This is a genomic window from Lentzea flava (genome assembly GCF_014648475.1).
GTDB classification, from domain to species: Bacteria; Actinomycetota; Actinomycetes; order Mycobacteriales; family Pseudonocardiaceae; genus Lentzea; species Lentzea flava.
In genome coordinates this window covers 1-57,671 of the sequence record NZ_BMRE01000012.1, presented here as the reverse complement: position 1 = coordinate 57,671, position 57,671 = coordinate 1, and the positions used below count along the sequence as shown (strand labels likewise).

The window sequence follows — 57,671 nt, the reverse complement described above, 5'->3', positions numbered from 1 at the left end:
GGCACCGCCCGCGGATACGGGCTGCCGGCGAGCGTGAGACTGCGGAGCGGGGACGGCGGCCCCTGCCGTTCCTTCGTGCGCAACCACTGCCAGGCGTGCCACAGCAACGGCGCGTAGACCGCGATGAACACCGTGTCGACGAGGAAATCAGCCCGCATCTCGCCTCCCCAAATGTATGGGACAACCGTGCTGTCGCAGGTCAGAGGCTCGGGGTTACGTGCCGTAACTCATCCGGGTGAAATCAGGGTTCGTCCCCGATGCAACAGATGGACTATCGCGCGCATTGTGGGTATATGACCACGACAGTTGCTTTGAGCAGGCCCAGGACCAACCGGATGATCGCGGGTGTGTGCGCGGGGCTCGCCCAGCGCTGGGGCATGAAGGCGGGCACCGTGCGCCTTCTGTTCTTGTTGTCCTGCCTTCTGCCGGGACCGCAGTTCGTCGTCTACCTCGTCCTTTGGGTGATCATGCCCGACCGCGGTTACTGACAGACCGCCGAGAACGCGCCGCTCACGCTCCCTCAGGGGTGGGCGGCGCGTTCAGCACATCCCAGGCCGCCCCAAGGGTGTCTTCACCGCCTTGGCCACGTTTCCTCAGCCGCTTTGGCCTGCCGGGATGCCCGCGAGCTCCTCCGTGACGGACGTGAACGCCTCGGGCTGCACCCGCAACACCCCGCTGAACGGATGCGTCATCCCCAAACACAACACGCAAACGAACGCGAGCACGGCGGCAGTAACCCCCATCTGCACGACATGCCGCACCCGAGCGGTGAACCCGATCAGCAACGGAAACACGATCATCCCGACGGCACCGAGCAGCGTGCCGATCAGCATGAGCCTCCCGGTGTGGTCGAGCCCACCGGCCTGATCCAGCCGCTCCCGCCGCAGGTCCGTGATCTCCCGCAGCCGTTCCAGCGCCCGCTCCCGCGCCGACTTCACCTCCTCCGGTGTGGACGGCAGGCTCAGGATCTCGGTGTGCAGCGAGTTCAGCACATCGGTGGTCCCCGAGTCGGACTCGCCGGAAGCCAGCCGCGGCCATTCCTTGTCCGCCACCAGCTTCGGGTACGACACCAGCAGCGTCCGGATGTGATCACGTTGCGGCTGCGGCATCGCGGCGGTCTGCCAGTACGTGTCCGCCACGGCGGCGGCCTCGCGGGCCGCGTTGTCCTCGGCGGTGCCGTTCTCCTCCCACACGATCACCATGTAGAACGCCAGCGCCACGATGAACAGGCCGCTGATCACCGCGCCGAGGAAGCCGCGGGAGTCCGCGTCGCGATCGTCCGCCTGCGTGTGCGCGTGCGAGCGGCCGAACAGCAGGCAGGCGGCGACGGTGACGGCCACCGACGCCACGACGATCACAACAGCGGTCCACATGGTTTCCATCTCCCCACAGCGGGGACCGTTTGACCACGAACTCCACGCTTCTCGGCGGTCTGAGCCGCCCATCAAGAGCAACGCGGGTTGATCATGCCCACGGCCGGTCCACTTGAGAACGTTCACAGCAAACCGTTGGACACGAACAGGAGAACCGAGCCCCGACTGTCCTCGACGGAGAGTGAGGGCACCGCGGACAGCGCTCGGTGACAAGCCACGGGAAGCGTGTCAACCTGTGCCGACCCCGACCGGGAAGGCGTGGCATGCGCGTACCGATCCTCATCGCTGCCGTCCTGCTGGTTCCGCTGCTCACCCCCGGCCCACCGGTCGCCGCGGCCGAGGTGTGGCGCAGCCAGTTCAACGAGGCGGTGCGCGGAGACGTCGCGATCATCGGCAACAGCGTTCTCACCTGCCCGACACCCGAACAGGCCGGGCCCAGCCCGAAGTACCCGCCACAGTCCTGTGTGGACGCACAGAACCGCAAGGGGCACGGTCCCGCGGCGCAGAACAACGGCCACCGCATGTCGTGGACCGACGTCGACGACGACCCGAGGACGTTCAACTCCTCGACAGCGACACTCGCCGTCCCGCCCGCAGCCACGATCGCCTACGCCAAGCTGGGCTGGGCCGGCAGCGCGACCTGCCACGACGCGCGGCAACCACCCGGCAGGCCGGAAGATCCGGTCATGCTCAACGGCACGAGCGTCAGCCCCGACCGGTTCGCCACGGACGAGCCGAACACCCTCTCCCCCACCGACAACACCTTCTACAGCGCCGAAGCCGACGTGACCCGCCGGCTCACCGGCCGCGATATCACCGTCGGCAACATCTGGGCGCCTCAGGGCTTCGACTGCTTCGGCGGCTGGTCGCTGACCGTCGTGTGGAAGGTCCCGGACGCCCCGATGCGGCACGTGTCGGTGCACGGCGGCCACGTCCGGCTGCCCACGAAGCTGCCCACGGTGCGCACCCCGATCGCCCCGACGCACGCGGCGGGCGGGATCACGAAGGTCAGCGTCACCGCCTACGAGGGCGACTGGGCGAGCGACGGCGACCAGATGCTCGTCAACGACACGTCGATCGCCGGGCGCAACGCGTTCACCTCGTCGGCCCAGGGCGCGACGCACCCCAACAACATGAGCGTCGACGCCCGCACGGTGACCGTCCCCGAGGACGTGCTCCGGCCGGGGGCCAGGAGCGCCGAGCTGACGTTCCGCCGGGACGACGACGCCTATCTCGTCCAGAACGTCGCGTGGTCGTTCCCGCTGCCCGAACTGTCCCTGTCCGTCGCCCCGGAACATCCCGCCGCCCACCCGAAGGACAACGTCGCCCAAACCGCGACCGTCACCAACATCGGGGACGCACCCGCAGCGGATGTCTCGGTGTGCGGTCAGAAAATCGGCACAATCGCCCCGCACGCGAAAGCCGCGCGCACGTGCACGTCCCAAGCCGCGGACGACGACTACCAGACCACGGTCACCGCAAACGGCATCAGCCGAGCCGGTGATCCGTTGACGGCGCAGAAGACCGCAAAGGTCGACGTCCTGCATCCGGCATTGCGCGCAACGACGACAACAGAGCCGTTGACGGCGCTGCCCGGACAAGAAGTTAAATTCTCAACAACTGTCACGAACATCGGCGACACCGCGTTGTTCGACCTCAACGCGCGTACGTCCACCAACGGCTGCGATCCCGTGCAACGGCAGCTCGACCCCGGCGCCACCGCCACCGTGGTCTGCGCGGCACCGGCAGGCGACGAGTCCGGCACGCTGACCGCAGCCGTCACCGCGATCGACAAGATCGGCAAGAAGGTCGAGGCGAGCGCGTCCGTGCAGGTCAGGGTGATCCACCCGCGGCTCACGATCACCGCGCTCTGGTCGAAGGACAGGGCGGCGGACGGCGAGCCGGTCACGGTGACGGTCACGATCGGGAACCCGTCCGACCTGCCGATCAACGACGTCGAGGTGGCCGGAGAGCCCGCCGCCTGCCGCCGGACCTTTCCCGTCCTTCGGCCAGGAGAGCGCGTGACGTACACGTGTCAGGCGATCGCACCGGTGAATTCTCGGTTGACGGTGTCGGGCGCGGGAGCAAGTCATGTCATCAGTGAAAGCGCCGTTGTTCGAATCGAATCGATCACCACGCCGCTGCCGCCGGAGCCGTCCACAACGCGACCGCTTCGTGACGAACCGGCGTCTCCGCGCCCGGTCGCGCACGTTCAGCAGGTGTCGAAACCGGCGGTAGGAGGCATCGCGGCGGTAATTGGCGTCATCGGCATGGTGATCGTCGCGAGCGCGTTTTCCGGGTTGGGCAAACGGTAAACTTTGAAAACGTTTGCAAATCCGGTAACGAGACAGGCGTGTTCCTCTAGGCCGGAATGCGGTAGAAGGACGTCATGGAGATCACCGCCTTCCTGGACCGCAAGCTCGCTCGCCGGTTCCGGACGTACGACGCCGACGGGGACGGGTACATCGGGCGCGAGGACTTCACACAGGCCGGCGAGCGCACCGTCAAGACGTTCGGGCTGGCCGACACCGATCCGAAGGCCGTCCGGTTCCACGCGGCGCTGCTCGGGCTGTGGGAGCAGCTCTCGTCCGTCATCGGTCAGGACCACGACGGGCGCATCAGCCTCGACGAGTACAAGAAGGCGTTCGCGGACGGGCTGCTCGAGACGCCGGAGTCGTTCGACGAGGGGTACGTCCCGTTCCTGGACGCGCTGATGGCGATCGTGGACGAGGACGGCGACGGCAAGCTCACCGTCGAGGAGCACGTCATGTGGACGGGCGCGCTGATGAACCTGTCGGAGGCGGACGCGCGGATGATCCACGACATGCTGTCCGACGACGACGAGCTCATGTCCGTTCAGGCACTGTTAGAGGCGATACGGGAGTTCTACTTCTCCGAGGATCCCGCGGCGGCCGGCAACTGGCTGCTGGGGTCATTGGACTGACGTGCTGCTGAAGACGCTGCAGGAGTACGCGGCACGGGCCCAGCCCGCCGCCCACGTCGAGGAGGCCGGCGGCTGGTGGCTGCGGCACTCCCCCGGCGACGCCTGGTGGGTGAGCGCCGTCCTGCCGCACGACCGGGAGGACCGGGTCGCGCGCGCCGAGGAGTTCTGCGCCGAACGCGGGTCCGGGGTGCGGTTCCAGATCACGCCGGGCGTGTGCGCGGACGATCTCGACGCGCGGCTGGACGGCCGGGGGTACACCCGCGGGCACGCGATGTCCCTGCAGATCGCCTCGACCGCCGAGGTGCTGCGCCAGGTCCACGCCGACGCGGGCGAGGTGAGCACGCGGCCCACCGACGAGTGGCTGGCGGCGTGGCAGGCGGTGACCACGCGGGACGTGAGCGCCGAACGCGACCTGCTCAGCCGGGTCGAGCACCCCAGCGCGTACGCGTGCGCCGAGATCGACGGGCAGGTGGTGGCCGTCGGGCGGGCCGTGGCCGAGCAGGGCTGGGCCGGGGTGTTCGGAATGGCGACATTGGCGCACGCACGAGGGCAGGGCGCCGCACGGTCCGTGCTCGCGGCGTTGGCCTCATGGGCGGCCGCACGCGAAGCGAACCACATGTACCTGCAGATGGAGAAGGCGAACAGCTCGGCGTTCCGGCTGTACGAGCGGACGGGGTTCCGCGAGGTGTGCACCTACCACTACCGGATCCGTCCACAACCAATCAGGAATCAAGAAGGCGGGAGCGGGGGCGCGGAGTTAGGTTTTGCGCCATGACCAGGACAGCAGCCGCGGCGCACGAGGCCGACACCCACGATCTGATCCGCGTGCAGGGCGCGCGGGTGAACAACCTTCGCGACGTCGACGTGGAGATCCCCAAGCGACGGCTGACGGTCTTCACCGGTGTCTCCGGTTCCGGCAAGAGCTCGCTGGTGTTCGGCACGATCGCCGCCGAGTCGCAGCGGCTGATCAACGAGACCTACAGCGCGTTCATCCAGGGCTTCATGCCGACGCTGCCGCGCCCCGAGGTGTACCTGCTGGAGGGCATCACCACGGCGATCCTCGTCGACCAGCAGCGGATGGGCGCCGACCCGCGCTCGACCGTCGGCACCGCGACCGACGTGAACGCGATGCTGCGGATCCTGTTCAGCAGACTCGGCACGCCGCACATCGGCGGCCCGCAGGCGTTCTCGTTCAACGTCGCCTCGATCTCCGGCGCGGGTGCCGTGACGATCGAGAAGGGCGGGCAGAAGGTCAAGGAGCGCAGGGAGTTCTCCATCACCGGCGGCATGTGCCCTCGCTGCGAGGGCCGCGGCCAGGTCTCCGACATCGACCTCACCGAGGTCTACGACGAGTCGAAGTCGATCCTCGAGGGCGCGATCAAGGTGCCCGGCTACAACGTCGACAACCAGTGGACCGTGCAGACGTTCGCGCAGTCCGGTTTCCTCGACCCGGCCAAGCCGATCCGCAAGTACACGAAGAAGGAACTGCACGACTTCCTGTACAAGGACCCGGTCAAGATCAAGGTCAACGGCATCAACCTGACCTACGAGGGCCTGATCCCGAAGCTGCAGAAGTCCATGCTGTCGAAGGACCGCGAGGCGCTGCAGCCGCACATCCGGGCGTTCGTGGACCGCGCGGCGACGTTCGGCACGTGTCCCGAGTGCGACGGAACCAGACTCACCGAGGCCGCCAGGTCGTCGAAGATCAAGGGTCTCTCGATCGCGGACCTGTGCGACATGCAGATCACCGATCTCGCCGACTGGGTCCGCGGCCTGAAGGAGAAGTCCGTCGCGCCGTTGCTGGAGAAGCTCGCGCACACGCTGGACTCGTTCGTGGAGATCGGTCTCGGCTACCTGTCGCTGAACCGTCCCGCCGGGACGCTGTCCGGTGGTGAGGCGCAGCGCGTGAAGATGATCCGGCACCTCGGGTCGGCGCTGACCGACGTGACGTACGTGTTCGACGAGCCCACGATCGGGCTGCACCCGCACGACATCGAGCGGATGAACAACCTGCTGCTCCGCTTGCGGGACAAGGGGAACACGGTTCTCGTCGTCGAGCACAAGCCGGAGACGATCGCGATCGCGGACCACATCGTCGACCTCGGTCCCGGTGCCGGTCGCAACGGCGGCACGATCTGCTTCGAGGGCACGCTCGAAGGGTTGCGCAAGAGCGGCACGGTGACCGGGCGGCACCTGGACGACCGGGCGGCGCTGAAGTCCTCCGTGCGCAAGGCTTCCGGCGTGCTGGAGGTCCGCGGCGCTTGCGCGAACAACCTGCGCGACGTGGACGTCGACATCCCGCTCGGCGTGCTGACCGTGGTCACCGGTGTGGCGGGTTCCGGCAAGTCGTCGCTGATCCACCAGTCGATGCCGAAGGACGCCGGTGCGATCGTGGTCGACCAGACCCCGATCAAGGGCTCGCGCCGGTCCAACCCCGCGACCTACACCGGGTTGCTGGAGCCGATCCGCAAGGCGTTCGCCAAGGCCAACGGCGTGAAGCCGGCGTTGTTCAGCGCGAACTCCGAGGGCGCCTGCCCCAACTGCAACGGCGCGGGTGTGGTGTTCACCGACCTCGGGATCATGGCGACGATCGAGTCGCCGTGCGACGTGTGCGAGGGCAAGCGGTTCGACCAGGCCGTGCTGGAGTTCAAGTTCGGTGGCAAGGACATCGCCGAGGTGCTCGCGATGCCGGTCTCGGAGGCCGTCGAGTTCTTCGGCGCCGGCGAGGCCCGCACGCCCGCCGCACACGCGATCCTGGCGCGGCTCGCCGACGTCGGCCTGGGCTACCTGTCGCTGGGGCAGCCTCTGACCACTTTGTCCGGTGGTGAGCGCCAGCGGCTGAAGCTGGCCACGCACATGGCGGACAAGGGCGGCATCTACGTCCTCGACGAGCCCACCACGGGCCTGCACCTGGCCGACGTCGAGCAGCTCCTCGGCCTGCTGGACCGGCTCGTCGACTCGGGCAAGTCGGTCATCGTGATCGAGCACCACCAGGCCGTGATGGCGCACGCCGACTGGATCATCGACCTCGGCCCCGGCGCGGGTCACGACGGCGGCAAGATCGTGTTCGAGGGCACGCCCGCCGACCTGGTGGCCGGCCGGTCGACGCTGACCGGCGAGCACCTGGCCGACTACGTGGGCGCGCCCTCGAAGCGCAGGAAGCGCTAACCCCCGATCACGAAGGCGAAGTCGGCGCGAACCCTCGCGTCGACCGCCATCGGGAGCCGGATCCGGCCTGAGTCGACGAGCCGTTTCACCGCCGGCCGGCTCAGGCCGAGTCCGCTGGTGAGCAGCTTTTCGACCCGGACCGGTGCCGGCAGCTCGAACCTGACGAAGACCTCCAGCGGCTCGCCGGCGCTGCCGATGCTGCCGATCTCGTAGAACGGCAGGTCGGTCTCCAGCACCCACGTGCCGGTCCAGTCGAGCCGGCGCTGCGCGTGGACCAGCTCGCGCACGATCGCCGGGTCGTTGTGCTCGAACCGCACCAGCCGCCGGTGGTCCAGCGCCTGGACGTGAACCCGTTCGTGGACGGGGATCTTCGACGTGCGGTCGCATCGCTCGCAGCCGATCAGCAGCCAGACGTCCAGATGCTTGCCGTTGGCGTTGACGCGGATCTTGCCGGTTGCGAGGTGCCGCGTGTGCCCGCAGTCGACGCAGGGCTTGACGACGGCGGGCAGTGCGAGCTCTCGGACGACCCAGAGCGACTTGTTTTCGGCATGACGAACAGAACTCATGTGATTCGGTGCTTCCCCAGGAGTCAGTGGGCGTACGGAAAAACCCGCACCGTCCACATGGGGTGCGGGTCAGCTGCTCACCGGGTCAGGACCACATGGCCGTGACAATGGCCAACCGAGGGGTCGGCGCGCAACGCATTTTCCGCGTCAGAACCTCTGCTCGATCTCCTCGACGGCGTCGGCCGCGATCTGCGCGGCGGTGGCACGCGGGTGGTCGGTGGCGACGATCTTCGCGACGAGCCGGCGCATGTTCGTGCCGATCTTCGCGAACGCCGACTCCGCGGTGGGCTCGATGTCGCCGAACAACGTCCACCACCACCAGGAGTTCGTGGCGGAGTTCGCCACGACGTCCGGGATGACCAGCGCGTCGATCAGCTCCTCCGCCTCCGCGGTCACCGGCATGTTGGCGGCTTCGACGATCAGCTTGGCGCGCACGGACTTCGCGTTGCCGGCGTTGATCGCATAGCTCGTGGCGGCGGGGACGAGCACGTCCGCCTCGACGTCGAGCCACTTGTCCCCGTCGAGCTGGACGTCCGTCTCGCGCAGTTTCGCCCTGTCGATACCGCCGTGCGGATCCCGGGACAGCAGAAGGGTTTCCACGTCGAGCCCGTCGGGGTTGGCGACGACGCCGTGCACGTCCGCGAGGCCGACGACGCGCACGCCCGCCCTGGCGAGGTAACGTGCCGTCGCGCCGCCCATGGAACCGAAGCCCTGGACGAAGGCGGTGGGGTTGTGCAGGTCGAGATGCTCGATGCCGACGAGCGCCGCCTCCGCGACGCCGTAGCCGCCGACCAGTTCGTCGAGGCTCACGCCGTCGACGGTGACCGCGAAGGCGTCGGCGAGCCGGCGGCGGGCCTTCTGCTCGTCGTCCAGCAGCGGGTACACGGCCTGGATCGACGACTGCAGGCCGATCTTCTCGATGGCCTCGTCGATCGTCGACTGCCGCAGCCCGAGGTCCTCCCCCATCGTCCAGAACCGCTCGATGTACGGGGACATGGCGAACAGGTAGGCCGTGAGGACGTCCTTGGCGCGCGGGTCGTACGGGTCGAAGTCGATGCCGCCCTTGGCACCGCCGAGCGGCACGTACCGCGCCCCCGGGTCGTAGTTGAGGGCTTCCTTGGCCGTCATCCCCTCGGCCAGCCCGCGCACCTCGTCGAGCGTGCAGCCGGCCCGCATCCGCAGGCCACCGCTGCTCACGCCGCGCACCAGGCGGTCGATGACGAGGTAGCCGCGCGCCCGCGTCGCCGGGTCGGTCCAGGTGACCTGGAGGTAACTCATCGAACACACCCCTTGACTTCAGCGTATGACCGCGGTCACATGGTCCGTCCAAATAACTGACTGACGACTCAGTTAACCATCTGGAGGACCCGTGAGCGAGGTACAGCCTCTCAGCGGCAACTGGCTGGGCGAACGCAAACACCTGCGCAAGTCACTCCGCCGGGTGGACGTGACGTTCTACCTGCTGTGCACCCTCGTCGGCCTGGACACGATCGGCAGCGTCGCCGCCAACGGGCCCCAGGGCCTCGTGTGGATGGTGATCCTGGCGGTGGTGTTCTTCCTGCCGTACGGGTTCCTGACCACCGAGCTGGGCACGGCGTTCCCGGTCGAGGGCGGGCCCTACGTGTGGACCAAGCTCGCGTTCGGGCGCCTCGCCGCCGGAGTCAACCAGGTGCTGTACTGGCTTTCCAACCCGCTGTGGATGGGCGGCACGCTCGCGATCATCGCGGTGACGACGTTCGAGACGTTCTTCCTGCCGCTGGGCATGGCGGGCAAGCACATCGCGGGCCTGGCGTTCATCTGGATCGGCGTTCTCGCCGTCGCCGCGTCGTTGCGCATCGGCAAGTGGGTGCCCATCGCGGGCGCGTTCGCCCGAGTCGTGCTGCTCGGCTTCTTCACCGTGTCCGTGGTCGTCTACGCGGTGAAGAACGGCGTGCAACCGTTGTCCGGCGGGGACTTCGTGCCGACGTGGGCCGGATTCGTCGCGCTGGTGCCCGTGCTGATCTTCAACTACGTCGGGTTCGAACTGCCGTCGACCGCGACCGAAGAGATGACCGATCCGCAGAAAACCGTGCCGTTCGCCATCCTGCGGGCGGGCATCGCGTCGTTCCTGCTGTACGGCGGGCCGATTCTCGGGATTCTGCTGGTGATTCCGGCCTCCCGGATCCAGGGGCTGGGCGGGTTCATCGACGCCGCCAAGCAGGTGCTGACCGTGTACGGCGGATCCGTTGCGCCCGATGGCACCGTGACCTTGACGGGCGCGGGCGCCGTTCTCGGCACCGTCTGCGCCGCCGGGCTGATCATCGGCGTGCTGACCTCCGGTGTCTCCTGGGCGATCGGCGCACACCGGGCACAGGCGGTCGCGTGTGCCGATGGAGCCGGGCCCGCGTATCTGGGGCGCTTGTCCTCCCGTTACGGCACACCGCTGCGCGTGAACGTCCTTTCCGGACTGTTGGCGTCCGTCGTTCTGGTGACGGCGTTGAACCTGACGGGCGGCAACTCCGAGAAGTACTTCACCGCCGGACTCGCCCTGGTGATCTCGACGACGTTCATCAGCTACCTGCTGACGTTCCCGTCAATGCTGGTGCTGCGCCGCCGGCTGCCCGACGCCCCGCGCCCGTTCCGAGCGCCTTTCGCTTTGCTGACAACGGTTCTGACGACCGGCCTGGTCGCGTTCACCGTGGTCGTGCTGATCTGGCCGCTGTCGCTGCCTTCCGCGTTCGAGGGCGAGCGGACGGCCTACACGCTGTCGCAGGTGGTGCCGCTGCTGATCGTGGCCGGCATCGGTTCCCTGTTCTACGCGCTGGGCGCGCCCACCCGTGCGCTGGACCGGGAACTGCGGCGGGACTTCATTTCGACATCTGGATGAGGAACTCGGCGTTGCTCCGAGTCTTGCGCAGTCCTTCGAGAAGCACGTCGACCTCGCGGTCCGCCACGGCCCGGCGCACCGCGTCCGTGATGGCGAGTTCCTGCGGGCTCACCAGCAGTTCCGCCTTGCGCGTGCTGGACTGGTGGAGGTCGACCGCGGGGTAGATCCTGCGCTGCGCGGCCTTGCGGTCGAGCTTCAGCTCGGCGTTGCCGGTGCTCTTGAGCTCCTCGAAGATCACCGTGTCGGCCGTGGAGCCGGTCTCGACGAGCGCCGTGGCGAAGATCGTGAGCGAGCCGCCTTCCTCGATGTTCCTGGCGGCACCGAGAAACTTCTTGGGCGGCGTGAGCGCCGTGGCGTCAACGCCACCGCTCAGGATGCGCCCGCCGTTGGGCGCGGCGAGGTTGTAGGCCCGCCCGAGCCGCGTGAGCGAGTCGAGCAGGATCACCACGTCCTGCCCGTCCTCGACGAGCCGCTTGGCCCGCTCCACCGCGAGCTCCGCCACGGCGATGTGCTCCCTGGGGTGCTCGTCGAAGGTCGAGGTGAACATCTCACCGGGGATCGTGGTCCGCATGTCCGTGACCTCTTCCGGCCGTTCGCCGACGAGCGTGACGATCAGGTGGACCTCCGGGTTGTTCTTGGCGATCGCCTGCGCGATGTGCTGAAGCACGATCGTCTTACCCGCCTTGGGCGGCGCCACGACGAGCGCCCGCTGCCCCTTGCCGACGGGCATGACCAGGTCGATCGTCCTGGACGTCAGCTCGCCGGGGTCGTGTTCGAGCCGCAGCCGCTCGTTGGGGTAGAGCGGCGTCAGTTCCTCGAACCGCGGCCTCTTGTGCGGCGCCCGCCCGTTGACGGTGTCGACGCTGATCAGCTTGCCGTCCTCGGCCTGTCCGCTGATCTGGTCACCCCGCCTCAGGTCGTACTTCCTGACGAGCTGCTGCGACACCAGCGGCCCGTCAACGAGAAATGCCTTGTTGTTGCGTATGTCGAGTACACCGATGTGCATCGGGACTGTCCTTTCAGGAGGGTAGGTTGAGATGCGCCTCATCGACTCCGCACACAGGCCGTGCCCGTGTTGGAGGAGAGCGCCGCAGATGCTCCGTGCATCTGATGTAGGGGCCGCCAGCGTGAGAAGCTGGGGGTCGTCGCCGCGGACTCGAGAACGTCCAGCGGCTGGTCGGAACTTACGTGCGCCTCGCGCGCACCGCCGGTGACAAACGGACTGTAGCAGACAACGCCAGACGCGCGCTTGTTATTCCGCGCACTTCTTCCAGGAGAGCTTGAACGTCGTGCTCACGCTCGAGTCCGTCGAGTCCATGGTCATGAAGCTGGTGTTCCCCTTGCCGGTGACCTTGAGCTCGGCCTCGATCGTCAACGGCTTGCGATCCTTGCACGGCCCGTGCGCAACGCTGTCCGGCCTGTCGGTGACCTGCCAGTTGTCACTCATCGGACTCTGATACGTGTGCATGCGATTCCGCGTGGGAAACCCCGGGAAGTGGTAACTGCTGCGCACGACACCACGCGCCCCGTCCGTCAGATGGGCGAACCCGCGGTGATCCGTGGCCGCGATGCCGTACGCGTACCCCGCCGCGTGGTTGAGCTTGACGGCGATCGTGCAACTCTTCTTGGCCTCGTTGCCGTTGCCCTGCACGAGGAAGTCGCTGTACGTGACCGTGAACGCCTCGTTGTCCTGCGACATGGCCACGGTCGTCGTGCCCTTCGGACAACCCGAGCCGCCGACGCTCACCACCTCGACGGTGACGGGGCCGGGAGGCGGGACGAGCGAAGCAGCCAGCAGAGCCACCACGGCGAGCATCGAGGCCTCCTCACATCGCTGCAGGAGAACCTATCTCGTCGCACAATCCCGCAAACGGCTCAGCAGGGCTCGCGCGTCCTCCCTCATCAGTTCGCTCCAACGGGCGAGGTCGCCCGCCGCCCGGCGCCTGATGTGGTTCGGCACGGTCTCGTCCCACGCCACCGCCCGTGCGATCGCTGCCGCCTTCTCCTGCTGGTCCCGCCGCAGCTCGACCATCGCTCTCGCGCACCACATCCGCACCACGGGGCTGGGTTCGTTCGCACCCATCTCCTGCAGCTCGGTCACCGGCCGCGCGAAATCCACCTTCGCCAAGACCTTCAGCACTTCCATCCGCTGCAGAGGACTCTCGGGACCTAGTCCATTCAGGACGGCCAGAACCTCGCGCTTCGCGGTGGGTTTCAGCTCGTACCACGTGCCCGCCGCCAGCGCCCTCATCGCGGCGGGGAGTTCCTCGTCGCAGGCGAAATTCCGGAGCACCACGAGCGCTCTCTCACGACCCAGGACACCGAGTTCACCCAGGTCTGCGGCCGCACGCCACCGCATCCGCGGATGGATCCGATCGTCAGCCGCGATCTCTTCCAGAACGCGTGCCGCGGCAGCCCTGTCCTCGGCGCGACGGTCGATGAGCGCGAGAGAAGCTTTGCGGCGTGCGGCAGGCAGTGCGTCCGGGTCGTCGCGGACCGCCCGCAACGCCGCCAGATCCTTGGCGACAGCCCAGGCCTTCACCCGCTCTCGCCAGGATCGCGCGAGCAGCAACACCTCCAGCACCTGCGGCCCTGGTGAATCGGAGATCTCGTCAATCAGGAGCGCTGCGGCGAACCGGCGCCGGAAGGGCGCATTCTCGTCCGTCGTCACCCGCATCGCCTCGTCGTACACCTGCTGACGCCTGCCGAGACCGGCGAGGTTCACGCGCGCCTCGGTGGTGTCGAACCGCTCCAGCGCGGCGATCGCTTCCGGCACCAACGACCAGTTCAGCCGGGCAAGGGCTGTCGCCGCACGCACACGTTCACAGGTTCGGCTCTCCGGTGCCGTGATCACCTCGCGCATCGCCGCGACTGCCTCTGAGCAGAGCGGAAGATCGTCCCACATGTCTGCCTTCGGCACCCTCAGATTGATCTCCGCAGTGCGGTCGCGGAGCAGCACCTCCTCGATCTCGGTCATCAACGTCCTCGGCAGACCGGAGACGAGCTTGCGGCAAGCGTCATGCCCGAGCGCGGGATGACGGGCGATCGCGGTCACGGCCGAGAAGAACCAGGCGGGCTGACTGATCATGGGCCTGAGCCAACTTGCTGCGAACGCACGATCGTCGGGGTGCAGATGTGAGTTCTCGACCACGCGCCGCAGCTCTGCGACCACCGCAGCGGCCGAGCGGCGATCCAGCACCATCAGTTCCCGAGCCGCACGGGTGCGAACAGCGATCGGCAGATCGTGATCATCGAGAACCTTGACGTAGGTGTCCTTCGCCCTCGGAACCTCGGCCGGATCGACACCGGCCAGGGACTGCAGGACGACCAAGCTCCCATCCGCATGCAAGTGTCCGTCGACCGAGTGCCGACGCAGTTCCGCAGCGTTGTGCAACGCTATCGCCGCACCCGTTCGTCTGACCCATTCCACATCGGCATCGCTCAGAAGCAGCTGGAACTGTCGCGCGAGGTCGGCTCCGAGGTCGCGTAGCGCGGTGTGCAACTCCTCCCGGTACATGACTCCACAGGCTCTGATCACGAGAGAGACCGCCATGGAGCACATCGACGGGTCATGTCGCATTGCCAGCACTGCCGCGGCTGCGCGCTTTTCGTCGTCGAAGCACTCGTCGCCGACGATCGAGCGCAGCGCGGCGATGACCTCAGGGGTCTTGCCGAGGCCGAGAATCTCCATCCCCTGTACCAGGTTCCACGCTCGCTCTGTCGTCGTGCGTGCATCACGAAGAACGTCGAACAAGGCGTGTGCGCACAGGTCTGCAGAACGTGATCCCTGTGACGCCACGAGCCCAGCCAGATAACTGAAGTCCCAGATCGTGACCTCTGCCGACCGGATGATGGCGGCCAGCCATCTGGCCGCGGTGAGGTCCCAGGCCCTGCCGACGTAGATGAGACCGAGAGCGGACGTCATGCGTTCGCTCATCGGTCGTTCCGGGTCGTCCATGATCGCCGAAAGTGCCTCGCCGGCCGTGCGGATGCACTCCACGTCCCTCGACGAGGCCACCGTGCCGAGTCGGAACATCGATCCCGGGTGTTGCCCTTTCCCGCACATGGCGAGCATTTCAGCAAAAACTCGCTCCTGCAGCCACGTCCCGTTCAGCTCGGCCCAGGCCGTCCACACGGCCTCCAGGTCGAGGTTCCTGGCGGCGATCGAGAGCAGGCAGGAGATCGCGTGCTCGTGCAGTTCCGGCGCGGACTGGATCAAATGACGGGCCAGCCTCCCGCGTACTTCGAACCACACGCTTTCGTCCGCAACCACCGACCGCATCTCTTCGAGCGCTGGCGAACGGTACGGCTCGCCGAGCTTCTCCAAGCACTCCAGCACGGTTGCTCGACTGTGCGACTTCCGCAGCCCTCGGTCAACGAACTGCGCCGCCGCTTCGACACGCAACTCGGATCCCAGATTGGCCATGGCGCCCACCACGAGCCCCAGATCGTGCTCACGGAGTCCGCAATCGTTCAACAACGCCCTGAGATGCGTCACCGCCGTGTCGCGAAAGGCGGGGCCGAGATAGGACAGCTGCGTCGCCAGCACAATGCGGACCTGCGTCAACGACACCGAGGCTGCCAGTTCCGCGGCGATCAGCTCACCCGCCTTCTGACGATGCACCGGTCCGAGATCACCGAGCGCGGCGGCGGCGTCTGCGCGAAAGCGCTCGGGCCAAGCGCGATCCGTGATCATCTCGGTCAGCGCGGCGACCGCGGCAGACAGGCTTTCAGAGCCCAGGGAGGCCAGTCCGAGCGCGGCGTCCCGCCGTCCCTCCGTCGTGTGCACCGGGCTGCGCAGGACCTTCAGAAACGCCTCGGCACACACCTCGTGGAAGTCGATGCTGATTTCCAGCAGACCGGTCGCCACCTCGACCAGGTCCTGCGGCCGTATATCCACATCGGACAGACGTTGCATCAGTGCGTCGACAGCGTGCACGCGTGCGTCTCCGTCGAGGGTGGACAGCACCACGGCGGCCGCACGGCAAGTCGCACCAGTGGCATTCGCGTCCGCGAGCACCGCGCGGAGAACCCGCGCGGCGATTTCTCGTTGGGCCGCACCGCATTGAGCCAAGCCCTCTGCGGCGATCAGGCGGTCCTGCACCGCGGCACCAGGCTCGTCCACCACCACGTGCAGGAATTCGAGGGCCTCACAGGTGGCGGGTCCCCGCACCCGCACCGCCAGCGCGGTGGCTGCTTCGGCCCGGGATCGCCAGGGCGCGTTCGCGTTGCGCATCAGACGGAGCAACCAGGACACGAGGCCGGGGTGGTGGGTGGCGCGGGTGGCCTTGGCCAGAATCTCGCCGGCCGTGTACTGGGTCGTCATCGCCCAGTCCCAGACAGTGGCGAGGAACGACTCCATGAGGTCCACGGATGCGGGCAGGTGGTGTGCCAGCAGGCGGGCGGCCAGCAGGTGCTGGTTGACGTCGCCGGCGTGCAGCCACCTCAGCAGACGGTCGGCCTCGCCGGGGTGCAGCCGGGTGTGGTGCAGCAGGACCTGGCGGGCGAACCGGCCCGACTCCCTCGGGCGCGCGGCGTGCAGAGCGGTGGCGAAGGCGTTCTCGTCGAACTCCGCCGGGAGTTCGCGGGCCAGCGAGGTGGCGGCCAGGTGCTCGGCGAAGCTGTGGTGCAGGAAGGCCAGGTCGTCGCCGCGGACCGCGAACGGACCCACGGACACCAGGAACGTCGTCAGGTCGTCCTGCCAGGTGGGCGAGTCGAGGGTGACGCGGTCGGCCACCCACGTTCGTGCCGCCTCCAGCAGAGACGCCTCGGACTCGAGGCGGGTGCGGGCCAGGTGTTCGAGCAACGGGATCCGGTGCTCCTCGAACGGGGACGACGTGCCGGAGCGGATGTGCGCGAAGTAGGTTTCGTAGAGGGAGTACTGGTTTCCCGGCAGCGGCTGGGAGCTGTGTTCGAAGATGATCGCGGCGATGGTGGCGAGCAACGGAACCTGGACCAGCTCGTCGAGGTGGGCCTCCCGGATCTGCCGCAGGAAGCGGTGCACCTCGTCGGGCTCGAACCAGTTGGTGGCGAAGCGTTTCAGCGCAGCCTCGTCGAACGGCTGGAGCTCGTAGCGGACTGCTCCGATCCGGTGCAGCGGTGCCAGGGCGCCGCCTTCGATCGGGCGCGTGGTCAGCAGCACCCGGTACGTCGACGCCGAGGCCCACGCGGCCAGCGCGCTGACCAGGCGGATCCGGTGTTCGCCATCAGCGACCTCGTCCAGCCCGTCGACGATGAGCAGCCATCGGCAGCCGACCACGCGTTCGGCCAGGATCGCCGCAGAGACCGGCAGTCGCAGCAGTGGGCCGTAGTCCGCGCTGACGCTGTCCGCCAGCGCTTGTCCGAACGGCATGTCGAGCCGCGCGGCGAGACTTCTCGCGGTGAGGCGCAACGGCACCACTGGTTCCGACAGCGGCGGCTCGCCCTCGCCGTTCGCCCAGTGCCCGGCGATGTCGGCGGCCAAACGCAGGCTCAGGGTCGACTTGCCCTGGCCCGGTCCCCCTGTGACCAGGAGGTGAGCATCGCCGTCCATCGCTTCGCGCATCGTGCGGGACGGCGGCCGCGCCCTGATCCGCACCAGGGGTGGCGGTGGGGTGTCGAGCAGGTGCCGGTGATCGTCGATCAGGGAAGTCTGGCGCGCCTGGGCTGGTTGTTCCGGCTCCTCCACGCCGGTACCGAGGTTCTGCCGCACGTACATGGTGTCCAGGGACGGCTTCCGAGCACCTGGGAGGCGGTAGGGAAGCTGGTGGGCCGCCTGCCGTTGTGCCCACAACAGTGCCTGGATCTCCGCAGGCGGCTCCTCCGCCTCGGCCCAGCAGGACGGTGGCGGGCACGATGAGCAGAGCTCCGGCCGGGCGTAGACGTACACGTCGCCGTGGATGGTGTGGGCCTGAACCGCGGTGCCGGAGACGTCGCCGGTGGTGAAGGTCAGGTCGTCTTCCGCCATCGACGGATGGTCCCACGGCAGCGAATGTCATTCCTGGACAAAACAAGGACGTTCAGGCGCCCGCCAGGTCGCCCACCACGTGCAGCACGGTGGGGCGGTCAGCGGTGAAGGCCTTGCGCAGGGCCGCGGCGAACTTGTCCTCGTCGTCCACGGTGAGGCCGTGGCAGTTGAGGCCTTTCGCGACCGCGGCGAAGTCCACGCCGGGCAGGTTCACGCCGTGCACGGGATCGCTGCGGTCGGCCATCTCGCGGCGGATCTCGCCGTAGCCGCCGTTGTCGCAGATGATCACGGGCAGGGGCAGGCGTTCCTGGGCCGCGGTGGCGAGTTCCGGGAGGGTGAACATCACGCCGCCGTCGCCGTGCAGGGCGACGACCTGGCGGTCGGGTGCGCCCAGCTTGGCGCCGATCGCGGCGGGGAGGCCGTAGCCGAGGGTGCCGAAACCCGTGGGGTACAGGAAGCTTGCCGGGCCTGCCAGGGGGAGGTTGGACAAAGTGCCGTAGTAGCAGGCCATTGCGCTGTCGCCGGCGATGATGGCGCCTGGGGACAGGGCTTCCCTCATGGCCTCGACCAGTGGGAGCCAGGGGGCGCCCTGGGTGCGGGCGTGTTTGCGGAAGAGCTTTTGCCAGCGTTCGGCGCGTTTTGTGGCTTCGTGGCCTGCTTTGCCGTTGCCCAGGCGTTGGGTGAGGGCGGTGACGGTGGCCTGGGCGTCGCCGACGAGGCAGTAGTCCGGGAGGGCGTTGGTGATCATCTGGGCCGGGTCGACGTCGATGCGGATCAGGTCGCCGGGGAACTTCAGCGGGCCGTTCCAGAGGTCGGTGGAGGCCAGTTCCGTGCCGATGGCGAGGACCACGTCGCATTCGGCCACGAACTCGGCGACCGCCTTGTGGTGCAGGCCCGCGCCGATGGAGAGGTGGTGGTGTTCGGAGAAGGTGCCCTTGCCGTTGGCGGTGGCGACGACCGGGGCGCCGAGGCGTTCGGCCAGGGCCGTGATCTCCTCGGCTGCGCCCCTGGCTCCGCCGCCGATGATCAGGCCGGGGCGGGTGGAGACGTTCAGGCGGCCGGCGGCAGCGGCGATCGTGACGGCGTCGGCCGGTGGGTGGGCGACGATCACCGGGGGCACGTCGCTGACCTTGTCGACGGTGTCGATCAGGTCGAGCGGGATTTCCAGGTGGGCCGGGCGGGGGCGGCCGGAGGTCATGTGCGCGAACGCCTGTGCCACGGCCAGCGGGATCTCGGCGACGCTGTGGACTCGGTTCGAGTAGCCGATGACGGCTTCGAGGGCGGCGCTCTGGTGGCGGACCTCGTGGAGGGTGCCGTTGCCGCGGCCGGGGTGGCGCAGCGGCATGCCCGGCGAGATGAGGAGCACCGGGACCGAGTCGGAGTAGGACTGGGTGATCGCCGTCATCGCGTTGAGCACGGCCGGGCCGCTCGTGGTGAGGCAGATGCCCGGTTTGCCGGTGACGCGGGCGTAGCCGTCGGCGGCGAAGCCGGCGCCCTGCTCGTGGCGGGGCGTGACGTGGTTGACGTTCTGCTCGGCCAGGTGGCGGTAGATGCCGAGGTTGTGGGTGCCGGGGATGCCGAACACCAGCTCGGTGCCGTGCGCCACGAGGGCGCGGACCAGCGCGTCGCCGCCGCTGAGGCGAGGTGGGGTCATGCTCATGCCACGCGTCGTCCGCTCGTGTCGTTCAACCTGTCACCCGAAGGGATGATCAGCGCGTCGACGGCCAGCACGCCGTCCGGGCCCACGCGCACCGGGTTCAGCTCGATCTCGGACAGGTCCGGTCTGGCGACCAGTGTCGCGGAGATCTGGGCGATGAGCTCGGCCAACGCCGTCACGTCCACCGGCTTCGCGCCGCGCCGGCCGGACAGGAGCGGGGCCAGGACGAGGCGGGCGAGCATTTCCCTCGCCGTGGCGGGAGTCACCGGGGCCAGCTCGATCGCGGTGTCTCTGAACAACTCCGCGTGGATGCCGCCCGCGCCGACGAGGATCACTGGGCCGAACGAGTGGTCCCGCTTCGCGCCGATGATCAGTTCGACGGCGTCCTCGCGCGTGTCCATCTCTTCGAGGACGTAGGTGCCGGGGCCCAGCCTGGCCTCCATCTCCTCGAAGGCCGTGGCCGGGTCGGTCAGGCCGGTCTTCACGCCGCCGTGCTCGCTCTTGTGGGGCAGCCAGTCGGCTTTGAGGACGTACGGGCCGGTCAGGGTGGTCGCCTTGACCTCCGCGGCGCTGGTCACGGCGTGGGCCCTGGGGAACCTGACGAAGCTGAGGAGCTCGCGGGCGGTGAGGTAGCCGGGCTGGTGCGGCAGGCTTGCGCAGGGGTCCCCCCTGAAGGGGTCCCCTGATTCAATTCTCCCAGCCGGCACCGACAATTCCGGCCCGGTCGGAGCGCCGGCAAGCGGCAGGGACAGCGCGCCGGACCGTGCCGCGGCGGCGACGGACAGCGCACCGAGCCGTGCCGCGTCACCGAGCGCAGCCACGACTCGCTCGATCGTGTGCTGCACCGGCACCCCACCCGCACGCAGAGCCCGCACCGCCGCCGAGTCCGCGCACATGCTGTGCACCGCCACGGGAACGCCCGTTTCCCTTGCCAGGGAACAGATCCTGTGCGCGACCGCCACCTCGGCGTCCTCCAGCGAGGGCGTGTCCGCTCCGTAACTGCCGAAGTAGCCGGACAACACGACAGTGTCGACATCGCCCCCGCGCACGAGCACCTCGACCGCGCGGGCGTAGTTCGAGAGGTCCCGCTCCCCCGCGCCGGCGAGGTCGACCGGATTGGACGCCACCGCGGGCAGTCCGTCCACAGAGGACAGCGAAGGCACCGACAACCCGGCGACAGCAGCCAGGTCCGCCGCGATCGCGCCCTGCCCGCCGGAGTCCGAGATGATCCCGACCCGGCACCCCCGCGGCACACCGGACGACACCACCGCCGCCAGGTCCACCACCGCGGCGGGCGTCGACACCCGCACCGCTCCGGCACGGCGGCAGGCCGCGTCCACAACGTCCAAAGAGGACGTCAAAGCCCCGGTGTGTGAGAGAGCGGCCTGCTGAGCAGCCGACGACGACCCGACCGTCAGCAGCACCACCGGTTTCCCGGCCGCGCGCAGCTCCGCCATCGCCGAGACGATCCCCGGCCCGAAGCTCTCCAGGTACACCCCGACGACCGTGGTCAGGTCGTGGGACACCAGGTCCAGCAACGCTTCCGCGGCCGTCACGTCCGCCTGGTTGCCGACCGACACGAACCGCGACACCCCGAGACCCGACTCCGCCGCGAGCCCGGCGATCTCCAGGCCGACCTGCCCGCTCTGCGACACCACGCCCAGCGAGCCGGGTTGGAATCGTCCCCAGGCGAGGTGCAGCGACGTCGCCGCGTCGAACAAGCCCAGGCAGTTCGGTCCGAGAAGGCGCGCACCAGCGTCGCGGATGCGGGAGATCACGCCGTCGTCGATGCCCGCCGGGATGCCGACGAACCCGCGCACCCCGACGGCGAGCGCCTCGTCCACCACGGCGGGCACGTGGGCCGCGGGCACGGCCAGAACCACCAGTTCGGGTGCCTCGGGCAGCTCCGAGAGCGACCGCACGGTCGGCTCCGAGAGAACAGGGCCGCCGGAGCGGTTCACCAGGTGCACGGCGCGGCGGTCACGGCCGATCAGGGCGCCGCGCGCGAGCCAGTGTCCCCACTTGGCGGGGTCGTCGCTGGCGCCCACCACGGCGACGGACGCGGGGTCGGAGAAGATCATCTCGCACCGAGGCCGCGGGAGATGATGAGGCGCTGGATGTCCGAGGTGCCTTCCTCGATCTCCTCGAGTTTCGCGTCCCGCATCCAGCGTTCGACGGGGTATTCGCGCGAGTAGCCGTAACCGCCCAGCGTCTGCACGGCGGCGTGCGTGCACCACATGGCGTTCTCCGAGCCGACGAGCTTGGCCATGGCCGACTCCTGCGCCACGGCGTGCCCCGCGTCGTACAACGTCGCCGCGCGCACGGTCAGCAAATGGGACATGTCGACGCGCGTGGCCATGTCCGCGAGCCGGAACGCCACGGCCTGATGCTGGATGATCGGCACACCGAACTGCACGCGTTCACGGGCGTAGTCGGTCGCGAAGTCCAGAGCCGCCCGCGCGAGGCCCGTCGTGGCGGCGCCGATGAGGATGCGCGACGCGTCGAACGTCCGCATCAGGCCGGCGAATCCCTGCCCCTCGTCGCCGAGCCGGTTCTCCACCGGCACGCGAACGTCGTCGAGGAACACCTCGGCGTTGACGATCGCGCGCTGGCCCATCTTCTGGAACGGCGGCCCGACCGTGAGGCCGGGGGTGTCGCGCGGCACGACGAACGCGGTGACCCCTCGGGAGCGTTTCGCCGGGTCGACGGTGGCGAAGAGCACGAACTGGGAAGCGTAGGGGGCGTTGGAGATCCAGGTCTTCTGCCCGTTGAGGACGTACGAGTCGCCGTCGCGCCGGGCGGACGTCCGGATGCTCGCCGCGTCGCTTCCGCTCTCCGGTTCGGTGACCGCGACGGCGGTGAGCGGCGGCCGATCGGTCCCGAGTGGACTGAGGAACCGCTCCTGCTGCTCGGGCGTGCCGAGGTGCTCGACCGGCGCGCTGAAGAAGCCGTTGGACGTGATCAGGTTGCCGATGCCGATGTCGCCGTGGCACAGCTCCTGCTGGACCAGCACCTGGGTGAGCAGGTCGGTGACGCCGCCGCCCCCGAACTTCTCCGGGATCATGAACGACGTCAGCCCGAGCGCGGACGCCTTGTCCCAGACGTCGAGCGGCGACTCGGTGTCCGCCTCGTCGACGGCCCGCGCTCGCGGACGGATCTCGTTCGCGGCGAACTCCCTGGCCAGTTCGACGAACTGCTCCTGTTCGGCCGTGAGCCGCAGGCCGTCCCTGACGGTCCGCCCCATCTCGCACCCCTAAACTGACTGACGAATCAGTTATTCACGATCCATCGGGCAGCCTAGCTGTGTCAAGACGTATCGGGAGGTGCGCGAACGGGTGATCGGGCGGGCGGTTTCCGGCGTGTTCGTGGCCGACGTGACCAGGCCTGCTCTGAGTTGTCCACAGATCGCCGAACGGTGGGTTGACAAGCACGTTCGGCGGATGCGCGGAACGGCGACCGACCCCATGCACACCCAGCCGTTGCCCGCGGCGCTCATGGCCGAGGCGGTCCGAGCGCGATCAGGGCCGCAAGGCCGCTCGGACGATCTCCAGCGCTTCCTGCGGCGCGAGGCCCAGTTCCGCGGACATCGTCGCGTACTGGGCCGCCGCCGCCCGGATGCGCTCGCGGTTGTTGTCGCCGTTCGCGCTCACCACGGTGCCCGCGCGCCCCCGCGTCTCGACGAGGCCCGCCTCCTCCAGCTCGCGGTAGGCGCGGGCCACCGTGTTGACCGCCAGGCCGAGGTCTTTCGCCAGCGCGCGCACCGTGGGCAGTTTGGCGCCCACCGGCAGCTCGCGGTTCGAGATCGCGTGTGCGTAGTGCACCCGAACCTGCTCGTACGGAGGTGTGTCCCCGTGGTGGTCGATCTTCACTGCGCCCCATCCTCCCCGCATGTAACTACCTCTGTATTGACCAACGGAGGAACGCGGCGGAGGTTGCGGTCGATTCAGCGGATATTGGTCTGGTCCGCGCCCATCTGCACGTACAGCTTGCGCCAGCCCTGGTCGGCTTCGGTCGCCGCTTTGCCGTCGCAGTAGGGCTTTGTGCCGTTCGACGTGTAGTAGCGCAGGATGGATAACGAGACGACGGTGTCCCAATTACCTTCGTCGAAGTACTCCTCCCCCGGTGTCTGCTCCTGGTGCTTCATGCAGGAGATGTCGGACTGCTGTTCATCGTCGAACTGAGCGGTAACCGCCGGATCCGACGAGCACGCGGCCAAGGCGAGCGCCGCCAGCACGATGAGCTTCTTCATGACTCCCTCTCCGAGAACTAACCGGCCAGCGCACGCGTGGCCAGACCGACTCCGACGAACATCACCAGCGCCGCCGTGCCCACCGGCGCGAGGTCCGCGTACCTGCGGAAGCGGGCGAGCCGCGGCCCGAAGCGGTCCCGCAGCGAGACCAGGAGCAGCCCCGCGGCGGTCAGCGTCGCCGCCATGCCGAGGCCGTACGCCAGCACGAGAACGACGCCGAACCACGTGCGGCCCAACGCGATCGCGCCCAGCAGCACCACCAGGGCGGAGGGGGACGGCACCAGGCCGCCCGCCACTCCCATCCCGACGAGCCCCGCCCGGCGGTGCCCATGACCATGGCCGTGTCCGTGACCATGCCCATGTCCGTGGCCGTGCCGCATACGACCACGGGAACGCACCGCCGAGCGGAGCAGCACTCCTCCGATCACCGCGACCAGCAGACCGCTCGCCACGCCGAGCCAGCGCAGAACCGACTCGCCGGCGATCACGCTGGACACGCTGAGCAGCAGCCCCAGCACCAAGACCCCCGCCGTGTGGGTGATGGTGACCGTGGCGCCCACGAGGAGTGCGTCGCGGCGGGTTCCCCTCGAACCCGCCAGATAGGCGGCCATCACGGTCTTGCCGTGGCCGGGCAGCGCGGCATGTGACGCGCCCAGCACCAGAGACAGCAGGACCGCACCGATCCCGACCACCGGGGTGAGATCACCCACCAGGCCGACGGCCGCCTTCGTGGCCTCTCCCAATGCTCCAGGCGGGGCGACCGGGGTCCCCTCACCTGGTTGTGCGACGAACCGCACGGCCCGCACGTCCAGCGGCGAGGACAGCAGGTCTTCCGGATACGCGCGCAGCTCGTTCGTGATCGACTCCGCGGGCGCGCCCGACACCGCGACGTCGACACCGACGACCGTGATCTCGCGCCAGCCCGGTTTGTCGCCGAGGTAGGAGTCGCTGAACGTCACCTCGACCTCGCCGCGCACCGGCAGGACAGCCGTGTACTCGCAAGTCAGGCGCATGGTCGGCAGGCCGGCCTCCCCCGGCGGGCGCACGACGTCCGCGTCGCGCACCTCGAACCGGAGCTTCCGCTCGCCGGCCATGGCGTCCAACGACTTCGCGCGTTCCGTGCACCGCTTGCGCGCGTCGACGAAGTCGCGGTCCTGCAGGGTCGGGATCTCCGCACTGTCCACAACGGACCGCAGCTCGATCCGGTCGGGGAACACCCGCAGGCCGTCGTAGTGGTTCACGCTGAGGTTGCTCAACGGGTGTGCCTGCGCTACGCCGCCCATCAGCAGCATCCCGAACACCACCAACAGCAACAGCCTCATCGCAGGCTCCCCAGGATCGCCGCGCGGTGCCGGAGAACCTCCGGATCCCGCCACCCGAACGCCACCGCCCTGTCCGAGTACGGCAGCGCTTCCGCGGACCGCTTGTTGACGTGCAGAGCCCACGCCATCGCGTCCGCGGTGAAGACGCTCTGCCGCTTCGCCCACTCCTTCTCGGCGAACCGCAACGCCTCCGCCGGGTCACCGTGGTCGGCGGCGATCAGGGCAGCCGTGAGGTCGTCCCCGCCCAGAGCGCGCAGCTGCCGCAACGCGAGGTCGTACTGCGCCCGCGCCTCCTGCGGCCTGCGCGCCTTCTCCAGCGCCCTGCCGTACTTCACTAGGTACTCCGGCGACGGCGCCTTCGCCACAAGCCCGCGATAGGTCTCCAGCGCCTCCTCGTCGGTCCGTCCCTTCAGCTCGTCCAGCTGGAAGCGGCAGAACTCGGCCTCCTCGGGCGAGGAAGCGGACTCCAGTGCCCGCTCCAGTGCCCCGCGCGCGTCGTCCAGGCGGCCGTGCAGCTCGAAGTGGTAGGCGGCGCGGGTGAAGGACGCGACACCCGGCCGCAGGTCCAGCATGCGTTGCAGCGCAACGGACGCACCGGCGTCGTCGCCGAGCTGCGTCAGCGCGTCGACCAGAACTCCCTGGGCCGCAGGGGAGTCCGGGAGGGCCGCCGCGGCGCGCTCGCCCCAGTCGCGGGCAGCGGCGAAGTCGTGCCGGGCGTTGGCCAGCGCACCGCGGCCGATGAACGCCTCACCGTTGCCCTCCGGCTTGAGGCGCAACGACTCGGTCAGCGCGCGCTCGGCACGCGAGTAGTGCTGGGGGTCGAAGGTGACGCGAGCGAGCTCGACGTGCGTGGCACCGAGCTGAGCCCAGGCTGCGGCGTCCTGCGGGGTTCGGCGGAGCTTGGCCTGCAACGATTCCGCGTTGTGCTGCAGGGAAGAGGTCTGCGTGGCTGCGGCGGGTGTCGCCGCCTGCGGGGAGGCACAGGCGGCGACAGCGAGCAAAGCTGCCAGCAGCGGAATGGTTTTCCACATGTCAGGCACCCTCACTCAGCGGGAGTTGACCGCCCGGTTGCTCGGCAGTCCGACGTACGGGAACTTGTCACCGAAGCGAACGTCGTTGGCGTTCACCCGGTCGCCCTTGGCGAGCGCCGGCACGAGCTTGCCGGTCTGCGCCGCGCCCACGACCGCCTGGATCTCGATGTCCACCACGTCGTCGGTGAGCCTGCGGCCGTTCGGGAACCCCTGCAGGTCACCGCCGAGGACGCCGAGCCGGTGCGGGTTGCGCGTGACCGGCGTGGACATGTTGAGCCGCAGCATCTCCGCCGGCGCGAACTTCTTCGGGTCCACGTCGGCGTTGTTCAGCTGCGAGTTGAGATCGGCCTTGATCGGGCCGCCCGCCTTCGTGGTGATCCCGGTCAGGAAGATCTCCACGAGGTCGGCCCTCGGCGTCTTCGGCGCCGGGATGCCGTAGATCGCCTGGATCAGCCGCGCCAGCTCCGGGTCGTTCACCCGGTCCAGCAACGCCTGGACCTTCGCGTCCCCGACGGGTTCGAGCCCGTTGAACGCGTCCTTGATGGCCGCCGACGACACGACCTCGTTCACCAGCGGGTTGCCCAGCCGCGACACCTGCACGAACGGCCCCTGCGGGGTCGCCTTGCCGGGGTCGAGCTTCAGCGTGCGGCGCTCGGTGTCGCTCCACACCCCGATCACGGGGTTGCGCTGCGGGTCGCCCTTGAGCGCCAGCATCGTCTTGGGCACCTGAAGGGCGATGGTGTTGACGTTGTAGCCCATCAGGGTGTCCTGGTTGACCTCCTTCAGGTTTCCGCCGTAGAGGAGGTCGAACACCCTGAGGTCCAGGAAGAACGAGTCCTCCGCCGGTCCGGTGTAGACCTGGCCCTGTCCTCCCATGATCTTCATGGTGGCCTGGTCGCGGATCGCCGCGAAGTTCGGGAACGACGCGGGTCCGGTGTTGGACGGTGCCGCCCTTCCGCCCTTCACCAGCTGGGTGCTCTTGCCCGGCTCGACCAGTTCGAGGTCGTAGTTCTGCCGGAACAACAGGTTCTCGTCGTTGATCGAGGTGACGGGCCCGTTGTTGTAGAGGAAGGTGTTCTTGCCGCGCCGGTCGTCGGTGGTGAACGTGAACCGGAACGTCTTGTCCGGCACCGCGTCGCCGTCGGCGTCGATGTTGATGTCGTACCGGGCGTCCGTGGCCCAGGGGTAAAAGTTGGGGCCACCGCCCGGTTCTTGCAGCCCGAACCAGTTCGCGATGAGCGTGACGGTGTCGGGCTTGTCGGGACTGGTGAAGGCGTAGACGTCGGTGTTGTCCACCGCCGGGTCCGCCGCGATCAACGGGGCTTCGCGGTGGCTGGAGGCCTCGGCCGCCGGTATCGCAGCGGCCGCCGCGACCACGGCTGCGGCGATCGCGCCGCGCCGTAATCGCTTCTTGTTGCTAGTTGGCATTGTCCTGCTCCCTTCCCACGGCCGGGGATTCGGAAGCAGGACGCCTGCCGGTTCGGTCCTATTCCGCGGATTTCGGAGCGACGACCGTGCCCCGAGCGCGCGTTACGACGATCGGCTCAGCGAGCACGTCCGCCGCCGAAGGCCCGCGATCGGGCGCCGAACGGCACACCACGCGGGCCTCGAACTCGATCTCACGCGACCGCTTTCCGATGCGCACCAACGTCGCCGTGGCCTCGATGACGTCACCGGCCTGGATCGGCGCCGCGAACTCGACGGAGCTGTACCCCGCGAACAGCCCCTCGTCGGAGTCCGTGTGGATGAGCAGCTCGGTGGCGACGTCACCGAACATGCCGAGCCCGTACGCGCCGTCGACGAGATTGCCGCCGTAGTGGGCGTGCGAGTGCGGCACGTACCGCCGGTGCGTCACCGAAAAGCCTTCGACCAAAGCCCCGCTCACGCGGCGACCCCCTTCTTCTGCTGCATCGCGTGCACCAGGTAGCTCGCGACCTCACCCGGAGTGGTGCCCCGGGAGAACACCCGATCGACGCCCAGTTCCGCCGCCATCAGCGGATCGAACCGCGGGCCGCCGGCGACGAGCAGCGGGCGCTTGTCCCCCATCGCCTCGCGGAACGCCGCGGACATCTCCTGCGTGTTGAGGATGTGCGCGTCCCGCTGCGTGACGACCTGGGAGATCAGCACGGCGTCGGCCTTCTCGGCGCGGGCACGGCGGACGAGTTCGGGAACGCTCACCTGCGCGCCGAGGTTCACGACCTTCAGCTCGCGGTAGTACTCGAGGCCCTTCTCGCCCGCGAAGCCCTTGATGTTGAGGATCGCGTCGATGCCGACGGTGTGCGCGTCCGTGCCGATGCAGCCGCCGACCACGACGAGCTTGCGCCGCAACACCTTCTTGAGCGTCGTGTTGACCTCGGCCGGGCTCAGCAGCGGGTACTCGCGCTCGACGACCTTGACCTCGTCGAGGTCCACGAGGTGCTTCACCGAGCCGTAGACGACGAAGAACGTGAAGTCGTCGCCGATCGGGTGCGAGTGGACCACCATCGCGGGGTCCATGCCCATCTTGTTCGCGAGCTGCTGCGCCGCGCCGTCCGCCTTGGGGCCGAAGGGAATCGGCAGCGTGAACGACGTCTGGATCATGCCGTCGCCGGTGGTGTCGCCGTACGGCCGCACGTACCTCTTGGTCTCGGTCACCGGCCCGCCTCCAGCATCTCGCTCGCGGGGTTGAAGTACCCCTCCGCCTTCTCCACGACGCCGTCCGCGCCCTTGCCCTGGTCCGCAGGGCGCTTCATCAGGCCGAACGTGCCGTCGGCGATCGCGTTGAGCAGGCCGTCGTCGACGATGCGCTCCAGCAGGTCGACGGCCTCGCCGAGCACCTGGTGGGCGCGCTTGACGATGAGGCCGTCCGGGGCCGGGCGGAAGTCCTCTGCGAGGTTGCCCGCCGCGTTGAGCACGTACCGCACGTTCTGCAGCGCGAGGTCGCGGTCGGACAGGAACGGCGTCACAACAGCTTCCGTCATCATGCCGACGAGCAGAATGGACTGTCCCGTTAGGACACCCGCGAGGTTGAAGAACCCGTCCAGCAGATAGCCGTTGAAGACGTCGCCGGTCATGTGCTTGGTCGGCGGCATCCACTTCAGCGGCGCGTCGGGGAACAGTTCGCGCGCGAGCAGGGCGTGGGCGAGCTCCAGCCGGAACGAGTCCGGCACCTTCGGGTTGATCTCGAAGGCGTGACCGAGGCCCAGCAGGTGGTCGGGCAGTCCCGCCTCGTGGGCGAAGTGCTCGTTGAGCAGCTGGGAGACCGTGACGGTGTGCGCGGCGTCGACGGCGTCCGCGGTGGTGAGGTAGTTGTCCTCGCCGGTGTTGATGATGATGCCCGCGCGGGCGTGGACCTGGCGGGAGAAGCGCTGGTCGACGAACGTGCGGATCGGGTTGATGTCGCGGAACAGGATGCCGTACATCGAGTCGTTCAACATCATGTCGAGCCGCTGGAGCCCGGCCAGGACAGCGATCTCCGGCATGCACAGGCCGGACGCGTAGTTGGTCAGCCGCACGTACCGGCCGACCTCCTTCGACACGTCGTCGAGCGCCGCGCGCATGATCCGGAAGTTCTCCTGCGTGGCGTAGGTGCCCGCGAACCCGTGGTGCGTGGCGCCTTCCGGCACGTAGTCGAGCAGCGACTGACCGGTCGAGCGGATCACGGCGATGATGTCGGCGCCCGCGCGGGCCGCGTTCTGGGCCTGCACGACGTCTTCGTCGATGTCGCCGGTCGCGACGATCAGGTAGATCCACGGGCGCTGGGCGGGGTCGCCCCACTTGGCCACGAGCTTGTCGCGCTGCGCCCGGTTGCGGTCAACCGTCTTGATGCCCTTGGCGACGGCGGACGTGGCGGCCTTCTTCGCCGCGGTCAGCTCCTTGCCGGTCGGGAGCTTGAACTGGATCTGGCCCGCCGCCGTGGCTTCCGCGAGCTCGGTGAGGGTGCCGAGGTTGTGCTCCTTGAGCGCGTGGAACGCCGGGAGCACCACGCCGTGTTCCAGACCGCACTGCTCGCGGACCGTGTCGATCACGCGGTTGACCCACGGCACGTCACCGGCGCGGTGGGTGGAGTCCGCGCCGGTGATGCCGGCCAGGCGAAGGGTGGCGCGCTCGACGGCAACGGTGGTGTGCGCCTTCGCGATGGACACCACCGGTTCGGCCGCCCGCGCCGCGAGTGCGCGCGCGGTGGCGACGACCTTGGGGTCGAGGTCGAGCAACGCCATGAAGTCACTTCCTCTCGTAGATAGTCCGGCCGTTCAGCACGGTCCGCACGCAGACGGGCGCGGGACCGGTGAGGTCAGGCAGTCCGGGCACACCGGAACGCGGGTCGAGGGACCAGCGCTGCACGCGTGAGTCGGAGCCCGCGACGACGAGGTCGCCGGTCTCCCACACCGCGTACGTCGCGGGCGCGCCGGGCTGCAACGTGCCGGTCAGCCCGTCGTCCACGCCCGCAGCACGCCAGCCACCACGCGTGTGAGCGGTGAAGGCCGCGCGAGGCGAGACGCCGAAGCCCTCGGTGCGGTGGTGCACCGCGGCGCGCACGGCAGCCCACGGGTCGATGGCGGTCACCGGGGCGTCCGAGCCGAACGCCAGCACGACACCCGCGGCGGCCAAGCGGGAAAAGGGGTTGAGCCCCACTCCGCGCTCCGCCCCGAGGCGCTGGGCGTACATCCCGGCCGGACCGCCCCACTCCGCGTCGAAAAGGGGCTGGACCGAGGCGATGACACCCCACCCGGCCAGCTTCTCGGCCTGTTCGGCGGTGACCATCTCGACGTGTTCGAGACGGTGGCGGGCACTCGCGAGGGCGGGCGTGCCGAGGGCCTTCTCGGCGATGGTGAAGCCCTCGACCACGGCGGCCATCGCGGCGTCGCCGATGACGTGGAAGCCCGCCTGCACGCCCAGTTCGGTGCACTTGATCAGGTGGTCGGCGATCTGCTGACCGCTCAGGTAGAGCGCGCCGGACGTGTCGGCGTCGGCGTAGGGCTCGGTCAGCGCGGCGGTGCGCGAACCGAGCGCGCCGTCGACGAAGTGATCGCCCGCCAGACCACGGACCTGCACCGACGGCAGCTCGTGCGCGCCCCAGTAGGCCACGACCTCGGGGCCCTCGGTGTGCGCGAGGAGTTCACGCAGGTCGTCCTCGCCGGAGATGTCCGGGCCCGCGCACTCGTGCACCGACGCGATGCCCATCGAGGCAGCGTGGCGCAGGAACGCTCGTTGCGCGGCCTGACGTTGTTCGGACGTGATGGCGGCTTTGGCCGTGCCACGCACGTGGTGGTGGGCGGCACGCGAGAGAGGACCGTCCTCCGAGAAGCCGTCGGCCGTGCGGGCCTCGTCGGTGATCAGGTCCGACGAGACGAGTGCCGAGTGCACGTCGATGCGCGACAGGTAGACCGTCTTGCCCGCGGCGGCGTCGTCGATCTCCTTGCGCGTGGGCGGGCGGTTCTCCTGCCAGCGCGTCTCGTCCCAGCCGTGGCCCCAGACCAGCGGACCCTCGGCGTCACGGACCTGCTGCAGCAGTTCCTCCACAGAGGACGTGCGGGTCAGGTCGAGGCCGGTCAGCAGCAGGCCGGCGCTCGTGGCGTGGACGTGGGCGTCGACGAACGCGGGCGCGACGAAGGCACCGTTCAGCTCGATGACCTCGGCATCGGGGTGCAGCGCACGGCCGACCGAGTCCTGTCCGATCCACACGACGACGCCGTCCGTGACGGCCATGGCCGTCGCATCCGGTGCGTAGATGCGGCCGCCGACCAAAAGTTGCGTACTCACGTCACGCAGTCTGCCGTTGCTCGAACAGCGCCCGCACACCCGGCTGGGTCCGGACCAGGTCCAACGCGAACGCGGCGTGACCGGGCACATAGCCGTTGCCGACCAGCATCTCCACGTCCGCCGCCAGACCCTCGGCGCCGAGTGCCGCGGCACTGAACGAGGTCGCCATCGAGAAGAAGATCACGGTGCCACCATCCGCGGTCGCGAGGATGGCGCCGTGCTCGCACCCCGGCACGTCCACACACACGACCGTGACATCGACCTGCTTGCCGACCGCCTCGGCAACGGCCACCGGGTTGCGCGCGTCGGCGATCACGACCTCGTCCGCGAGCCCCGACTTGCGCACCTGGTCAGCTTCCTTCTCGGTCGGCACGAGAGCGACCAGACGTGACGCACCGGCCTGACGCGCGGCCGCGAGAGAGAGCGAACCGGACTTGCCGCCACCGCCGAGAACCAGCACTTCGGCGCCGGGGTGCCTGCGCACGACGCGGTCGGTGAGCGCCGGAGCACCGCACACGTCCATGACGGACAGCGCCAGCTCGTCGGACATGTCATCGGGCAACACGGCCGCGATCGACCGCCCGAACAGCACCGCGGTCCCCCGGCACGGCACCTGCTCGTCCTCGCCGTCCCAGTCCTGCAGGCCGTCGTTGATCTTCAACGGCGTGAGGGTGAGGCTGACCAGCGTCGCGATCCGGTCGCCGGCCTTGAGACCCAGCGGCGACTCGGGCCCGACCTCGAGCACCGTGCCGAGCAGCATGCCGCCCGAGCCGGTGACGGGGTTCTGCATCTTGCCGCGCTCAGCCACGATGTCGAGCACCGCCTGCCGGACGGCCGCACCGCTGCCGTGCTGCTCCCTGAGCTGCCGGAACGACGCCGCGTCCAGGTTGAGCCGCTCGACGGCGACGATCACCTCGTCGGCCGCCGGCACGGGGTCCGCGTCCAGCCGCCACGCCTGCTGGGGCAGCACACCCGCGGGCTCGAGGACGCGGTGCAGTCCGTACGCGCTCACCTGAAAATCCTTCGGTCGACGACGCTGTCTCGACAATATCTTCACGTGAACCGCTAAGATCCCGCAAGCATCACTTGACGATCCGGGTCACCACCCCGCGTCCGAGCGTGCTGCCGAATCTGGAGCCAACCGTGATCGACACGGGCTTGCTCACTTCGAACAGCACGACGATCGTGCCGCTTCCAGTCCCTGTGAACATGCCCAGCACCGACGCACTCCCCTGCCGGGACCCGAAGCTGATGTTCACCGACTGAGGAGTCTGGCCTTCGCGCGCCATGAGCACCGCGCGAAACTGCGTGCACACAGTTGGATCATCCTCGATCCTCGGCTCGCGTACCTGTTGCTGGATGAGGTCGGCCAGCTCGAGGACCTTTTCGCCGGAATCCGCGCGAACGGTCGGCGCATTGGGGAAGTCATCAGCCAGGAGACCCAGCGACGGCACGTCGTGGAGACCTGCGGCCACGGCGTGCCGTACACCTATCGACCTCGCAACAGCGGCGTGTTCCTTCACTATCATCGTCGGCGCTCCGTCATCGATCGCCACGACGCAGTCCACCGGAATGACCGAAGTGATCAAGTACTTGACCGGATCCGCGTCGACCACCTCGAAAGGCTCTTTGCCGAAGCCCGCCCGCAGAATCTTGGCGAAGGCGGTCATCTCGTCGCTCGGGTAGCCCAGCAACAGGACCGTGAAGCCAGTCGCCAGGGCGTGCAACTCGCCCACCTCCGGGTTGCCCCGGTCCAGTTCCAGCGCCTTCTCGGCGCACACCCGCGCCTTCACCCAGGAGCCCGCGGCGCGCCAGCTGTGTCCGATTCTGAGCAATAGTTCCGCAGCCGTCGCCGGAGGCGCGTGCGTGACCAGCGCGTCCCAATGAGGCTGCAGACGTTCGAGCTGTTGCTGGTCCACGGACACCGGCAGCTGATTCACCGGCTTGAGGTACGTCAACGCCTCCGGTGACTCCAGCGCGAACCTCCGCACCACCGGATTCACGTCGAAGTCACCGGACACGAGCTCGACCAGTGACATTCGCACCAGATCGGCGACAGCTCGTTCGAACTCCATCTCGTTGCCACGAACCATGCTCATGACCAGTTCGCGCGGAATCGGCGGTGAACCCAGCATCGACATCGCCTGCAGCACCGCGAGTGACCTGGCGCCCCTCTCTGCCAGGCGCTCGAACGCGTCTGACAGCGCTGCCGACAGCGAAAGGTTGTCGTACCGCACGACGGCGGTCCCATGTTCGGCGAGTGAGCGCAGGTAGTCGCCGACTGACCGGCCAGAACCGAACAGGTCCTCCTTGGCGCATGCGAGCGCCAACGGCAGGTCGCCGAGCGCCTCTGCGAGTGAGTCCGCTTCCGGCACGCCGAGGAACGCCACCGATTCCGCTCTGGAGAACGGCCCGACCTCCACCATCGCGGCGTGGGCATCCCAATCTCTGTCGCAGGAAGTGACGATGATCCTGCCGGTGTCGGCCGAGTGCCGAATGGCCTTGATGGCATCGGCATTGGCATCGAAGCCGTCGTAGATCAGCAGGAACCGACCCGTCAACGCGAGCTGGCCGATCACGCGATCCGGGGTGACGGAGAGTCGCTTGGCGAGCGCTGCGATGTCCTCGTGGCGGGTAGCGGCTCGGATGAGCCACACGACACGGAAGTCGGCAAGACGGCTTCTGGCGTACTGCAGTGCGAGCGTGGTCTTGCCGCTGCCCGGCATGCCGACAAGCGCCGTGGTCGGTGCCGTCACTCCGCTGAGCAACTCGTCGCGCGGTACGAGGCCGCCCGGGACCGTCGGAAGATTGGTGATCGTCTGGGGCCCAGATTCTCCCCAACCGAGCGGCACGTAAGGAATGCGCGACAGCACGGCGGCCCGCATTTCATCCGGCGTCATACCCGCCACGTCCAGGTATCCATAGCCGCGCCGGGCCAGTTCGGCAGGCGGCTCGCCTCCGTCCACCTTCACGACCACCAACGGTTCCCCGCTCATGGCGGCTGCCGTCAACACACGTTCGGCTGACAGCGCCTCGGCAGACGCGTTCGACCACACGATGATCGAGAGGTCGTATGTCGCGTCTCTGCTGTACCCAGGAGTGGTCACAACGACGTGTCGTCCCGTGCTGCGCACGACGTTCGCGATTTGCTCGCCCCATTCCCAGTCCCGGCGCATGCAGATCACCAAGGCGGTGCGCCGGACCGGTGGGACCGGTTCGTCGATCGCGGTCACCGTGTCGACGATCGACAGGTAGGTCTCGATCGCCACCCCCGTGAACGTGTCCCGATCGCTCAACCGGACGTTGAAGAGTGCCGCCAAGCCCGGATAACGATCGGAGAACCGCTCGACCTGGGCGCTCAGCGCGCCATCGACATTCCCGTCCGGATGCCGGTATGCCCGTTCCAGCCGCGCCAGCAGTGAGTGATCGTTCACCGCGGCCCGGTAGACCTGCCGGAACTGGGCCTGGATCACGACGAGCTTCGCGAGCACCGGCGGCACGGGCTCCTGGTCCGCCGAGAACAGTTCCTTCAACAGCGTGAACGCCTGCACACTCCGTTTGATCCGTCTGGGGTTGTAGGGCGGGGTGCCTCGCAGGATGGGCAGGCACGCCAGCACGTCGGGGTCCGACGAAATGCTGCGGATGTACGATTCGACGCGTCCCTCGGCGGGCGGTGGCAGCGAGTAGGGCAGCTGAACGATCTTCTCGAAGAACGTCTCCCCCAGCTCGCCCACCGAGGGCAGGTCCTTGTACTTGACCCGGATCGCGTGCTCGATGACATCCCTGTCCACCGCGAGCAGGAAGACGCAGCCGGGTTCGTCGAGGAAGAGCTTGACGGTCTCGATGATCTGCAGCGTCTGTTCCGGCAGGCACCGGTCCAGGTCGTCGATGATCACGACGAGGGGCTTCTTCCGGTAGACGACGGCCAGCACGCCCTGGAATTCGGCGGTGAAGTCGTCCAGCAGCGCCGTCTGCGAACGGTGGAGCTGGCGGCGGCGGAACGCGCCCAGGTCGGCGCCGAGCTTCACGTCGAACAGCTTCAGCAGTGCCTCCGGTTTCGTGCCCAGCGCGGCGATCACTCCGACCAGCACGCGAGACCAGGGCTCGGCGAGCAGCGAGCCGCCGGCCAGCCAGCCGGTCACCGGGTTGCCGGCGACCGGGACCAGACTGATCGCCATCAGGATCAGCACCGTGAGCGTCGCGATCTTGAAGCCGACGGCGAGGAGCTTGCGGAAGAGCTCCCAGAAGCCCGCGCCGAAGTCGATCGACCGCAGCCAGATCCGCAGGCGCACGTCCGGAACCCGGTACCACGGAACCGATCTGCGGGCGTCGCGCACGATCTTCTCGATCAGGGCGGCCCACAGGTTGTCGTCGCGGGCGTACTTCCAGGCGTTGAACCAGATGGGCCGCACACCCGACGGCTCCAGTGCCTTCTCGACCAGCTTCAGGAACGTGGTCTTGCCGCTGCCCCACTCGCCGTAGACGCCGATGGTCCACGGCGTGGTGGAGCGGTCGGTGGCGGCGATGGTCCTGGCCAGCGGGATGGCGAACCGGTCGAAGCCGAGTTCGTCGTCCGAAGTGGGCGTGTCGGGCACCGGCATGCTCGTTAGTCGCACACGCCCGTGAATTCGCTACGTCATCGCTCGGAAACCAGTCGGAACCACCGGCAGTCGTACGGGCCCAGCTCCAGCTTCGCTGCGCAGCCCTCACCGGTCAGGACATCGGTCAGCGAGCCGTCCACCTGGAGCTCGACCGGGACCGCGCGGTCGGCGAAGTTGTGCACGGCGATGACCGTGCCGCCGTCGCAGTCCGCCCGGTGGGCGAGCACGCACGGGTCGCCCGCGTCGAGCACCTGGCAGTCGCCCCACGCCAGCTCGGGGCACTCGCGGTAGCGCTCGATCAGCAGGCGCATCCAGGAGAGCAGCGAGTCGGGCGCGTGGCGTTGCCGGTCGACCGCCTCCCAGTCCATCGGGACGCGCACGGCGAGCCTGCCCTCCTGCGAGAGGTCCTCCCTCAGGCCGATCTCCTCGCCGTAGAACAGGACGGGGGTGCCGGGCAGGGTGAAGAGCAGGCTGTAGACCATGCGGATGCGGCGGTAGTCGTCGTCGAGCATCGTCGGCAGGCGGAGGCGCAGGCCACGGCCGTAGAGCTGCTGCTCCGGCTTCGGGCCGAAGGCGGCGAAGACCTCGTTCCGCTCGTCTTCCGGCAGTTTGTCGAGGGTCAGCTCGTCGTGGTTGCGCACGAACGTCGCCCAGTGGCCGTCGCGTGGTGGTTGCGGGCGTTCCTGCAACGCCTTCATGAGCGGGCCGGCGGACTGGCGGGCCAGCGCGAGGTACATCGCCTGCATGCCGACGAAGTCGAAGCACATCGTCAGCTCGTCGCCCACGCCGTGACCGAAGTAGGCCATGGCGTCCTTGTAGGGCAGGTTGACCTCGCCGAGCAGCACGGCCTCGCCGTTGCGGCGGGTCAGGAACGCGCGCAGGTCGGCCAGGTAGTCGTGCGGGTTGGGCAGCGACATGGCGTCCGTGGCGTCGTTGTGCTCCAGCAGGAACGGGACGGCGTCGACGCGGAAGCCGCTCAGGCCGAGCTCCGTCCAGAAGCCCATGATCCGGGCGATCTCGTCGCGCACCTCGGGGTTCGAGACGTTGAGGTCGGGCTGGTGCTTGTAGAAGCGGTGCAGGTAGTACTTGCCGACCTCCTCGTCGTACTGCCAGAGGCTCTTCTCCTTGTCCGGGAACGTGATTCCCTGCGGGCCGTCGGCCTGCGGCTCGTCGGCCCAGACGTACCAGTCGCGCTTGGCCGGGTCGTGGAACCACGGGTGCTGGTCGGAGGTGTGGTTGACGACGAGATCGGCGATCACCCGCATGCCCCGGTCGCGGGCGGAGCGGACGAACTCCACGAAGTCGCCCAGCGAGCCCAGACGCGGGTCCACCGAGTAGAAGTCGGTGATGTCGTAGCCGTCGTCGCGTTCCGGGGTCGGGTAGAACGGCATCAGCCAGATGCAGGTCACGCCCATGGCGTGGAGGTGGTCGATGCGTTCGGTGCAGCCGCGGAAACCCTTGTCGGAGAAGGTTTCCACGTCCAGGCAGTACAGGACGGCGTTCTTCCACCAGACGTCCGACGTGCGGATCACCTCGTCACCTCCGGCAGCACGTGCTCGCCGAACGCGTCGACGAACGGGATCAGGTCCTGGCCCACGTGGTGCAGGTAGATCTCCTCGAAACCGAGTGACGCGTAGGTGTACAGGTTCTCGGCGTGCCACTTGAGGTCCGAGGAGACGTTGACGACCTCGGCCACCTGCTCCGGCGTGACGCGCTCGGCGACCACGTCGAAGTGCTCGGCGAGTTCGAGGTCCCAGCAGACGGGCGGGCGGAACACGTTGGTACGCCACTGCTCGTGCGCGATCTTGGCCGCGGTGTCCTCGTCCGGCGCCCAGCTCAGGTGCACCTGCAGGTGCAGCTTGCCCCGGCCGCCCGCGTCCCGGTAGGCGTCCGCCACCTCGCGCAGCCGGTCCGGCGGGGCGTTGACGGTGATCAGCCCGTCGGCCCACTCCGCGCACCAGCGGGCGGTCTGCGGGCTCACGGCGGCGCCGATCAGCAGCGGGGTCTCGGCGGGCAGCGTCCAGAGTTTCGCTCGGTCGACGCGCACCAGGCCGTCGTGACTGACCTCCTCGCCCCGCAGGAGTGCGCGGATCACGTCGACGCACTCGCGCAGCCGGGCGTTGCGGACGTCCTTGCGCGGCCAGCCGTCACCGGTGATGTGCTCGTTGCTGGCCTCGCCCGTGCCCAGCGCGGCCCAGAAGCGGCCGGGGAACATCGCCGCGAGGGTGCCGATGGCCTGGGCGGTGATCGCCGGGTGGTAGCGCTGGCCGGGGGCCGTGACCACACCGAACGGCAGGGTCGTTGCCTGCAGCGCGGCGCCGAGCCACGACCAGGCGAACCCGGAATGCCCCTGGCGCGCGCTCCACGGTGAGAAGTGGTCGGAGCTCATCGCCGCGGTGAAGCCGGCCTCCTCGGCCCTGCGCACGGCGGTGAGCAGGCCGGACGGGTGGATCTGCTCGTGCGACGCGTGGATGCCGTAGACGGTCATGCGACTTCAGGTACCCCGCACGAAGATCGTGGCAACCTTTGTTCCGGCTCGCCGAACTTTTTCTCGCGGTCCGTTGAACCGATCCCGAACGGCATCCGTGTGGATGGCAGCACCCTCGGAGCGGAGGAGGAACGGCGATGTTCAACGAGACGCGCGTCGGGACCGTCACCGTCGTTGAGTTCATTCGGCCGGACGGCTCTGTCGAGCCGATGAACGTCGACCTCCAGTACCGCTCAGACGATCCGCACGCCGTCACGCTGCGGTTTCAGGCCAGGGATCAGGAGTCGATCTGGGTCGTCGGGCGGGAGCTGCTGTCGGACGGCCTGCTCGCGCCGGCCGGGATCGGGGACGTGCGGCTGCGGCCCGGCCACGGGAACGTGCTGGTGCTGGAGCTGTTCACCGAGGACTCGCACGCGGTGTTCCACCTGTCGGCCGACGAGCTGGGCCGGTTCCTCGACTCGACCTACGCGGCCGTGCCCGCCGGGCAGGAGGTCGTCGACTTCGAGCTGCTGCTGAAGGACCTGCTCGCCTAGAGGCGCAGGCCGAGGACCAGCTTGTCCGCGGAGTCGACCACGCGGAAGCCGAGGTGCTCCCAGAAGCCGATCGCGTGTGTGTTGTGGTGCCGCACGTGCGCATGAACGCCCTTCTCCAGGCGTTCGAGCACCGTGCGCACGAGCTTGCCGCCGTAGCCCTTGCCCTTCGCGCGCGGCAGCAGGTTCGCGTGCAGGTGCGCCGGATAGTCCAGGGCCAGCTTGTGGTCGGCCCGCACCGGGTGGTGGATGTGCTGCACCACGCGGTTCGGGTTCGCCGTGAGTGGGTAGCGAATCCGCAGGTCAGGCCACCAGTCGTGCTCCAGGCGGTCCTCGAAGGCCTCGCTGTCGGCGGCCGCGATCGCGTACCCGCAGACGCCCTCGTCGTCCTCCACGACGAACGCCAGGTCGGGTTCGAACGCCACGTAGGGGCCGACGTAGGCGTGTCCGAGCAGGCGCGGGTCGTCGAACAGGTGCCGTGCGCCCAGGCCACCGTTGCCGGTGTCGAGGCAGATGTCGTAGAGCGCGTCCAGGTCAGCGGGCCGGTACGCGCGGATCACGTCAGCTCGCGCCGATCCGTGATCACCACCGGCTCGACGTCGACGACCTCGCCCTCGACGACCTGACCGGGCCCGAAGCGGCGTTCGTGCTCGAACTTGAGCGCGGCCGCCTCGGCCTTGCGCGCGATCCGGCGGCTCACGAGCCGTCGCGTCGGCGGAAACAGCAGGAACAACGCCGCCACGTCGCTGATGAAGCCCGGCACCATGATCAACGCACCGGCGGCCGCGATGAGCACGCCGTCGGCCATCTCCTGGTGCGGCTGCTGGCGCTTCCACACGGCCTGCGAGAACGCGGCCATCGTCTGCGCACCCTGCCTGCGCACGAGCTGCAGACCCACGAGGGTGCCGACCAGCAGCAGCGCGATCGTCCACAGCCCGCCGATGGCGTTGCCAACGGCGATCATGACCGCGATCTCGGCGAACATCCCCAACAGCACCAGGGCGAAGACAGGCATACCCCCTCAACGCACGAGGCCGCCCAATTGCTCCCACACCCGCCTCCACCAGGCGTTGATCCGAAATATTTACGGCGGGCTAGCGGTATGACAGGATATCTTTACGCGACCTCGACGCTGAGGAGTACGGATGACTGCGCTGCACGACGCCCCCACGGCGCTGGAGCGGCTGGACCGCCAGCCGTACACGTACGTCCGCCGAGAGCTGGTCGAACCCGACTGGCGACGCTTCCCCGGCTGGGCGCACGTGACCGAAGCGCAGTGGCGCGACGCCCAGTGGCAGCGCGTGAACTGCGTGAAGAACGTCAAGCAGCTCCGCAAGGTCACCGGCGACCTGCTGAGCGAGAAGTTCTACGACGACCTGGCCGCGGACCAGGAAACCTTCGCGACCATGTCGATGCTCATCCCACCGCAGATGCTCAACACCATGGCGGTGGACGCGGCCCCGGCGGACTTCACCGACGCCTTCCTGGCCGACCCGGTCCGCCGCTACATGCTGCCGGTGCGCTCCGACCGCGACCCGCGGTGGCCGTCGCACCCGCACTCCCAGCGCGACTCGCTGCACGAGGCCGAGATGTGGGTCGTCGAGGGGTTGACCCACCGCTACCCGACCAAGGTGCTGGCGGAGATGGTGTCGACGTGCCCGCAGTACTGCGGCCACTGCACCCGCATGGACCTGGTCGGCAACTCGACCCCGCTGATCGATAAGCACAAGCTCTCGCTGAAGCCGGTCGACCGCCAGGACCAGATGATCGACTACCTGAAGAAGACGCCGGGCGTGCGCGACGTCGTCGTCTCCGGCGGCGACGTGGCGAACGTGCCGTGGCCGCAGCTCGAGTCGTTCCTGATGCGCCTGCTGGACATCGAGACCGTCCGCGACATCCGCCTGGCGACCAAGGCCCTGGCCGGCCTGCCGCAGCACTGGATCCAGCCGCGCGTGGTCGAGGGCCTGGAGCGCGTCGCCCGCACGGCGTCACGCCGCGGCGTGAACCTGGCGATCCACACGCACGTGAACCACGCCCAGTCCGTCACGCCCCTGGTGGCCGAGGCCGCGCGGACCGCACTCGAGGTCGGTGTCCGGGACGTGCGCAACCAGGGCGTGCTGATGAAGGGCGTCAACGCCACGCCGGACGACCTGCTGGACCTCTGCTTTGCGCTGCAAGGGGAAGCGAACATCCTGCCGTACTACTTCTACATGTGCGACATGATCCCCAACGCGGAGCACTGGCGGGTGGCCGTGTGGGAGGCGCAGGAGCTGCAGCACGCGATCATGGGCTACCTGCCGGGGTACGCGACGCCGCGGATCGTGTGCGACGTGCCGTACGTCGGGAAGCGGTGGGTGCACCAGCTCGCCGAATACGACCGTGAGCTGGGCATTTCCTACTGGACCAAGAACTACCGCACCGGGATCGAGCTGGAGGACCCCGAGGCGCTCGACCGCCGCTACCCGTACTACGACCCGATCTCGACGCTGGGCGAGGCCGGCCAGAAGTGGTGGTCCGACCAGACCTGACAGGCCGCGATGGGGCCGTTTCGGGACATCTTCCGAAAGCGGCCCCATCGGCATGGTGGGCCGAAGGTCATCGCACGCGGTCGGCGATGGAGACCGAGAAGCTCTCGATGACGTTGCCCGCGCCGCCGCGCCACAGGTTGAACCCGGCCTCGACCGCGACCAGGTACCAGCCGGGAAGAACGTGGCCCCGTGCGACCGAGTCCATCGTGAACGCGCGGATGTCCAGTCCGCGTACCGAGACGACCTCGCCGAGGCGCTCGTAGGTGATGCGCACGCGGCCGCCGTCCCTGGCGAGCCACACGTTCCAGCGCGCGCCGGAGATCAGCACGTTCTCGGCCACGACCGAGCCACCCGGCCTGACGCCGCCCCGGCTGCGCATCCAGATCACCATCTCGGCGCCGTCCGGCGTGCCGCTCGCGACCGGGCCGCTGTGGAACCACACCACGTACGCGGCGTTGAAGATGCCGGTGTCGACCTGTCTGGTGACCCAGTCACTCGTGATCTCCGGCATCTCCGACACGCGGACCGGCAGGTCTCCGACGTCCGTGCAGTCCTGCCAGTGGCACCCTCTGATCAACGAGGGCGAGGCGGCCGGGGCGCCGTCGGGCGGACGGTCGTGCGCGGCTGTCTCCACCCGCAGCGACTGGTCGCCGACGGCCACGCACTGCGCGGTGTCCGCGCCCCACACGTTGTTCTGCCCGAGGTAGTCATTGCCCCCGGCGGGTGCGACGTCCGTCTTGCCGCACAACCTGGTGACGGCGGTTCCCGAGGGGCCGACGAGAGACAGCACCACACCTATGAGCGCGGCGAGGAACGCTCCGCCCAGTCCGGCAGCCGCCAGCGCGAGAGCGACCCGGAAGGCGATCTGCGCATGGGGACTGTTCATGTGCGCTCCTCCCCCGCCCCGGCGCCGGCAACGGCACGCGTGGTTGCCCGACAAAGCATCACCGGTGAATACGTCCTGGCGAGTCAACCGGTTCAGGCAGTGCGGGTCCCAGGATCAGAACATCGTGTTGTCGTTGGCGGATGTTGCCGGCACGTCCTGCACCACGTCCCAGTGCTCGACGATCTTCCCGTCCGGACGTACGCGGAAGATGTCCACAACGGACTGGCCGCGATCCTCGGGACTGGTCCGGTAGTGGGCGTGGATCGCGACGAGGTCCCCGTCGGCGATGACGCGCTTGCGGTCCACGGTCAGCTGCGGGAACTGCTGGAAGAACGCGGAGAAGGTCTCCCGCAGGCCCGCTGTGCCGCTGGGGATGGCGGGGTTGTGCTGGTGGTACTCGGGCGCCAGGCGGTCGACCGCGTTGACGTCCTTGCGGACGAGGAGCTGGTCGAAGTAGGCGGTGGCGGCCGACCTGCTGCACGGCGTCAGCCACCGCGGGCCCGGCTCGTTCGTGCGCGGGGAGCTGACCGTGGAGAACATGTCGTTGCCGCTGACGGACGTGGCCGGCACGTCTTGGACGGTGTCCCAGTGCTCGACGATCAGGTGGTCGCGGTCGAAGCGGAAGATGTCCACCACGGCCGAGCCGCGCGTGCCGGGCGTGAGGACCACGTTGGAGTGCACCAGGACCAGGTCGCCGTCGGCGATCACGCGCTTGATGTCGTACTTCAGGTCCGGGAACTGCGTGGTCAAAGGGCCGGCGAGAGCCTTGAGCGCCGCGGTTCCGTTGGGGGCCAACGGGTTGTGCTGGATGTAGCCGGGACGGATGTAGCGGTCCACGACTGAGACGTCGCCGTCCTCGAAGAGACGCTTGAGCACCTGCACGGTGATGGCTTTGTGCTTGTCGAGCGTGTTCTGGTGCCAGTACTGCGCCGCGCTCGACGCGACGGCCTGCGGTGCGACTGCGGTCATGGCGCCGAGAGTCACGGCCAGCACGACGGCGGCCGCTTTGCCGGGCAGGGCGGTGGTGGGACGCATCTGTCTCCTTCGGTGCTCCGAACGGTTCCAACAGCATATGTCACATGTGTCAGCCACTGACAAGTCGTCAGTGGCTGACAAGTTTGGCGGAAGCTACAGTGATCGGGTGAGTGCGAAGCAGCAAGGCCTGCGGGAGAGGACCCGTCAGGCGGTGCGTTCCCAGCTGATGGACGTCGCGTGGGACCTGTTCGTCCGGCAGGGATACGACACCACCACGGTGGACGAGATCGCCGCCGCGGTCGGGATGTCGCAGCGCAGCTTCTTCCGCTACTTCGCGTCCAAAGAGGACGTCGTCCTGGTGAAGTTCGAGAAGGTCGGCGCGCTGCTGGCCGACAGGCTCGCCGGCCGTCCCGCCGAGGAGGACGCCTGGACCGCGCTGCGCCGCTCGTTCGACGTGATCGTGGACGCCACCGAACACGACCCGCGCCACGGCCTCACGCTGCTGCGGATCACCGACCAGTCACCGGCGCTGCGGGCCGGCCGCGTGGAGCAGCAGAAGCAGTGGCAGGACCTGCTGACGCCGCTCGTCGCCGAACGCATGGCCCTGTCTCCCGCGGACCACGACCCGCGCCCGGCGGCGCTCACCGCCGCCGCGCTCGCGTGCTTCAGCGTCGCCAACGGCGTGTGGTTGCAGAGCGACGGAACGGAGTCCCTGCGCCGCCTCGTGGACGACGCCATGCACGCGGTGCAGCCCGGCTCGTTCTGATCGCAGACCAGCGTTACCCGCTGAGGGGTGAACGTTCTCACGTTTGGACGCGACATGTCCGCACGTAGCCTTGTCGCGGTCCGGGCCGGGTGGTGTCTGGCCCAGTCCCCGTTGAAGGAGTTGTGTTTTGCGGCGAACGATGCCGCCGATGTTCCGTGCGCTGCGCCACCGGAACTACCGCCGATGGGCCGCCGCGGACCTGGTTTCCGTCACCGGCTCCTGGATGCAGGTCATCGGTGTGAACTGGGTGGTGCTGGAGCGCACCGGATCTGTGACTTCGGTGGGGATCTCGGTGTTGCTCAGCACGCTGCCCGCCGTCCTGCTCGGCCCGTGGGCGGGTGCGCTCGCCGACCGGTTCCCGGTGCGCCGGATCGTGCTCGTCTGCCAGGTGATGCACGCTGTGCTGGCGGGCGTGCTCGGATTCGCCGTGTGGTCCGGTCTGCCGATGGCGACGATCTACGCGCTCACCTGCGCCGCAGGGTTGATCTCCGTGTTCGACGGTCCCGCGTTCGGGCGGCTGAGCAGCCAGATCGTGCCGCGTGACGGTCTCGGCAACGCGGTGGCGCTCGGCTCGGTGATCAACTCGGTGGGGCGGATCATCGGCATGAGCACGGCTGGTGTGCTGACCGCGCTCGTCGGCGCGCCTGTCCTGTTCGTGCTCAACAGCCTCAGCTTCGTCGCCGTCATCGCCACCGTGCTGACAATTCGCCGTGAGGAGCTGCACGTGCTCGCCACGAGCGCCCCGAATCGCGCCGGGGTGCGGGACGGTCTGCGGTACGTCGCCACCAGCGGTCGGTTGCTGCTGCTCGTGACGCTCGGGTTCGTGTTGTCCTGTCTCGGCCGCAACTACCAGGTCACGATGGCGGCCATGAGTGCCGACGCGGCGATGTACGGCGTGCTGTCGTCGGTGTTCGCCGTCGGGACCGTGCTCGGAGGTCTGGTCGCGGCGGCGCGGCGCACGCTGTCCGTGCGTCTTCTGCTCGTGGCCGCGGCTCTCGCCAGCCTGCTCCAGGTGATCGGCGGTCTCGTGTCGGGGCCGGTCGCGTTCGCCGTCGTGATCGTGCCCATCGCCGCCGCGGCGGTGCTGATCGACACGACCATGAGCACCCGCCTGCAGCTCGACTCCGAAGACGGCATGCGCGGCCGGATGCTCGCGATCAGCGGGTCCGCCGGTGCCGCCGCGGGCGCTGTCGGCGCTCCCCTGCTCGGCTGGTTGTGCGAGCGGCTCGGGGCGAGCACGACGCTGGTGCTGGCGGGCACCATCACGCTGCTCACGACGGTGAGCGCGGCTGTTCTCTTCGGCGCATCCCCGCACCGGCGGACGGCGCTCGCCCACCGGGTGCTGCGCCGGCAGCGCGGCGTCGCGCACCCGGCAGGCCATCCGCTTCAGCCCGCGCCGCTCACCCGCCCGCGCCGCCGTGCTCGGGCACGGACGGGGAAGACGGAGCTCGCGGGAGCGCACCACAGGCCCGGTGATCGTCCGGTCCAGCGCGGGTGAGTCCGAAGTGGACAGCGGTGTGCAGCGCCCTGGCAGGACTCGGTGCCCGCGATCGGCGCGACGTCGCGCGACCAGCGCCAGCCGGGTTCGAACTCGGCCCTGGCCGCCGGGGTGCCCATGACGGCTATCCCTGCACGACCGGGTAGATCTCGTCGGCGACGAGACCGTGCGCTTCGCGGTGCACTCGGTGCGCCGCCTCCGCGTCCGGGGCCTCCACCAGGCAGAAGACCTTGCCCGCCTGGTCGTCGACCCAGTAGTTGAGGTAGCGCACGCCGTGCTGGTCCTGGGTGCGCAGGTCGGCTTCGTGCGCTTCCGCCACGTCCTTCGCGGTGGCGCCTTCGGGCAGTTCGTTGTGGACGTCCATGAACAGCATCGCGTTCTCCTTTCCGGCTGTGTGCGGCGAGGTTAGGGCGCGGGGCGTTCCCCGAGCGTTCCCACGCCGGCCGACGTAGGGTCGCCCCATGCCTGCCACCTGCCAGGTGCGCGTGCTCGGCGGGTTTGGCGTCACCGTGGACGGCAGCCCCGTCCCTGCCCATGCCTGGCGCAGCCGGCGTGCCGCCGACGTCGTGAAGCTCCTGGCGATCGAGACCGGGCACCGGTTGCACCGCGAACAGGTCATGGAGCTGCTGTGGCCGGATCTGCCCGTCGAGGCGGCGGGTGCGAACCTGCGCAAGGCCGTGCACTACGCCCGCCGGGCGCTCGGCGGTCCCGGCGCGATCGCCGTCGACGGCCAGGTGCTGGCGCTGTGGCCGGACGGGTGCCTCGACTGCGACCTCGAACGGTTCAACCGGGACGCCGACACCGCGCTGGCGTCGGGCGACGCGCGGGCGTGTGCGGCGGCGGCCGCGAGGTACGGCGGTGACCTGCTGCCGGACGACCGGTACGAGTGGTGGGCGGAGGAGCCGCGGGCCAGGGCGAGGTCGCGGTACGTCGCGCTGCTGCGGGCCGCCGGGGACTGGACCCGGTTGCTGGAGCTCGACGAGACCGACGAGGAAGCGCATCGGGCGATGATGCGGCGTCACCTCGCGGCCGGACGGCGGCGCGAGGCGCTGCGCCAGTTCGAACGCCTGCGTGAGGCGCTGCGGGAACGCGTCGGCGTCGGGCCGGACGCCGAGACGGTCGCGCTCTACGAGACGGCGCTGGCCGAGGGCGCCGAGCCGCCGTCGGTCGAGCAGACGGTGGCGGTGACCCTCGCCAACGGCCTGGTCGCCTGGGGCCGGCGCAACGTCGAGGAGGCCGAGCGGCTGGCCAAGCGGGCACGCGCGCTGGCGCTGGACGCGGGCCTCGGGCACGAGCTGGGCGAGGCGTCCACACTGCTCGCGCTCGTCGCCTACGCGCGGGGCACGTGGCACGAGCAGTTCCGGCAGGAGTTCGCCGACTCCGTCCGGCGATCCGCGAACCTGGAGAACGCCGTGTTCGACGCGCACCTGTGCTTCCAGGAGTTCTACCTGTACGGACCGGAAGGACACGAGGGCGCGGAGTCGTTCGGCCGGGACCTGCTCGGCATCGCGACGGCGGCGGACTCGACCGCGGGCCGGGCACTGGCCCACCTGCTGCTCGGCGAGTTCGCGCTGCTGTCCGGCCATCTCGACGAGGCACGCGCGCACCTCGACCTGTCGCTGACGGACGCGGAGCGGGCGGGATGCCTCTCGGCACAGAGCATCGCGCTCGAACGTGCCGCGGAGACGCAGGTGCGGCGCGGAGATCGCCGGGCCGCCGCCGCACTGCTCGACCGCGCCATGCCGCTCGCGCACTCGTCGGGCATCCGGTCGCACCTGGTCATCCGGATCCACGGACTGCGCGTGCTCGCCGCGGGCGGGCTCGTCGAGGCACTGGGCGCGGTCCGCGACGGCGAGCGCCTGCTCGCCGAGGCGACGCACGTGTGCGACCCGTGCTCGATGGCCTTCCGGATCGAGGCGGCGCGGGCCTGCGTGCGGGCGAACGACCTGGGCCGGGCACGACGGCACCTCGCGGAGGCGGAACGGATCAGCGGGCTGTGGCAGGGCGGCCCGTGGTCGGCCGCGCTGTGGGAGATCAGGGCCGAACTCCGCAGGGCGACCGGGCAGACCACCCAGGCCGCGGCGTTGTTCCTCGAAGCGGCCGAGCTGTACTCCACCCTGCACCGGCCTCTCGAAGAGGACCGCTGCCGGGGTGCCGCCGGTGTCCGCTGAGCGAACGTCGAATTGGTTCGGTGACTCCAGCGAACGCGCTCGGTCCGCGTGGGTCTGACCCGCTAGCGCGGCACGCTGGCGGTCGACAGCACCGCCGCCAGCACCCCGATCAGCCCGAGCACGACGAACACCGCCGGATAGCCACCGAACACCGCCGCCAGGGCGCTGCCCGCCCACGGCGCGATGGCGGCCGTGAGCATGACCGGCGCGGTGAGCAGACCGTTGAGCTGTCCGTAGTGGACAGGGCCCCACCGGTCGGTGATCGCGGTCGCCTGCACCAGCGTGAAGATCCCGCGCGTGACACCGGCGAGCACCGAGCCCGCGATCAGCAGCAGGGCCGGGCCGGGCACCACGCCCAGCAGGATCGTCACGGCCGCGCTGACCAGCAGGATCACCAGGGTGCGGACGCGCACCGACGTCCGCGCGGCCAGCCTGGCGTAGCCGAGCCGGCCGAGCACCTGGCCCACCCCGCCCAGCCCGAGCGCCACCGCGGCGGCCGAGGTCGTCATGCCGCGTTCGGTGAGGAGCGGGACGAGGTTGATCACGACGGCGTACACGCTGAACGCCGCCAGGCTCATCGCGACCACGAGCACCAGGAACGGCCTGCTGCGCGCCACCGCGGACGGCGTGTGGGCGGTCTCGTGCTCGATCGCCGGCCACGGCAGTCGCAGGCCCCACAGGTGCAGCGGGACCGTGGTGGCGGCGAGGAACCCGGCGAGCACGAGGTAGGTGCCGCGCCAGTCCAGGTGGTCGTTCAGCACGGCGGTCAGCGGCGCGAACACGGTGCTCGCCAGGCCTGCGATCAGCGTGACCGCGGTCAGCGCGGTCACCCGGCGGGCTCCGTACCAGCGGGTCAGCGCGGCGAACGCGGGAGCGTAGAAGACCCCGGCCATCGCGACACCGGCCAGCAGCCACGCCGCCGCGAACCACGCGAGCGAGTGCGCGGTCGCCAGTGCCACGAGCGCGAGCGCGGCGAGGACCGAACCGGTCGTCATGACGGCGCGCGGGCCGTGGCGGTCGAGCAGCCTGCCCACCGGGATTCCCACCAGGCCCGCGACGACCTGGCTCGCGGAGAACCCGGCGGTGATCGCCGCGAACGACCACCCGGTGCGGGAGCTGATGGTCGGCAGCAGCACCGGGAAGGCGTAGTAGAGCACGCCCCAGCTGATGATCTCGGTGGTGCACAGGACGATCAGCACCCGGCGCAGTCCGGCGGCGGTGCCGGGCCGCGCCGTCGTCTCAGCGTGCACCGGGCGCCCGTCCGCAGCTCGTCATGGTCACCAGGTAAACGTCCGGCTCAGGGGTGCCGCAACTCCGTTTCCGGTACATGTGGACGCTGGGGTGCTGACGCGAGGGGGTTCACGTGCACGATGCTGACCACTTCTCGGTGCTGCTGATCGGTGGCCGGTCCGGGGTCGGGAAGTCGACGGTCGCCTGGGAGGTCTCGGCGCGGTTGCGGGAGGCGTCCGTGGCGCACTGCTTCATCGAGGGCGACTTCCTCGACCAGGCCCACCCGGCACCACCGGACGATCCGAGCCGCACCGAGATGACCAGGAGGAACCTGGCGTCGCTCTGGGCGAACTACGCGGCACTCGGCTACCGGCGACTCATCTACACCAACACCGTCAGCGTGCTCGAACGCGACCTGGTGGTCGGCGCGATGGGCGGGAACGTGGAGGTGACCGGTGTTCTGCTGACCGCCGCGGACGACGTCGCCAACCGGCGGCTGAGCGTGCGCGAGACGGGCAGCCAGTACGAGGCGCACGTGGCACGAAGCACCGCCGCCGCCCAGCACCTGGAGACCACCGCACCGCAGTGGGTGGTTCGCGTGCCGACCGACGGCAGGACCGTCGCCGAGGTGGCGAGCGAGGTCGTCGCCCTCACCGGCTGGTGTCTCACACCGGAAGCCGGGCGGGCAGACCGGCAGCCGTGACGAGCGCGGGGTTCTCGAACTTCGTCGCGCGCGTGAAGCGACCGTCGACGACGGTGAGCACCCACAGGCAGTCGGCGCGCAGGTCGCTGTCGTAGCCAGCCATGGCGGGCTGGCCGTTGGCGCGGGTGGGCAGCAGCCGGATCTTCCAGCCGGGAGTGGCGAAAACCCGTTCCAGGAACGGGATGCAGACGTGCACGCCCTTGAACCACACGGGGTGCGGCACGGCTTCGAGGCTGAAGTCGTCGTGGATGACGGCGCGGATGGCGGCGGAATCGCCCGCCTCGAACGCGGTGAGGTAGCGGTCGAGCAGCGCGCGTTCGAACTCCAGGTCCGGTGGCTCCAGCCGGTGGCCGTCCAGGTCCAGTTCGTCGAGGCGCCTGCGGGCGCGTTGCAGGAGGCTCTTCACCGCGGGGACGGTCACGCCGAGCGTCTCGGCGATCTCGGCGGCGGACCACGAGAGAACCTCGCGCAGCAGCAGCGCCGCACGTTGCCGCACCGGCAGGTACTGCAGTGCCGCGATCAGCGCCAGGCGCACCGACTCGCGCAGCACGACCGTCTCGCCCGGCTCGTCGTGGTGCAGCACGGCGTCGGGCAACGGTTCGAGCCAGGCGATGGACTCGTCGGAGTAGACGCGGACGCCGGGGTCGGTCGCCGGTGCGCCGAGGCCGGCGGGCAGCACCCGCCGGCTCCGGTGGGCGAGCGCGGTGATGCACGTGTTGGTCGCGATGCGGTAGAGCCAGGTCCTGATCGAGGACCGGCCCTCGAATCCGGCCACGCCGCGCACCGCCCGCAGATACGTCTCCTGGACGGCGTCCTCGGCGTCCTGGTAGGAGCCCGTCATCCGGTAGCAGTGCGCGAGCAGCCCGTCGCGCACCAGTTCGAACTCGTCGTGCAGCGGCACGCTGGCCACGGACGTCACGGCACCCTCCTGGTCGTCACCTTCTCATTGGACTCCGGTGACCGGCGAAAGGAATCGCTATCCCGCGAGCTTTTCCAGGGCGCCCCTCATGGCGGCCATGCCTGCGCGGTAGAACCGCGGGCCGAAGGACACCCGTGCCACCCCCAGCTCCCGCAACGCGTCGAGGTCCAGCGCGTCCGTGGTGTTGCCGTTCACCGGCCCCTCGGCGACCAGCCGGGTGAGCGTGTCGCGCGCCGACCCGCCGATCGGGTAGACGCAGTCCGCGCCCGCGTCCAGGTAGAGACGGCTGCGCCGGACGGCCTCGCCGAGCCGGTCGGGCTCGGGAACGGGGCTGGACGGCAGGAAGACGTCGATCCTGGCGTTGAGGACGATCGGAACGCCGGCGGCGTCGGCGGCCGCGCGCACCGCCGCGAGCCTGTCCGCCTGCGCGGCGGCGTCGACCAGGCCGCCCGCCCGGTGATCGGTGTCCTCCAGGTTGCAGCCGACAGCACCGGCTTCGAGCAGGCGGGCCACGAACTCGTCCGGATCCAGGCCGTAGCCAGCCTCCGCGTCCACAGTCACCGGGACGGGCACGGCTGCGGCGATCCTGGCGGCCGCCGCGAACATCTCCTGCCAGGGCGCGCGTTCGCCGTCGAGGTGGCCGAGCGTCTCGGCCACGGCGGCGCTTGAGGTCGCCACGGCCGGGAACCCCATCTCGGCGATGAGCTGCGCGCTGGGCTCATCCCACGCGTTTGGCAGCACGAGCATCTTGCCGTGGTGGAGGTCGCGCAGCAGATCGGCGTGTGCTTTCAGGTCGGACACCAACTACCCCTTTTTCCGCGGAACAGCTTCCTGAAGAGACAGACTCCGCACGGCCGCGGAAGGAATCGGTCAGCCCAGCGACAGCTGATCGCGGTGGAAGTCGAAGTGCTGCACCGGGAAGCGGTAGAGGTCGGCCACCGTCATGAACTCGCGGAAGAACGGGTCCCACCGCGTCGGGTAGGGCATGCCCCTCGCCAGGCCGCGGTCGTCCTCCCGGTCGAGGCGACGGTGCAGGGCCGCGGTCGTGCGGTCGAACAGCACGACCATCGCCGAGCGCGGCATGACGCTGCCGCCGAGCCAGGAGCCCGCGAAGTTGACCGCGTCGAAGGGTTTCGTGACCGCGTTGAGCAACCGCGCCCAGCCGCGGCCCACCCAGTCCGGCAACGAGGCGACGACGCGGGCGAGGGCCAGCAGGGCACGCATGATGAGGAAGCCGAGCAGCATGTGGAACAACAGCTGGCGGTTGGTCCAGAGCGTGCCGTTCGAGCGGCGGCGAAGTTGCTCGTTCGTGGCGCACGCGAGCAACGCGTGGAACGTTGCCCGCGTGCGTTCGATGTCCTCGTGAACCGCCTTTCTGTCCACGGCTCCATTGTGCGCTTCGTCAGTTGTGGTTGAGCCGGATCGCGTGCACGTCGGCCCCGTCGGCGATGGTGGACGTGAAGAACGCGATCGTGTCGTTGCCCGAGATCGTCTCGAGTCCCATGTAGTCCCCGAGGAACAGGCCCCGCGGATCGTCCGGCGCGAAGTACGAGATCGGGGCGGCGTAGTGGTCGAACGGCCCGTGCAGGTGCTGTTCGGGTTCCCAGGTCGCGGTGCCGTCGTGCGAGTGACGGACCCACACGTCGGTGGTGGCGACGCCGTCACCGAGCACGTTGTTGCGGTCGTCCCAGTAGGTCAGGGTGACCATGCCGGTGTCCGACACGTCGATCGCGTGGTTGTACGACTGCACACCCGGTCCCCCGGTGGCGACCACGGTCGGGCCGCTCCAGTGCCGGCCGCCGTCGGTCGACTTCGCCAGCACCACCTTGTTCAGCGCGGTGCCGAGCCCGTCGGCCCAGACCACGTAGACCGCGCCGCTGGTCATGTCGACCGCAATGTCGGGCAGGTAATCCTCCGCGCGGATGGGGAAGTTGTTGTCGGGCACGAACAGCTGGGCGAACCGGATCGGCGCGATCTGCGCGGGTGCCGACCAGTGCAGGCCGGCGTCGCGGGAGGTCATGACGCCCATGTAGACGCCCTTGTCGTTGAGCCCCGCGCCGGTGAACAGGTTCGCCGCGACGTTGTAGAGCGTGCCGTCCGGGCCCACCGCGATCTGGTTGCCCTGGAAGTAGGAGTTCGAGTCGCGCATCGGCACCGGCGTGGACCACGTGAGCCCGCCGTCGGTCGTGCGGGAGAACATCGGCTTCCCGCGGTAGGCGAACGAGTGCAGGTCCGCGATCGGATGCTGCTTGCCGTCGTTGGGGTAGCTGCCGCGGATCCACGTCGCGTACGCGTAGCCGGCGCGCGTCGGGTCGCCGGTGATGGAGACCTTGTCGTTGAAGACACCCCGGTCGCCCGTGTCCTCCTGGATGATCTGCGGCGGCCGCCAGGACCAGGTCGACCGGTCGAGGCTCGTGACCGAGATCGCGGACAGGCCGAGCGCGCCCGAGTCGATCGGCTGGCCGATGAAGTAGGCGTTGCCCGCCTTGTCGTAGCTCACCCACGGGTCGGTGACGCGGCCGAACCTGGCCGGACCGCCCTGGCAGGCGCTCCACGGCACGTCCGGCAGCTTGCCCCACGACGCGCCGCCGTCGTGGGTGATCCACGACGACAGGCCGCGCGCGCCGCCGTCGGGCCAGCGGTCCTGCTGCGTCGCACCGATCATCTCGTCCGGGTTCGCGGGGTTGACGGCCACCTGCGGCTCCACCTCGGTGTCGTCGTAGGCGGCGGCGAAGTCGGCCGAGGCGCCGTAGGGACAGGAAGTGAGCGCCGACGGGCCGCTGACCACGATGTCGGTGCCGGCGGAGAAGGGTGCCGCCGACGCTGCGGGCGCCGCGGCGAAGAGCATCAGGAGAACGGCCGCCGCGACTGCGGTGGGCCGTCTGGTCGCTTGCATGGGGGTACCTCCGCGGGTCTGCTTTCCCCCTCATGGGTGAATCGTCGCGGCGGACCGGACTGTTGCACGCCGACAGGGTCCGGCCGGAACCGCATGTGCGATCGTTTCTGCTGAATTCCGGCTCCCCGGTGTCGACCGAAACGAGGGAACCACGCCGAATGAACCACGAACTGCTCCAACGGTTCCTCGCCGTCGACACGACCGCCATCTGCGACGCGGACCGGACCACGAGGGTCATGCACAGCGCGATCCGCGCCCGGTCCGCGACGACCCGCGTCTTCGGGCCCGCGTTCACGGTCCGCTGCCGCGACGACTTCCTGGCCGTGCTGCGCGCCGTCGAGGCGGCCGAGCCGGGTGACGTGATCGTCGTCGACGGCGGTGCGCGCGAGACCGCTCTGGGCGGCGAGAGGTCATGTTCGCCGGACTGGCGGTGGTGCTGACCGAGCTGCTGGGAGCGGCCGGAGGCGCTGCGCCGTTGGTCGTCGCGTTGCTCGTCATCGGCTCGGGGGCAGGCTTGTTCGCCTCGTCGTTCTTCACCGCGGCGCTGAAGGTGGTGCGCCAGCAGGAGGTCGGCTCGGCCGCCGGTCTGATCAACGCCGTGCATCAGTTCGGCGGCATGCTGGGGGTGGCGTTGCTCGGCAGCGTGTACCTCGGTCCGGGCTCCGGCGCGGCGTTCTGGACCACGGCGGCGCTCGTCGTGGCGTGCTTCGCCACCGGTGCGTTGATGGCGGGCCCCAAGGGCTTCCCTCCCCCGCTAGCGTGATCCGTACCGGGGACGCTGCGAGGGGGACGCCGTGGTCGTGGCAAGCGCTGAGAAGACGTTCGAGGTCGAGCGCAAGGGCATCGACTGGATCACCGACGAGGAGCGGCACGGCACGCCGCGCCGCCTCTTCTGGCCCTGGTTCGCCGCGAACGCGAGCTTCTTCACCGTGGCGTACGGGGTGTTCGTCGTCGGGCTCGGCCTGAGCCCGTGGCAGGGCGCGCTGGCCGTGATCATCGGCCTGGGCGTGTCCTACCCCGTCGTCGGTCTCGTCGCGCTGGCCGGCATGCGCGGCGGGGCGCCCACGATGACGTTGAGCCGGGCCGCGTTCGGCGTGCACGGCAACCGCCTGCCGACGCTGTTCGTGTACCTGTCGCTGGTGGGCTGGGAGACGATCAGCGTGTCGATCGGGGCTCTCGCGACGCGCACGGTTCTCGCGCGGATCGACCAGGGCCTCGCCTCGACGCGGATGGTGGCGCTCGGGTTCGCGCTGACCGTCGCCGTCGTGATCGTCGTCGGCATCTACGGCTACAACCTGATCCTGCGGGTGCAGAAGTACATCACCATCGCCGTGATGGCGACGACGATCGTCTACTTCGCACTGATCGTGCCCACTCTGGACTTCTCACGTCCCGCCGCGGGCGGCGGAATCGCGTTGTTCGCGGGCGGGGTGAGCCTCGTGATCGCCAACGGCATCGGCTGGACGTCCGGTGGCGGCGACTACAGCCGTTATCTGCCGAGGACCTCGTCACCGCGAGCGGTGGCGGGCTGGACGGCGGTGGGTGCCGGCAGCGCTCCGCTGGTGTTGATGCTCTTCGGTGTGCTGCTGACGGCGGGCAACCCCGCGCTGGCCGCGGCCGCCGCGGCGGATCCGGTCGGAGCGTTCGCGGCCGCGCTGCCGACCTGGTTCCTGTTCCCGTTCCTGCTCGCGACGATGCTCAGCGTGATCGCGGGCGCGGTGTTCAACCTCTACAGCAGCGGGCTGAACCTGCAGGCGCTGGGAGTGCGGCTGCCGCGGTGGGCGGCGGTGGCGATCGACGGCGTGATCATGGTGGTCGGCGGCGTCTACCTCGTGTTCGTCACGCCGAGCTTCTTCGCTCCCCTGCAGGCTTTCCTGATCGTGATCGGCGTGGTGACGGCCGCGTGGTCGAGCATCTTCGTCGTCGACCTCTGGCTGTTCCGGCGGGCCGGCTACGTTCCCGAGGCGCTCTACGACCCCCGTGGCGCGTATGGACGGTTCAACGTCGCCGGTGTCGTGTCGCTCGTCGTCGCGGTCGGCGTCGGGTGGGGCCTCGTCACGTCGCAGGACCCGAACCTGCGGCACGTGCTCGGGTACCTGCTCGGTGACGCGGCCAGGGCGGGCAGCATCGGCGCGGCCAACATCGGTGTGGCGGTGGCGTTCTTCGTCGGCGGGCTGCTCTACGCGGTGATCAGCCGCCGCGGGGCGAGGTAGTCCCTCGCGGCGAGCACGCCGACGGCGCCGATGGCGAGCCAGATGTAGGTGTCGTAGTCGTGCGACCGCGTCACGAACACGAGGAACACCGCGGCGAAGGCGGGCCAGGCGTTGCCGCGCAGGGCCAGGTACACCAGCACGGGCACGCACCACACCCAGTGGTGCACCCAGGACACCGGCGAGGCCAGCAGTCCGGCGGTCGCGACGACGAACAGCGCGACGAGATCGTCGCGGGTGCGCCTCGCCACGAACACCGCGGCGGCCACGACGACGGCGGCCAACGCCGCCCACAGCAGGGTTTCCGCGCCGTGCGCGAGGCCCAGGTCGCGGACGAGGCCCTTGATCGACTGGTTGGTCGACAACGAGATGTCCCCGATGCGGTCGGGGTTGAGCAGCGAGCGGAACCAGTACTGCACGGAATCCTTCGGCGCGGCGAGGAAGCCCGCCACGACCAGCGCCGCGAACGTCACCATCGAGGTGATCGCGGCCCGCCACTCGCGGCGAGCCAGGAAGTAGAGCACGAAGATCGCGGGCGTGAGCTTGATCGCCGCCGCGACGCCCACCAGCACACCGCGGCAGCGCCGGTCGGTGACCAGCAGGCAGTCGACGACCACGAGGCCCAGCAGGAGCAGGTTGACCTGGCCGTAGCCGAACGTCATCCACACGGGATCCAGCGTGAGCGCGCCGATCGCGGCCAGCGGGCCGGCCGTCCACGTGAGACCCGGCCGCACCTTGCGCACCACCGCGACGCACACGGCGGTCAGCAGCACGAAGCCCGCCGCCACCACGAGCAGGGTGTGCGCGGCCTGCGGCACCAGGCTCAGCCCGCTGAACAGCACCGCCGCGATCGGCGGATAGGTGAACGGGAGCTGCGGGTCGAGCGGCGGACCGGTGAAGCCGACGTAGAGCGACCTGCCGTCCAGCCACGCGAGGCCGCCGAGGCGGTACACGTCGAGGTCGATCGGGTAGTGCCCGGACCACTCGACGAGCAGCCACCCGAAGGCGGCCAGCCACAGCACGGCGACGACCTGGCGAGCGCGCGGGCCTTCCGCGAAACGAAGCGATGTGCGCGGATCCTGGTGAGCATTCCGCAATGGTGAAACGAGTGACACCGTTTCGAAATTAATCAGAGAACCAGCCGCTCACCTTGCTGAACAACCGGCAGAAGTTCCGGCAGAAGTCTTCCTGCCAGCAACACTGCCCGGCCCTGCGGCGTCTAGACCCGCGTTCCGCACGTGGGGGTTGATCAACTCTGGTGATCATTTCTGAGGCGGTCGATTTGATCATCTTGGCCTGGTCGGATCAACCCCTAGCAGGGCCAGGAGTCGTGCTTGTAGTGGTGGTGGTTGCGGGATGCCGGGCGGTTCGTGTGCGGTGGCGGGGATGAGCCGGAGGCGGGCCAG

48 protein-coding genes and 1 pseudogene (1 of these 49 running past the window's edge) are annotated in these 57,671 nt (G+C 69.2%); 15 read left to right on the top strand and 34 right to left on the bottom strand.

What is annotated here, in order from left to right; translation table 11 throughout:
• Positions 1 to 158: the start of a hypothetical protein gene (locus tag IEZ09_RS16545; protein ID WP_189254594.1), read on the bottom strand. The gene continues 1,099 nt to the left of window position 1, outside the view; only the first 158 of its 1,257 coding nucleotides appear in the window; its start codon is at positions 156 to 158; the stop codon falls past the left edge of the window.
• 135 nt (positions 159 to 293) lie between these two features.
• Between IEZ09_RS16545 and IEZ09_RS16540 the strand changes: the two genes are divergently transcribed.
• Positions 294 to 488 carry a PspC domain-containing protein gene (locus IEZ09_RS16540; protein ID WP_045313734.1) on the top strand — a complete coding sequence of 65 codons (195 nt, stop codon included), beginning with the start codon at positions 294 to 296 and terminating at the stop codon, positions 486 to 488.
• 105 nt (positions 489 to 593) lie between these two features.
• Here IEZ09_RS16540 and IEZ09_RS16535 read toward each other — a convergent pair whose 3' ends face one another.
• Complete coding sequence (locus IEZ09_RS16535; protein WP_189254593.1) at positions 594 to 1,373, bottom strand: bestrophin-like domain; 780 nt, start codon at positions 1,371 to 1,373, stop codon at positions 594 to 596.
• A gap of 263 nt (positions 1,374 to 1,636) precedes the next feature.
• Between IEZ09_RS16535 and IEZ09_RS16530 the strand changes: the two genes are divergently transcribed.
• The 4 genes from IEZ09_RS16530 (at position 1,637) to IEZ09_RS16515 (ending at position 7,485) form a co-directional block, all read left to right on the top strand.
• On the top strand, positions 1,637 to 3,688 hold the full coding sequence (locus tag IEZ09_RS16530) for a COG1470 family protein (RefSeq protein ID WP_189254592.1): 2,052 nt from the start codon (positions 1,637 to 1,639) through the stop codon (positions 3,686 to 3,688).
• A 74-nt stretch (positions 3,689 to 3,762) separates the two neighbouring features.
• Positions 3,763 to 4,317, top strand: a complete 555-nt coding sequence (locus tag IEZ09_RS16525; protein WP_189254591.1) for an EF-hand domain-containing protein — start codon at positions 3,763 to 3,765, stop codon at positions 4,315 to 4,317.
• Between the two features lies 1 nt (position 4,318).
• Entirely contained in the window at positions 4,319 to 5,092 is a 774-nt protein-coding gene (locus IEZ09_RS16520) for a GNAT family N-acetyltransferase (RefSeq protein ID WP_189254590.1), read from the top strand.
• Positions 5,089 to 7,485 (top strand): ATP-binding cassette domain-containing protein, encoded by a 2,397-nt coding sequence (locus tag IEZ09_RS16515; protein WP_189254589.1) that lies wholly within the window; start codon positions 5,089 to 5,091, stop codon positions 7,483 to 7,485. Before IEZ09_RS16520 ends, IEZ09_RS16515 begins: the two co-directional genes overlap by 4 nt.
• On the opposite strand, the gene IEZ09_RS16510 is transcribed toward IEZ09_RS16515, so the two are convergent.
• Both IEZ09_RS16510 and IEZ09_RS16505 read right to left on the bottom strand, forming a co-directional pair.
• Positions 7,482 to 8,051 carry a DUF1062 domain-containing protein gene (locus IEZ09_RS16510; protein WP_189254588.1) on the bottom strand — a complete coding sequence of 190 codons (570 nt, stop codon included), beginning with the start codon at positions 8,049 to 8,051 and terminating at the stop codon, positions 7,482 to 7,484. The genes IEZ09_RS16515 and IEZ09_RS16510 overlap by 4 nt on opposite strands.
• A gap of 147 nt (positions 8,052 to 8,198) precedes the next feature.
• Positions 8,199 to 9,329, bottom strand: coding sequence for a Glu/Leu/Phe/Val dehydrogenase dimerization domain-containing protein (locus IEZ09_RS16505; protein ID WP_229812619.1), 1,131 nt, complete (start codon positions 9,327 to 9,329; stop codon positions 8,199 to 8,201).
• Between the two features lie 91 nt (positions 9,330 to 9,420).
• Between IEZ09_RS16505 and IEZ09_RS16500 the strand changes: the two genes are divergently transcribed.
• Positions 9,421 to 10,917 (top strand): APC family permease, encoded by a 1,497-nt coding sequence (locus tag IEZ09_RS16500; RefSeq protein WP_229812618.1) that lies wholly within the window; start codon positions 9,421 to 9,423, stop codon positions 10,915 to 10,917.
• Here IEZ09_RS16500 and rho read toward each other — a convergent pair.
• The 19 genes and pseudogenes from rho to IEZ09_RS16405 form a co-directional block, all read right to left on the bottom strand.
• Positions 10,898 to 11,914: pseudogene (gene rho, locus IEZ09_RS16495) on the bottom strand (transcription termination factor Rho); the annotation flags it as partial. The gene IEZ09_RS16500 and the pseudogene rho sit on opposite strands and share 20 nt — an antisense overlap.
• A gap of 255 nt (positions 11,915 to 12,169) precedes the next feature.
• Positions 12,170 to 12,733: a DUF4360 domain-containing protein gene (locus IEZ09_RS16490; RefSeq protein ID WP_189254585.1), complete on the bottom strand. Its 564-nt coding sequence runs from the start codon at positions 12,731 to 12,733 to the stop codon at positions 12,170 to 12,172.
• Positions 12,734 to 12,763: 30 nt separating this feature from the next.
• Entirely contained in the window at positions 12,764 to 17,863 is a 5,100-nt protein-coding gene (locus IEZ09_RS16485; RefSeq protein WP_189254584.1) for an NACHT domain-containing protein, read from the bottom strand.
• A 52-nt stretch (positions 17,864 to 17,915) separates the two neighbouring features.
• Entirely contained in the window at positions 17,916 to 19,517 is a 1,602-nt protein-coding gene (locus tag IEZ09_RS16480; RefSeq protein WP_189254583.1) for a thiamine pyrophosphate-binding protein, read from the bottom strand.
• Between the two features lie 2 nt (positions 19,518 to 19,519).
• Positions 19,520 to 21,601 carry an acetate--CoA ligase family protein gene (locus IEZ09_RS16475; RefSeq protein WP_189254582.1) on the bottom strand — a complete coding sequence of 694 codons (2,082 nt, stop codon included), beginning with the start codon at positions 21,599 to 21,601 and terminating at the stop codon, positions 19,520 to 19,522.
• Positions 21,598 to 22,764: an acyl-CoA dehydrogenase family protein gene (locus IEZ09_RS16470; protein WP_189254581.1), complete on the bottom strand. Its 1,167-nt coding sequence runs from the start codon at positions 22,762 to 22,764 to the stop codon at positions 21,598 to 21,600. Before IEZ09_RS16470 ends, IEZ09_RS16475 begins: the two co-directional genes overlap by 4 nt.
• Positions 22,765 to 23,038: 274 nt before the next feature.
• Positions 23,039 to 23,389, bottom strand: coding sequence for a GntR family transcriptional regulator (locus IEZ09_RS16465; protein WP_229812617.1), 351 nt, complete (start codon positions 23,387 to 23,389; stop codon positions 23,039 to 23,041).
• 74 nt (positions 23,390 to 23,463) lie between these two features.
• Positions 23,464 to 23,769 (bottom strand): hypothetical protein, encoded by a 306-nt coding sequence (locus tag IEZ09_RS16460; RefSeq protein WP_189254579.1) that lies wholly within the window; start codon positions 23,767 to 23,769, stop codon positions 23,464 to 23,466.
• A gap of 17 nt (positions 23,770 to 23,786) precedes the next feature.
• Entirely contained in the window at positions 23,787 to 25,091 is a 1,305-nt protein-coding gene (locus IEZ09_RS16455; RefSeq protein WP_189254578.1) for a nickel/cobalt transporter, read from the bottom strand.
• On the bottom strand, positions 25,088 to 26,122 hold the full coding sequence (locus IEZ09_RS16450; protein ID WP_189254577.1) for a tetratricopeptide repeat protein: 1,035 nt from the start codon (positions 26,120 to 26,122) through the stop codon (positions 25,088 to 25,090). Before IEZ09_RS16450 ends, IEZ09_RS16455 begins: the two co-directional genes overlap by 4 nt.
• A 15-nt stretch (positions 26,123 to 26,137) precedes the next feature.
• Positions 26,138 to 27,550 (bottom strand): DUF4331 domain-containing protein, encoded by a 1,413-nt coding sequence (locus IEZ09_RS16445; RefSeq protein ID WP_189254576.1) that lies wholly within the window; start codon positions 27,548 to 27,550, stop codon positions 26,138 to 26,140.
• Positions 27,551 to 27,608: 58 nt separating this feature from the next.
• Positions 27,609 to 28,007: a 3-aminobutyryl-CoA ammonia lyase gene (kal, locus tag IEZ09_RS16440; RefSeq protein ID WP_109641409.1), complete on the bottom strand. Its 399-nt coding sequence runs from the start codon at positions 28,005 to 28,007 to the stop codon at positions 27,609 to 27,611.
• Entirely contained in the window at positions 28,004 to 28,756 is a 753-nt protein-coding gene (kamE, locus tag IEZ09_RS16435) for a lysine 5,6-aminomutase subunit beta (protein ID WP_189254575.1), read from the bottom strand. Before kamE ends, kal begins: the two co-directional genes overlap by 4 nt.
• A complete protein-coding gene (kamD, locus tag IEZ09_RS16430; protein ID WP_189254574.1) occupies positions 28,753 to 30,321 on the bottom strand; it encodes a lysine 5,6-aminomutase subunit alpha in 1,569 nt (522 codons plus the stop codon). The genes kamE and kamD overlap by 4 nt, the downstream gene beginning before the upstream one ends.
• A 4-nt stretch (positions 30,322 to 30,325) precedes the next feature.
• Positions 30,326 to 31,873: an amidohydrolase gene (locus IEZ09_RS16425; protein WP_229812642.1), complete on the bottom strand. Its 1,548-nt coding sequence runs from the start codon at positions 31,871 to 31,873 to the stop codon at positions 30,326 to 30,328.
• On the bottom strand, positions 31,866 to 32,876 hold the full coding sequence (kdd, locus tag IEZ09_RS16420; RefSeq protein WP_189254572.1) for an L-erythro-3,5-diaminohexanoate dehydrogenase: 1,011 nt from the start codon (positions 32,874 to 32,876) through the stop codon (positions 31,866 to 31,868). Before kdd ends, IEZ09_RS16425 begins: the two co-directional genes overlap by 8 nt.
• Positions 32,877 to 32,946: 70 nt before the next feature.
• Positions 32,947 to 36,459, bottom strand: a complete 3,513-nt coding sequence (locus IEZ09_RS16415) for a P-loop NTPase fold protein (RefSeq protein ID WP_189254571.1) — start codon at positions 36,457 to 36,459, stop codon at positions 32,947 to 32,949.
• Between the two features lie 41 nt (positions 36,460 to 36,500).
• Positions 36,501 to 37,997, bottom strand: coding sequence for an alpha-amylase family protein (locus IEZ09_RS16410; protein WP_189254570.1), 1,497 nt, complete (start codon positions 37,995 to 37,997; stop codon positions 36,501 to 36,503).
• Complete coding sequence (locus tag IEZ09_RS16405) at positions 37,994 to 38,953, bottom strand: TIGR03885 family FMN-dependent LLM class oxidoreductase (protein ID WP_189254569.1); 960 nt, start codon at positions 38,951 to 38,953, stop codon at positions 37,994 to 37,996. The genes IEZ09_RS16410 and IEZ09_RS16405 overlap by 4 nt, the downstream gene beginning before the upstream one ends.
• A 137-nt stretch (positions 38,954 to 39,090) precedes the next feature.
• Between IEZ09_RS16405 and IEZ09_RS16400 the strand changes: the two genes are divergently transcribed.
• The gene (locus IEZ09_RS16400) at positions 39,091 to 39,486 is read left to right on the top strand and encodes an SsgA family sporulation/cell division regulator (RefSeq protein ID WP_189254568.1); all 396 of its coding nucleotides are present in this window, start codon (positions 39,091 to 39,093) and stop codon (positions 39,484 to 39,486) included.
• Here IEZ09_RS16400 and IEZ09_RS16395 read toward each other — a convergent pair.
• Both IEZ09_RS16395 and IEZ09_RS16390 read right to left on the bottom strand, forming a co-directional pair.
• Positions 39,483 to 40,043, bottom strand: a complete 561-nt coding sequence (locus IEZ09_RS16395) for a GNAT family N-acetyltransferase (protein WP_189254567.1) — start codon at positions 40,041 to 40,043, stop codon at positions 39,483 to 39,485. The genes IEZ09_RS16400 and IEZ09_RS16395 overlap by 4 nt on opposite strands.
• A complete protein-coding gene (locus IEZ09_RS16390) occupies positions 40,040 to 40,498 on the bottom strand; it encodes an FxsA family protein (protein WP_189254566.1) in 459 nt (152 codons plus the stop codon). Before IEZ09_RS16390 ends, IEZ09_RS16395 begins: the two co-directional genes overlap by 4 nt.
• Before the next feature lie 130 nt (positions 40,499 to 40,628).
• Here IEZ09_RS16390 and IEZ09_RS16385 point away from each other — a divergent pair, with 130 nt between their 5' ends.
• Positions 40,629 to 42,011: a KamA family radical SAM protein gene (locus IEZ09_RS16385; RefSeq protein ID WP_189254565.1), complete on the top strand. Its 1,383-nt coding sequence runs from the start codon at positions 40,629 to 40,631 to the stop codon at positions 42,009 to 42,011.
• Positions 42,012 to 42,078: 67 nt separating this feature from the next.
• On the opposite strand, the gene IEZ09_RS16380 is transcribed toward IEZ09_RS16385, so the two are convergent.
• Positions 42,079 to 42,897, bottom strand: coding sequence for a GH12 family glycosyl hydrolase domain-containing protein (locus tag IEZ09_RS16380; RefSeq protein WP_189254564.1), 819 nt, complete (start codon positions 42,895 to 42,897; stop codon positions 42,079 to 42,081).
• Positions 42,898 to 43,011: 114 nt separating this feature from the next.
• Positions 43,012 to 43,932 (bottom strand): nuclear transport factor 2 family protein, encoded by a 921-nt coding sequence (locus tag IEZ09_RS16375; RefSeq protein ID WP_189254563.1) that lies wholly within the window; start codon positions 43,930 to 43,932, stop codon positions 43,012 to 43,014.
• Positions 43,933 to 44,038: 106 nt separating this feature from the next.
• On the opposite strand from IEZ09_RS16375, the gene IEZ09_RS16370 reads away from it, so the two are divergent.
• A complete protein-coding gene (locus IEZ09_RS16370) occupies positions 44,039 to 44,638 on the top strand; it encodes a TetR/AcrR family transcriptional regulator (RefSeq protein WP_229812616.1) in 600 nt (199 codons plus the stop codon).
• 148 nt (positions 44,639 to 44,786) lie between these two features.
• Positions 44,787 to 46,136, top strand: a complete 1,350-nt coding sequence (locus IEZ09_RS16365) for an MFS transporter (protein ID WP_189254562.1) — start codon at positions 44,787 to 44,789, stop codon at positions 46,134 to 46,136.
• A gap of 124 nt (positions 46,137 to 46,260) precedes the next feature.
• Here IEZ09_RS16365 and IEZ09_RS16360 read toward each other — a convergent pair whose 3' ends face one another.
• Positions 46,261 to 46,509, bottom strand: a complete 249-nt coding sequence (locus tag IEZ09_RS16360) for a DUF4242 domain-containing protein (RefSeq protein ID WP_189254561.1) — start codon at positions 46,507 to 46,509, stop codon at positions 46,261 to 46,263.
• Positions 46,510 to 46,597: 88 nt separating this feature from the next.
• On the opposite strand from IEZ09_RS16360, the gene IEZ09_RS16355 reads away from it, so the two are divergent.
• Positions 46,598 to 48,307: an AfsR/SARP family transcriptional regulator gene (locus tag IEZ09_RS16355; RefSeq protein ID WP_189254560.1), complete on the top strand. Its 1,710-nt coding sequence runs from the start codon at positions 46,598 to 46,600 to the stop codon at positions 48,305 to 48,307.
• A gap of 62 nt (positions 48,308 to 48,369) precedes the next feature.
• Here IEZ09_RS16355 and IEZ09_RS16350 read toward each other — a convergent pair whose 3' ends face one another.
• Positions 48,370 to 49,557, bottom strand: a complete 1,188-nt coding sequence (locus IEZ09_RS16350; protein WP_189254559.1) for an MFS transporter — start codon at positions 49,555 to 49,557, stop codon at positions 48,370 to 48,372.
• Positions 49,558 to 49,670: 113 nt separating this feature from the next.
• On the opposite strand from IEZ09_RS16350, the gene IEZ09_RS16345 reads away from it, so the two are divergent.
• Entirely contained in the window at positions 49,671 to 50,240 is a 570-nt protein-coding gene (locus IEZ09_RS16345) for an AAA family ATPase (RefSeq protein ID WP_229812615.1), read from the top strand.
• Here IEZ09_RS16345 and IEZ09_RS16340 read toward each other — a convergent pair.
• The 4 genes from IEZ09_RS16340 to IEZ09_RS16325 all read right to left on the bottom strand — a co-directional run bounded on the left by IEZ09_RS16340 (position 50,203) and on the right by IEZ09_RS16325 (position 54,055).
• Positions 50,203 to 51,159, bottom strand: a complete 957-nt coding sequence (locus IEZ09_RS16340) for an RNA polymerase subunit sigma-70 (protein WP_189254558.1) — start codon at positions 51,157 to 51,159, stop codon at positions 50,203 to 50,205. The genes IEZ09_RS16345 and IEZ09_RS16340 overlap by 38 nt on opposite strands.
• 57 nt (positions 51,160 to 51,216) lie before the next feature.
• Entirely contained in the window at positions 51,217 to 51,960 is a 744-nt protein-coding gene (locus tag IEZ09_RS16335; protein WP_189254557.1) for an isocitrate lyase/PEP mutase family protein, read from the bottom strand.
• Between the two features lie 69 nt (positions 51,961 to 52,029).
• Positions 52,030 to 52,542, bottom strand: coding sequence for a DinB family protein (locus IEZ09_RS16330; RefSeq protein WP_189254556.1), 513 nt, complete (start codon positions 52,540 to 52,542; stop codon positions 52,030 to 52,032).
• 19 nt (positions 52,543 to 52,561) lie between these two features.
• Positions 52,562 to 54,055: a sialidase family protein gene (locus IEZ09_RS16325; RefSeq protein ID WP_189254555.1), complete on the bottom strand. Its 1,494-nt coding sequence runs from the start codon at positions 54,053 to 54,055 to the stop codon at positions 52,562 to 52,564.
• A 158-nt stretch (positions 54,056 to 54,213) separates the two neighbouring features.
• Here IEZ09_RS16325 and IEZ09_RS16320 point away from each other — a divergent pair, with 158 nt between their 5' ends.
• From IEZ09_RS16320 to IEZ09_RS16310, 3 genes are read left to right on the top strand one after another with little or no spacing between them, the layout of a single operon-like run.
• Positions 54,214 to 54,495: an RraA family protein gene (locus IEZ09_RS16320; RefSeq protein ID WP_189254554.1), complete on the top strand. Its 282-nt coding sequence runs from the start codon at positions 54,214 to 54,216 to the stop codon at positions 54,493 to 54,495.
• Positions 54,468 to 54,818, top strand: a complete 351-nt coding sequence (locus IEZ09_RS16315; protein ID WP_189254553.1) for an MFS transporter — start codon at positions 54,468 to 54,470, stop codon at positions 54,816 to 54,818. Before IEZ09_RS16320 ends, IEZ09_RS16315 begins: the two co-directional genes overlap by 28 nt.
• A 37-nt stretch (positions 54,819 to 54,855) precedes the next feature.
• The gene (locus IEZ09_RS16310) at positions 54,856 to 56,268 is read left to right on the top strand and encodes a purine-cytosine permease family protein (RefSeq protein WP_189254552.1); all 1,413 of its coding nucleotides are present in this window, start codon (positions 54,856 to 54,858) and stop codon (positions 56,266 to 56,268) included.
• Here the strand turns inward: IEZ09_RS16310 and IEZ09_RS16305 are convergent.
• Entirely contained in the window at positions 56,235 to 57,287 is a 1,053-nt protein-coding gene (locus tag IEZ09_RS16305; protein WP_189254551.1) for a glycosyltransferase 87 family protein, read from the bottom strand. The two genes, IEZ09_RS16310 and IEZ09_RS16305, sit on opposite strands and share 34 nt — an antisense overlap.
• Positions 57,288 to 57,671 lie beyond the last annotated feature (384 nt).

Excerpts from the sequence above, each read along its gene's own strand:
- IEZ09_RS16540 (WP_045313734.1), top strand. The coding sequence starts at position 294 with ATGACCACGACAGTTGCTTTGAGCAGGCCCAGGACCAACCGGATGATC.
- IEZ09_RS16535 (WP_189254593.1), bottom strand. The coding sequence starts at position 1,373 with ATGTGGACCGCTGTTGTGATCGTCGTGGCGTCGGTGGCCGTCACCGTC.
- IEZ09_RS16530 (WP_189254592.1), top strand. The coding sequence starts at position 1,637 with ATGCGCGTACCGATCCTCATCGCTGCCGTCCTGCTGGTTCCGCTGCTC.
- IEZ09_RS16525 (WP_189254591.1), top strand. The coding sequence starts at position 3,763 with ATGGAGATCACCGCCTTCCTGGACCGCAAGCTCGCTCGCCGGTTCCGG.
- IEZ09_RS16515 (WP_189254589.1), top strand. The coding sequence starts at position 5,089 with ATGACCAGGACAGCAGCCGCGGCGCACGAGGCCGACACCCACGATCTG.
- IEZ09_RS16510 (WP_189254588.1), bottom strand. The coding sequence starts at position 8,051 with ATGAGTTCTGTTCGTCATGCCGAAAACAAGTCGCTCTGGGTCGTCCGA.
- IEZ09_RS16505 (WP_229812619.1), bottom strand. The coding sequence starts at position 9,329 with ATGAGTTACCTCCAGGTCACCTGGACCGACCCGGCGACGCGGGCGCGC.
- IEZ09_RS16490 (WP_189254585.1), bottom strand. The coding sequence starts at position 12,733 with ATGCTCGCCGTGGTGGCTCTGCTGGCTGCTTCGCTCGTCCCGCCTCCC.
- IEZ09_RS16485 (WP_189254584.1), bottom strand. The coding sequence starts at position 17,863 with ATGGCGGAAGACGACCTGACCTTCACCACCGGCGACGTCTCCGGCACC.
- IEZ09_RS16480 (WP_189254583.1), bottom strand. The coding sequence starts at position 19,517 with ATGACCCCACCTCGCCTCAGCGGCGGCGACGCGCTGGTCCGCGCCCTC.
- IEZ09_RS16475 (WP_189254582.1), bottom strand. The coding sequence starts at position 21,601 with ATGATCTTCTCCGACCCCGCGTCCGTCGCCGTGGTGGGCGCCAGCGAC.
- IEZ09_RS16470 (WP_189254581.1), bottom strand. The coding sequence starts at position 22,764 with ATGGGGCGGACCGTCAGGGACGGCCTGCGGCTCACGGCCGAACAGGAG.
- IEZ09_RS16460 (WP_189254579.1), bottom strand. The coding sequence starts at position 23,769 with ATGAAGAAGCTCATCGTGCTGGCGGCGCTCGCCTTGGCCGCGTGCTCG.
- IEZ09_RS16455 (WP_189254578.1), bottom strand. The coding sequence starts at position 25,091 with ATGAGGCTGTTGCTGTTGGTGGTGTTCGGGATGCTGCTGATGGGCGGC.
- IEZ09_RS16450 (WP_189254577.1), bottom strand. The coding sequence starts at position 26,122 with ATGTGGAAAACCATTCCGCTGCTGGCAGCTTTGCTCGCTGTCGCCGCC.
- IEZ09_RS16445 (WP_189254576.1), bottom strand. The coding sequence starts at position 27,550 with ATGCCAACTAGCAACAAGAAGCGATTACGGCGCGGCGCGATCGCCGCA.
- kamD (WP_189254574.1), bottom strand. The coding sequence starts at position 30,321 with ATGGCGTTGCTCGACCTCGACCCCAAGGTCGTCGCCACCGCGCGCGCA.
- IEZ09_RS16405 (WP_189254569.1), bottom strand. The coding sequence starts at position 38,953 with ATGACCGTCTACGGCATCCACGCGTCGCACGAGCAGATCCACCCGTCC.
- IEZ09_RS16400 (WP_189254568.1), top strand. The coding sequence starts at position 39,091 with ATGTTCAACGAGACGCGCGTCGGGACCGTCACCGTCGTTGAGTTCATT.
- IEZ09_RS16390 (WP_189254566.1), bottom strand. The coding sequence starts at position 40,498 with ATGCCTGTCTTCGCCCTGGTGCTGTTGGGGATGTTCGCCGAGATCGCG.
- IEZ09_RS16385 (WP_189254565.1), top strand. The coding sequence starts at position 40,629 with ATGACTGCGCTGCACGACGCCCCCACGGCGCTGGAGCGGCTGGACCGC.
- IEZ09_RS16380 (WP_189254564.1), bottom strand. The coding sequence starts at position 42,897 with ATGAACAGTCCCCATGCGCAGATCGCCTTCCGGGTCGCTCTCGCGCTG.
- IEZ09_RS16375 (WP_189254563.1), bottom strand. The coding sequence starts at position 43,932 with ATGCGTCCCACCACCGCCCTGCCCGGCAAAGCGGCCGCCGTCGTGCTG.
- IEZ09_RS16365 (WP_189254562.1), top strand. The coding sequence starts at position 44,787 with ATGTTCCGTGCGCTGCGCCACCGGAACTACCGCCGATGGGCCGCCGCG.
- IEZ09_RS16360 (WP_189254561.1), bottom strand. The coding sequence starts at position 46,509 with ATGCTGTTCATGGACGTCCACAACGAACTGCCCGAAGGCGCCACCGCG.
- IEZ09_RS16355 (WP_189254560.1), top strand. The coding sequence starts at position 46,598 with ATGCCTGCCACCTGCCAGGTGCGCGTGCTCGGCGGGTTTGGCGTCACC.
- IEZ09_RS16325 (WP_189254555.1), bottom strand. The coding sequence starts at position 54,055 with ATGCAAGCGACCAGACGGCCCACCGCAGTCGCGGCGGCCGTTCTCCTG.
- IEZ09_RS16320 (WP_189254554.1), top strand. The coding sequence starts at position 54,214 with ATGAACCACGAACTGCTCCAACGGTTCCTCGCCGTCGACACGACCGCC.
- IEZ09_RS16315 (WP_189254553.1), top strand. The coding sequence starts at position 54,468 with ATGTTCGCCGGACTGGCGGTGGTGCTGACCGAGCTGCTGGGAGCGGCC.